The sequence below is a fragment of the Pseudomonas cremoricolorata genome, from assembly GCF_000759535.1.
In the GTDB taxonomy this organism is placed as follows: Bacteria; Pseudomonadota; Gammaproteobacteria; order Pseudomonadales; family Pseudomonadaceae; genus Aquipseudomonas; species Aquipseudomonas cremoricolorata_A.
In genome coordinates this window covers 1,317,081-1,373,732 of sequence record NZ_CP009455.1, presented here as the reverse complement: position 1 = coordinate 1,373,732, position 56,652 = coordinate 1,317,081, and the positions used below count along the sequence as shown (strand labels likewise).

The 56,652-nt window shown below is 62.8% G+C and carries 49 protein-coding genes and 4 pseudogenes (1 of these 53 cut by a window edge); 27 read left to right on the top strand and 26 right to left on the bottom strand.

Annotated elements, in window-relative coordinates; all coding sequences use genetic code 11:
• Positions 1-812 precede the first annotated feature (812 nt).
• The 8 genes and pseudogenes from LK03_RS22390 to LK03_RS05870 all read left to right on the top strand — a co-directional run bounded on the left by LK03_RS22390 (position 813) and on the right by LK03_RS05870 (position 7,517).
• Complete coding sequence (locus tag LK03_RS22390; protein ID WP_049870437.1) at positions 813-1,379, top strand: hypothetical protein; 567 nt, start codon at positions 813-815, stop codon at positions 1,377-1,379.
• Between the two features lie 128 nt (positions 1,380-1,507).
• Positions 1,508-1,828, top strand: coding sequence for a hypothetical protein (locus LK03_RS05900; protein WP_038411492.1), 321 nt, complete (start codon positions 1,508-1,510; stop codon positions 1,826-1,828).
• Positions 1,829-2,313: 485 nt separating this feature from the next.
• Entirely contained in the window at positions 2,314-2,799 is a 486-nt protein-coding gene (locus LK03_RS05895) for a hypothetical protein (protein ID WP_038411491.1), read from the top strand.
• Positions 2,800-2,873: 74 nt separating this feature from the next.
• Complete coding sequence (locus LK03_RS05890) at positions 2,874-3,290, top strand: hypothetical protein (protein ID WP_038411490.1); 417 nt, start codon at positions 2,874-2,876, stop codon at positions 3,288-3,290.
• Positions 3,291-3,481: 191 nt separating this feature from the next.
• Entirely contained in the window at positions 3,482-3,787 is a 306-nt protein-coding gene (locus LK03_RS05885) for a (2Fe-2S)-binding protein (RefSeq protein ID WP_038411489.1), read from the top strand.
• Positions 3,784-5,178, top strand: coding sequence for a cyanide-forming glycine dehydrogenase subunit HcnB (hcnB, locus tag LK03_RS05880; RefSeq protein WP_038411488.1), 1,395 nt, complete (start codon positions 3,784-3,786; stop codon positions 5,176-5,178). Before LK03_RS05885 ends, hcnB begins: the two co-directional genes overlap by 4 nt.
• Before the next feature lie 2 nt (positions 5,179-5,180).
• Positions 5,181-6,418, top strand: a pseudogene (hcnC, locus tag LK03_RS05875) (cyanide-forming glycine dehydrogenase subunit HcnC).
• Positions 6,419-6,491: 73 nt separating this feature from the next.
• Entirely contained in the window at positions 6,492-7,517 is a 1,026-nt protein-coding gene (locus LK03_RS05870; protein ID WP_081951561.1) for a DUF4434 domain-containing protein, read from the top strand.
• 12 nt (positions 7,518-7,529) lie between these two features.
• Here LK03_RS05870 and LK03_RS05865 read toward each other — a convergent pair whose 3' ends face one another.
• The 11 genes and pseudogenes from LK03_RS05865 to wecB all read right to left on the bottom strand — a co-directional run bounded on the left by LK03_RS05865 (position 7,530) and on the right by wecB (position 22,939).
• Positions 7,530-8,657: an acyl-CoA dehydrogenase family protein gene (locus tag LK03_RS05865; protein WP_038411487.1), complete on the bottom strand. Its 1,128-nt coding sequence runs from the start codon at positions 8,655-8,657 to the stop codon at positions 7,530-7,532.
• A 5-nt stretch (positions 8,658-8,662) separates the two neighbouring features.
• Positions 8,663-9,322, bottom strand: a complete 660-nt coding sequence (locus tag LK03_RS05860; RefSeq protein WP_038411486.1) for an alginate O-acetyltransferase AlgF — start codon at positions 9,320-9,322, stop codon at positions 8,663-8,665.
• Positions 9,319-10,791 carry an AMP-binding protein gene (locus LK03_RS05855; protein WP_038411485.1) on the bottom strand — a complete coding sequence of 491 codons (1,473 nt, stop codon included), beginning with the start codon at positions 10,789-10,791 and terminating at the stop codon, positions 9,319-9,321. Before LK03_RS05855 ends, LK03_RS05860 begins: the two co-directional genes overlap by 4 nt.
• Before the next feature lie 12 nt (positions 10,792-10,803).
• Positions 10,804-11,052, bottom strand: coding sequence for an acyl carrier protein (locus tag LK03_RS05850; RefSeq protein ID WP_038411484.1), 249 nt, complete (start codon positions 11,050-11,052; stop codon positions 10,804-10,806).
• Positions 11,053-11,069: 17 nt separating this feature from the next.
• Entirely contained in the window at positions 11,070-12,647 is a 1,578-nt protein-coding gene (locus tag LK03_RS05845) for an MBOAT family O-acyltransferase (RefSeq protein WP_038411483.1), read from the bottom strand.
• Positions 12,637-13,749 carry an alginate O-acetyltransferase AlgX-related protein gene (locus LK03_RS05840; protein ID WP_038411482.1) on the bottom strand — a complete coding sequence of 371 codons (1,113 nt, stop codon included), beginning with the start codon at positions 13,747-13,749 and terminating at the stop codon, positions 12,637-12,639. Before LK03_RS05840 ends, LK03_RS05845 begins: the two co-directional genes overlap by 11 nt.
• Before the next feature lie 3 nt (positions 13,750-13,752).
• Positions 13,753-14,748, bottom strand: a complete 996-nt coding sequence (locus LK03_RS05835) for an alginate O-acetyltransferase AlgX-related protein (protein WP_205621228.1) — start codon at positions 14,746-14,748, stop codon at positions 13,753-13,755.
• A gap of 23 nt (positions 14,749-14,771) precedes the next feature.
• Positions 14,772-17,600 (bottom strand): NfrA family protein, encoded by a 2,829-nt coding sequence (locus LK03_RS05830; protein WP_038411480.1) that lies wholly within the window; start codon positions 17,598-17,600, stop codon positions 14,772-14,774.
• An 80-nt stretch (positions 17,601-17,680) separates the two neighbouring features.
• Positions 17,681-19,330 (bottom strand): annotated as a pseudogene (locus LK03_RS05825) (glycosyl transferase family protein); the annotation flags it as partial.
• Between the two features lie 3 nt (positions 19,331-19,333).
• Complete coding sequence (locus LK03_RS05820) at positions 19,334-21,529, bottom strand: cellulose biosynthesis cyclic di-GMP-binding regulatory protein BcsB (RefSeq protein ID WP_038411479.1); 2,196 nt, start codon at positions 21,527-21,529, stop codon at positions 19,334-19,336.
• 240 nt (positions 21,530-21,769) lie between these two features.
• Positions 21,770-22,939, bottom strand: a complete 1,170-nt coding sequence (gene wecB / locus LK03_RS05815; RefSeq protein ID WP_038411478.1) for a non-hydrolyzing UDP-N-acetylglucosamine 2-epimerase — start codon at positions 22,937-22,939, stop codon at positions 21,770-21,772.
• A gap of 600 nt (positions 22,940-23,539) precedes the next feature.
• Here wecB and cfaB point away from each other — a divergent pair.
• Positions 23,540-24,724 carry a C17 cyclopropane fatty acid synthase CfaB gene (gene cfaB / locus LK03_RS05810; protein ID WP_038411477.1) on the top strand — a complete coding sequence of 395 codons (1,185 nt, stop codon included), beginning with the start codon at positions 23,540-23,542 and terminating at the stop codon, positions 24,722-24,724.
• 4 nt (positions 24,725-24,728) lie between these two features.
• On the opposite strand, the gene cls is transcribed toward cfaB, so the two are convergent.
• A complete protein-coding gene (gene cls, locus LK03_RS05805) occupies positions 24,729-26,168 on the bottom strand; it encodes a cardiolipin synthase (RefSeq protein ID WP_038411476.1) in 1,440 nt (479 codons plus the stop codon).
• A 129-nt stretch (positions 26,169-26,297) separates the two neighbouring features.
• On the opposite strand from cls, the gene LK03_RS05800 reads away from it, so the two are divergent.
• Positions 26,298-26,825 carry a DUF3617 domain-containing protein gene (locus LK03_RS05800; RefSeq protein WP_038411475.1) on the top strand — a complete coding sequence of 176 codons (528 nt, stop codon included), beginning with the start codon at positions 26,298-26,300 and terminating at the stop codon, positions 26,823-26,825.
• Here the strand turns inward: LK03_RS05800 and folE2 are convergent, their stop codons facing one another.
• Together folE2 and LK03_RS05790 are read right to left on the bottom strand one after the other, a co-directional pair.
• On the bottom strand, positions 26,826-27,716 hold the full coding sequence (gene folE2, locus LK03_RS05795) for a GTP cyclohydrolase FolE2 (protein WP_038411474.1): 891 nt from the start codon (positions 27,714-27,716) through the stop codon (positions 26,826-26,828).
• A 28-nt stretch (positions 27,717-27,744) separates the two neighbouring features.
• Positions 27,745-28,125, bottom strand: coding sequence for a hypothetical protein (locus tag LK03_RS05790; RefSeq protein WP_038411473.1), 381 nt, complete (start codon positions 28,123-28,125; stop codon positions 27,745-27,747).
• Between the two features lie 112 nt (positions 28,126-28,237).
• On the opposite strand from LK03_RS05790, the gene zigA reads away from it, so the two are divergent.
• From zigA to LK03_RS05775, 3 genes are read left to right on the top strand one after another with little or no spacing between them, the layout of a single operon-like run.
• Positions 28,238-29,446 (top strand): zinc metallochaperone GTPase ZigA, encoded by a 1,209-nt coding sequence (gene zigA / locus LK03_RS05785; RefSeq protein ID WP_038411472.1) that lies wholly within the window; start codon positions 28,238-28,240, stop codon positions 29,444-29,446.
• On the top strand, positions 29,443-30,075 hold the full coding sequence (locus LK03_RS05780) for a DUF1826 domain-containing protein (protein ID WP_038411471.1): 633 nt from the start codon (positions 29,443-29,445) through the stop codon (positions 30,073-30,075). The genes zigA and LK03_RS05780 overlap by 4 nt, the downstream gene beginning before the upstream one ends.
• A gap of 39 nt (positions 30,076-30,114) precedes the next feature.
• Positions 30,115-31,086: a CobW family GTP-binding protein gene (locus LK03_RS05775; RefSeq protein WP_038411470.1), complete on the top strand. Its 972-nt coding sequence runs from the start codon at positions 30,115-30,117 to the stop codon at positions 31,084-31,086.
• On the opposite strand, the gene LK03_RS05770 is transcribed toward LK03_RS05775, so the two are convergent.
• Positions 31,087-31,479: a DUF3301 domain-containing protein gene (locus tag LK03_RS05770; protein ID WP_038411469.1), complete on the bottom strand. Its 393-nt coding sequence runs from the start codon at positions 31,477-31,479 to the stop codon at positions 31,087-31,089. It abuts the gene before it with no gap.
• Between the two features lie 118 nt (positions 31,480-31,597).
• Here LK03_RS05770 and pdxY point away from each other — a divergent pair, with 118 nt between their 5' ends.
• Complete coding sequence (gene pdxY / locus LK03_RS05765) at positions 31,598-32,470, top strand: pyridoxal kinase PdxY (RefSeq protein ID WP_038411468.1); 873 nt, start codon at positions 31,598-31,600, stop codon at positions 32,468-32,470.
• On the opposite strand, the gene LK03_RS05760 is transcribed toward pdxY, so the two are convergent.
• Positions 32,467-32,952 carry an acyl-CoA thioesterase gene (locus LK03_RS05760; RefSeq protein WP_038411467.1) on the bottom strand — a complete coding sequence of 162 codons (486 nt, stop codon included), beginning with the start codon at positions 32,950-32,952 and terminating at the stop codon, positions 32,467-32,469. The two genes, pdxY and LK03_RS05760, sit on opposite strands and share 4 nt — an antisense overlap.
• 308 nt (positions 32,953-33,260) lie before the next feature.
• Here LK03_RS05760 and LK03_RS05755 point away from each other — a divergent pair, with 308 nt between their 5' ends.
• Complete coding sequence (locus LK03_RS05755; protein ID WP_038411466.1) at positions 33,261-35,021, top strand: cation:proton antiporter; 1,761 nt, start codon at positions 33,261-33,263, stop codon at positions 35,019-35,021.
• Positions 35,022-35,094: 73 nt separating this feature from the next.
• On the opposite strand, the gene LK03_RS05750 is transcribed toward LK03_RS05755, so the two are convergent.
• From LK03_RS05750 to zwf, 5 genes are all read right to left on the bottom strand, one after another.
• Positions 35,095-35,502 (bottom strand): SMI1/KNR4 family protein, encoded by a 408-nt coding sequence (locus tag LK03_RS05750; protein WP_038411465.1) that lies wholly within the window; start codon positions 35,500-35,502, stop codon positions 35,095-35,097.
• A gap of 116 nt (positions 35,503-35,618) precedes the next feature.
• Positions 35,619-36,476: a Tim44 domain-containing protein gene (locus tag LK03_RS05745; protein WP_038411464.1), complete on the bottom strand. Its 858-nt coding sequence runs from the start codon at positions 36,474-36,476 to the stop codon at positions 35,619-35,621.
• Positions 36,477-36,627: 151 nt separating this feature from the next.
• Positions 36,628-38,811, bottom strand: a complete 2,184-nt coding sequence (uvrD, locus tag LK03_RS05740) for a DNA helicase II (RefSeq protein WP_038411463.1) — start codon at positions 38,809-38,811, stop codon at positions 36,628-36,630.
• 176 nt (positions 38,812-38,987) lie between these two features.
• The gene (locus LK03_RS05735; RefSeq protein ID WP_038411462.1) at positions 38,988-39,296 is read right to left on the bottom strand and encodes a hypothetical protein; all 309 of its coding nucleotides are present in this window, start codon (positions 39,294-39,296) and stop codon (positions 38,988-38,990) included.
• Between the two features lie 87 nt (positions 39,297-39,383).
• Complete coding sequence (gene zwf / locus LK03_RS05730; RefSeq protein ID WP_038411461.1) at positions 39,384-40,826, bottom strand: glucose-6-phosphate dehydrogenase; 1,443 nt, start codon at positions 40,824-40,826, stop codon at positions 39,384-39,386.
• A 103-nt stretch (positions 40,827-40,929) separates the two neighbouring features.
• Here zwf and hexR point away from each other — a divergent pair, with 103 nt between their 5' ends.
• Both hexR and LK03_RS22455 read left to right on the top strand, forming a co-directional pair.
• Positions 40,930-41,796: a transcriptional regulator HexR gene (hexR, locus tag LK03_RS05725; RefSeq protein WP_028693127.1), complete on the top strand. Its 867-nt coding sequence runs from the start codon at positions 40,930-40,932 to the stop codon at positions 41,794-41,796.
• A gap of 127 nt (positions 41,797-41,923) precedes the next feature.
• On the top strand, positions 41,924-42,142 hold the full coding sequence (locus tag LK03_RS22455) for a PA3496 family putative envelope integrity protein (RefSeq protein ID WP_081951560.1): 219 nt from the start codon (positions 41,924-41,926) through the stop codon (positions 42,140-42,142).
• On the opposite strand, the gene LK03_RS05720 is transcribed toward LK03_RS22455, so the two are convergent.
• Positions 42,084-43,046: a LysR family transcriptional regulator gene (locus LK03_RS05720; protein WP_038411460.1), complete on the bottom strand. Its 963-nt coding sequence runs from the start codon at positions 43,044-43,046 to the stop codon at positions 42,084-42,086. The genes LK03_RS22455 and LK03_RS05720 overlap by 59 nt on opposite strands.
• Positions 43,047-43,245: 199 nt before the next feature.
• Here LK03_RS05720 and LK03_RS05715 point away from each other — a divergent pair, with 199 nt between their 5' ends.
• Both LK03_RS05715 and oadA read left to right on the top strand, forming a co-directional pair.
• Positions 43,246-44,661: an acetyl-CoA carboxylase biotin carboxylase subunit gene (locus tag LK03_RS05715; protein ID WP_038411459.1), complete on the top strand. Its 1,416-nt coding sequence runs from the start codon at positions 43,246-43,248 to the stop codon at positions 44,659-44,661.
• A gap of 98 nt (positions 44,662-44,759) precedes the next feature.
• Positions 44,760-46,568, top strand: a complete 1,809-nt coding sequence (oadA, locus tag LK03_RS05710) for a sodium-extruding oxaloacetate decarboxylase subunit alpha (protein ID WP_038411458.1) — start codon at positions 44,760-44,762, stop codon at positions 46,566-46,568.
• 76 nt (positions 46,569-46,644) lie between these two features.
• Here oadA and LK03_RS05705 read toward each other — a convergent pair whose 3' ends face one another.
• Complete coding sequence (locus tag LK03_RS05705; protein WP_038411457.1) at positions 46,645-47,091, bottom strand: GNAT family N-acetyltransferase; 447 nt, start codon at positions 47,089-47,091, stop codon at positions 46,645-46,647.
• A gap of 160 nt (positions 47,092-47,251) precedes the next feature.
• Here LK03_RS05705 and LK03_RS22785 point away from each other — a divergent pair.
• A pseudogene (locus LK03_RS22785) lies at positions 47,252-47,588 on the top strand (GntR family transcriptional regulator); the annotation flags it as partial.
• Positions 47,589-47,665: 77 nt separating this feature from the next.
• Positions 47,666-48,778: pseudogene (locus LK03_RS05700) on the top strand (PLP-dependent aminotransferase family protein); the annotation flags it as partial.
• Positions 48,779-48,874: 96 nt separating this feature from the next.
• Here LK03_RS05700 and aspA read toward each other — a convergent pair.
• Positions 48,875-50,299, bottom strand: coding sequence for an aspartate ammonia-lyase (gene aspA / locus LK03_RS05695; RefSeq protein WP_028693133.1), 1,425 nt, complete (start codon positions 50,297-50,299; stop codon positions 48,875-48,877).
• 181 nt (positions 50,300-50,480) lie between these two features.
• On the opposite strand from aspA, the gene LK03_RS05690 reads away from it, so the two are divergent.
• The 5 genes from LK03_RS05690 (at position 50,481) to LK03_RS05670 (ending at position 54,117) form a co-directional block, all read left to right on the top strand.
• A complete protein-coding gene (locus tag LK03_RS05690; protein ID WP_038411455.1) occupies positions 50,481-51,398 on the top strand; it encodes a LysR substrate-binding domain-containing protein in 918 nt (305 codons plus the stop codon).
• A gap of 207 nt (positions 51,399-51,605) precedes the next feature.
• Entirely contained in the window at positions 51,606-52,097 is a 492-nt protein-coding gene (purE, locus tag LK03_RS05685) for a 5-(carboxyamino)imidazole ribonucleotide mutase (RefSeq protein ID WP_038411454.1), read from the top strand.
• 10 nt (positions 52,098-52,107) lie between these two features.
• Positions 52,108-53,190, top strand: coding sequence for a 5-(carboxyamino)imidazole ribonucleotide synthase (locus LK03_RS05680; protein WP_038411453.1), 1,083 nt, complete (start codon positions 52,108-52,110; stop codon positions 53,188-53,190).
• Positions 53,191-53,286: 96 nt separating this feature from the next.
• The gene (locus LK03_RS05675; RefSeq protein ID WP_028693137.1) at positions 53,287-53,532 is read left to right on the top strand and encodes a GlsB/YeaQ/YmgE family stress response membrane protein; all 246 of its coding nucleotides are present in this window, start codon (positions 53,287-53,289) and stop codon (positions 53,530-53,532) included.
• Between the two features lie 51 nt (positions 53,533-53,583).
• Positions 53,584-54,117, top strand: a complete 534-nt coding sequence (locus LK03_RS05670) for a DUF3299 domain-containing protein (RefSeq protein WP_038411452.1) — start codon at positions 53,584-53,586, stop codon at positions 54,115-54,117.
• Between the two features lie 14 nt (positions 54,118-54,131).
• Here the strand turns inward: LK03_RS05670 and LK03_RS05665 are convergent, their stop codons facing one another.
• Together LK03_RS05665 and LK03_RS05660 are read right to left on the bottom strand one after the other, a co-directional pair.
• Entirely contained in the window at positions 54,132-55,028 is an 897-nt protein-coding gene (locus tag LK03_RS05665; RefSeq protein WP_038411451.1) for a D-hexose-6-phosphate mutarotase, read from the bottom strand.
• A 46-nt stretch (positions 55,029-55,074) separates the two neighbouring features.
• Positions 55,075-55,473 (bottom strand): acyl-CoA thioesterase, encoded by a 399-nt coding sequence (locus tag LK03_RS05660; protein ID WP_038411450.1) that lies wholly within the window; start codon positions 55,471-55,473, stop codon positions 55,075-55,077.
• A gap of 365 nt (positions 55,474-55,838) precedes the next feature.
• On the opposite strand from LK03_RS05660, the gene LK03_RS05655 reads away from it, so the two are divergent.
• Positions 55,839-56,652: the 5' portion of an MFS transporter gene (locus LK03_RS05655; RefSeq protein ID WP_038411449.1), read on the top strand. Its footprint extends 476 nt past the window's final position; the window shows 814 of its 1,290 coding nt (coding positions 1-814); it begins with the start codon at positions 55,839-55,841; its stop codon lies beyond the right edge, outside the window.

The window sequence follows — 56,652 nt, the reverse complement described above, 5'->3', positions numbered from 1 at the left end:
GCGAAAAAAGTGGTTTGATAGATATGGCTATAATGGCAACTGTTTGAAAAACCATCAGCTATTTTTATATGTTGGACATTTTTCCGGCTGCGCTAGGGATACGTGTGATCGCGTCTTTTCGAAGCTGGCAGAAGTGATAGCCTTTTCGTGGAAAGCTGCATTAAAGCAGGCTTTTCCCAACCTGAAGTTTGTCGTCGATGTGTCCGACACTGATCAGGACTACGGTCCTGTAGTCACTTTTTACCAAGAATGAATACTACCTACCTGAGTAGACTAACGCTCTTTAAAAACTTCTTTTTCAATCGGACAACCCTGCTGGACTGTCCGATCTTCGGATCAGGCGTTAGCCTTCAATCGCCATCCGATCACATCTAATAAGTCACATCCATCTCGCAATTGGCAGCCCAGCAACTTAGCCAGATCACACCGCACAATCGCATCTTTGGTGATTCGCTCAGATTCTGCAAAACGCTCCAGGCATTCAGTCACCATCCGAATCCGATAGATAGCTGCCTCGTGAAGCACGTCGAGGGGCGCTTGGGTATCGATGAGCAAGGTCGGAGCGTTTGAATCATGTCCGGTGAGGGGTAGATATCGGTTCATCGTGGGGTTCTCTACTTAACGGGTTAAAGCCGTCACTCGACGTCGCCAAACGATTGGGTGACAGCTGTACGCAGGTTGGCGAACCGGCAGTAGAGGAAACGTTGCGCTCCGTCGTTGAGCTGAACAAGTACGTTCAGGCTCATCCCGAGCAGGAAGAAACAATCGGGGTTCTGATCGCTGTGACTTAAGGCCCGAAAGGCCTGGCGTAGATGGCGGTACGCAAAGCGGTGGACCAAACGCCCTATGGCGAGAGATTCAATGAGTGGGTAGAAAAACTCAACGAAAAACTAGGCAAAAGGTTGGCCGACTACATCGAGAACAAGGACCTGGACAAGGACCTTGAATTCGATAACGAGCTGATCGGCGGCGGGAAGTTCATGACGTCGGTGTTGACTGGTGCGTTGCCGGGGCGTAAGGGTAGTGGGGAGCGTCGGGCGGTATCGGTGGAGTCGGGGCATAAGGGTGCGGGGCAGGGCGGATCTGAGAAAGGGACTGGGGCTGAAAGTGCAAAAGGGAGCGCGGCGGTAACAGCAGAAGCTAATAACGCTCTCAGTGCTGCGAAAGGTGTTGTTGCCTCGCGGGCCAATGTGCGCACTGGCGCTGCAAACGTCACTGGTAGTGGGCTTGAGTATGCTTGGAAAAAGCATGGTGGCGCTTGGGGTGATAACAAATCTGCTTTTACGATCTCCAAGGATGAATTGAAGGTTGTTCTGCAGAGTCCACAGGTTGTCAAGACGCCTGCGTACCAATCACCAACGTCTGGCAATTTTATTTGAACAATTGATATGGGGCGCCCTGTTGGAATTGATGCCAAAGCTGGGGGGCAATCTACTAATTTCATGACGGTGATTACCGATTCAAAAGGTAATTTGGTAAACACATTTCTTGGAAAGACTTTCTAATCATGTATTATTTGATGATATGGGATAAAGAGTTAGCGTCCATGGGGCGAGACGGTTGTCTTAATGAAATTGAGATCCCTTTGGGTTTGGCAAATTTTTTCTTTCGCCTTAATGTCAAGCAATATCCAATTCTCTCCAGTTTAAGCTTCGATGATTATGATATGTTTTCTGGGGAGCAGATTGATTCGCTTTTAGGTGAGCTATTTTCTGTTGCAAGCATCAATCCTCTAATCTCCGAAGGAGTTCAATTGATGGTAAGTCTAATGCTTAAGGCGAGGTCTTTAGGGAAAAACATATTATTTGATCCGTTTAAAGTAGGTTAGTTGGTACAAAAGCGACAAGCGAAGCTGCTACTCAGATCCCAGGCCGAGTGCAACCTCGAGTACGAAAGCTACTGGTGGCGCTGCTAGAAAGATAGATGATCTTGCGGTAACTAAGATTAAGTGGGTCAAGGATCTGGTGACCGGCGCTGCGGTAGCGGGAGCGGAGGCGACCGTTTTCGTGAAGGCTGGGAAGTTGTTTGATAAGGTTGCTGGACTGTGAGTTAGCGGTCGTGCCCGCAGCGATGCCGACGCTGGATGAAATTCAAGGAATGTTCGACTGACGACGACCCTGCTGCAGGTTGCAACTCGGTAAGGCCGGCATGGCAATCAGCCTGCTACGCCCCTGCGCATCGACGCATACCCTCGCCGTGAGCTACACCCTATTTTCCAGCTGAATCTGCCAGAAGGCTCAGGGAGCCGGCGTTCTGATGATCAAGCACCAACCATTCCATCACCGTACGCAACCCGGTCCAAGAGACCACTTCATGCCCCCACCTCACTACCCCCGCCGCAAAGTCTTCTTCGCCTTCCTCCTGTGCCCATTCTTCGCCGGTCTGGCGCTGGTTCCGTTCATCCTGATTTCGGTGATGGTCGCGGTGTTCAGCAAGCCCAAGTTGATCGGTGAGGTCAGGGCTGGCGAGCTGTTCTCGTTGTTTCTGGTGATGCCGCTGCTGGCGCAGCTGCTGTTTCTGATTCCGGCCTTTGTCATTGGCTTGTGGATAAGTATGAGGAAGGTCGAGGGCTGCCGGAGGAACTACCTGACCATCGCACTGGCGGGTGCCGGTGTGGCGTTGGGTTGGTCGCTGGCCATGCTGCTGATCATTTCCAGTGGCCGCGAGGAGGGAGGCGTTGTCGAGCAGATGTTGTCGCTGTTGCCAGGCTTCGTGATGAGCGCCGTTACGTTGGGGCTGACGGCGTTCTGGTTCTTGCCCAAGCGCCTTTCCGGGGAGGCCGTGAACCAAGGGCGTTGAGCTTCGTCCAAAGGCTGTCACGTGTCTGCCGAAGGGCCGTGGCTCAGTTTGGATAACCCTTGCATGGAGCACCAATGAATAGACTTTCCTACCTTGCCTCAACCTTCCTACTGATCAGCCTGCACTGTACTGCGGCATCGGCTGCGGACATCGACCCAGCGTTGGTCGGGCAGTGGACGGGTACGCGTGATGCCGAGGGGCCCTGCCAGCCGTTGTCGTGGAACGTCAGCTTTGACGCAGCTGGGCAGTTCAAGATCGCGTTTTACCAAGATCCCGAGAAGACTCAGTTCATCCAGTCCGAGTCGGGCACCTGGACCGCCAAAGAGGGCAATTGGGTAATGCACACTGCCGGGGTCGACAAACCGGATGTCTACACGTATCGGCTGCTCGACGCCGACACGCTCGAGGTGGTCAACACGCAGGCGTCGCCTGCAAGCGATTGTCAGTCTGACTATCGGTTCGTCGAGCGACGCGTCAAGACCGATCGCTAAGACTCGATCGCTGCCTGCCGCGCTGTCCGGGCTGAACACACGCCCGATCAGCGCTGCGGCTTGCCCTGTGCACCAGTCGTCAGCGCTGGCGGACTAACCGCTGCAAGCCCGGCACAGATCAACTTTCCTGCCCTACCCCTGACTTATGTTGGCCGGCCTTTTCACTCTCGGACGATAAGGCAGGCACCTTCATGGAACGAATCCTCGATATCCAGCCGCTGGCGGCGGATCAACTGTCATTGCAGGTCAACGGTACGGCGGTGACGGCGGCGGCCGGTGAAACCGTGCTCAGCGTGCTCAACGCGGTGGGGTTGCGCCAGGTGGCGCGCAACGATCATGGGCAGCTCAGTGGCGCGTTCTGCGGCATGGGCGTGTGCCATTGCTGCCTGGTGGCGATCGATGGGCGGGCCAAGCGGCGGGCGTGTCAGACCGTGGTGCGCGCGGGCATGCGCATCGAAACCCAGGTCAATGCCGTGGTTGCCGGGGAGGCGTCATGAGCCTGCGTCCGGTGATCGTCGGCGGGGGTTCGGCAGGCATGGCGGCGGCCATCGAGCTGGCCGGTGCGGGGGTGGCCAGTGTGCTGGTCGACGAGGCCTCGCGCCTGGGTGGGGTGGTGTATCGCGGGCCGCTGCGTGCGGGGGTCGACCTGGGGTATCTGGGGGCACGCTACAGCAAGGCGCTCAAGCAGTTGCACGCCGACTTTGCCGCTTGCGCCGAACACGTCGACGTGCGCCTGGGCAGCCGGGTGGTCGGCGGCGACGCGCAGCGCCTGATGGTGCTCGATGAGCACGAGCACCTGCAGCCGCTCGACTACAGTCACTTGCTGCTGGCCGCAGGTTGCCATGAGCGCGCCGTGCCGTTTCCGGGCTGGACGCTGCCGGGGGTGATGCTGCTGGGCGGGTTGCAGTTGCAGATCAAGAGCAACGTGGTCAAGCCGCTGGGCGGCACGCTGATCGCCGGCACCGGGCCGTTGCTGCCCTTGGTCGCCTGCCAGTTGCATGCGGCCGGGGCGAAGGTGGTGGGGGTGTACGAGGCCTGCGCCTTCAGCCGTATCGCCCGGCAAAGCCTGGCGTTGATGAACAAGCCGCAGCTGTTTCTCGATGGCCTGAGCATGCTCGGCTACATGAAGCTGCACGGCATCGACATGCATTACGGCTGGGGCGTGGTCAGTGCCCAGGGCGAGGCTGAACTGAGCGGCGTCAGCGTGGCGCCGTATGACGCGCACTGGCAGGCGGACATGAGCCGTGTCCAGCGCCAGCCGGCGCAGACCCTGGCGGTGGGCTATGGCTTCATTCCGCGCACCCAGCTCAGCCAGCAATTGGGCCTGGCCCATGGTTTCAGTGACGACGGCTACCTGCGCGCCGACTGCAACGTCTGGCAGCAGAGCAGCCTGGCGCACATTCACCTGGCCGGCGACATGGGCGGCATTCGTGGCGGTGAGGCGGCGATGCTTACCGGGCGTATCGCTGCGGTGTCGATGCTGCACCAGCGCGGGGTGCTGGATGCCGAGCAGGCCATCGAGCGCCGCGAGCGCTACCTGGGTCGGCTGGCGGCGATCACACGGTTCCGCTCCGGGGTCGAGCGCTACACCGCGCGGGGGCCGGCGCAGATCGAGCTGGCCCAGCCCGATACGGTGATTTGCCGCTGCGAGCAGGTCAGGCGCGAGGCCATCGACCTGGCCTTGGCGCAAGGCGTGGAGGACATGGCCAGCCTGAAGATGCGCACGCGGGTGAGCATGGGCGACTGCCAGGGGCGCATGTGCGTCGGCTATTGCAGCGACCGCCTGCGCGCCGCCACCGGGCGTGCCGATGTCGGCTGGCTGCGCCCGCGCTTCCCGCTCGAGCCGATTCCCTTCTCGGCATTTCAGCACCTGGGCACGGAGGCCTGAACATGAACAAGACCTACGACATCGTCATCGCCGGCGCCGGGGTGATCGGCGCGTCCTGCGCGTATCAACTGTCCAAACGCGGCAACCTGCGCATCGCCCTGATCGACGACAAACGCCCCGGCAATGCCACGCGCGCCTCGGCCGGCGGGCTGTGGGCCATCGGTGAGTCGGTGGGCTGGGCTGCGGAGTGATCTTCTTCCGCATGCTCTCGTCCCAGGCCAAGCGTCAGGCCCACGGGGCGGCTGTGGCGGTGGATTCGAGCACGCCGCACATCCTGCCCGAGTGCTTCTTCGACCTGGCCCTGCAATCCAACGCGCTGTACCCACAGCTGCACGAAGAGTTGATCGCCCGCCACGGCATGGACTTCAAGTTCGAGCGCACGGGCCTCAAATACGTGATTCAGGACGACGAAGACCAGCTCTACGCCGAACACATCGTGCGCCACATTCCGCACTTGCAGGCGCAGATCCGCTGGCTCGACCGTCAGGCGCTGCGCCAGGCCGAGCCGGCCATCACCGAGCAGGCCCATGGCGCCCTGGAGTTTCTCTGCGACCACCAGCTCAGCCCGTTCCGTTTGTGCGATGCCTACATGGAGGCGGCGCGCCAGAACGGCGTCGACCTGTACCCCAATACCCGCGTCAGCCAGGTGCTGCATCACGGCGGGCGGATCAAGGGCGTGCGCACCGAGCAGGCCGGGGATTTTCACTGCGACACGTTGATCAACGCTGCCGGCGCCTGGGCCGCCGAACTCAGTGAGTGGGCCACCGGCACGCGCCTGCCGGTCAACCCGGTTAAAGGCCAGATCGTGCTCACCGAGCGCATGCCCAGGCTGCTCGACGGCTGCATCACCACCAGCGATTGCTACCTGGCGCAGAAGGACAACGGCGAAATCCTCATCGGCAGCACCACGGAAGAAAAGGGCTTCGACGTGACCACCACAGTCCCGGAAATCACCAGCCTGGTGCAGGGCGCGATCCGCTGCATGCCGCAGCTGGCGGGGGTCAATCTCAAGCGGACCTGGGCCGGTTTGCGGCCGGGTTCGCCCGATGAACTGCCGATTCTCGGGCCTGTGGATGAAATGCCGGGCTACTTCAATGCCTGTGGACACTTCCGTACCGGGATGCTCACCTCGGCCATTACCGGGGTGTTGCTCGACAAGGTTATCCACAACGAGGCGACGCCGCTGGACCTCACGCCGTTCCTGGCGAGTCGCTTCGAGCGGGTGGCGGTGCCCGCGTAAGCCAGGTTCGGCCTGCGACCGGCAGGCCGAATCCACAGCGCGAGGGTGCCGTGCGGGATGACGGAGCGCTAGAATGGCCGGGCTCGAGCGATTGCCCCTGATTCCTACGATAAAAAAGGATTTCGCCATCTCTCACTTTCCCTTGCGCCGCCGCCAGCTGCTCTCCTTCCTGGCCTGCGCGCCGTTGTTCGCCGGGCTGCCGGGCTGTACGCCTCCGGTGGGCGTGCAAGGCAGTTTCCTGCAACTGTGGAAAAGCCACGCCGATCTGACCCCCGCGCAGTGGCGCGAGCGGCTGGCGGCCATGGCCGAGATGGGCTGTCGCACCCTGACCCTGCAATGGGTCGGGCTGATCGGCGGCGAGGCGGCGTGGATGATCCCTGAATCGCTGCTGCGCACGGTGCTGGACATCGCCCACGACGAAGGCATGCAGGTGCAGGTCGGGTTGCCCTTCGACAATGCCTGGTGGCAGGCGCTGTCGGCCGAGCCGGGCGAGCAGGCGGCGTTCTTCGACAGCAGCCTGGTGACCACCCGCCAGTACCTGGCCAGCGCGCCGTGGCCGCAGCACCGGGCCTTCGCCGGCTGGTACATCCCCTATGAGCTCGAGCAATACCACTGGGCCACCGATGATCGTCAGCAGCGCCTGGCGCAGTGGCTGCAGGCAATGTCGCGCAGCGTGCTGCAGTACAGCAACCGCAATGCGGCGATTTCCACCTATTTCAGTGTGCTGCCCACCCAAGGCTCGCTGGCGCAGCTGTGGAGCGTGTTGCTGGATGCTGCGCCATTGCTGCCGATGGTTCAGGACGGAGTCGGCGTGGCCGGGCTGGGCAACCTGCTGGCCATCGAGCCGCTGCTGCTGGAACTACGCCGACTTCGGGCGCCGTTCGAGGTGGTGGTGGAATTGTTCGAGCAACTGCCGGCCCAGAACCCCGACGGCAGTGAATTCAAGGCCCGCTCGGCGGATTACCCGCGGGTGCTGCGTCAGCTGGAGTGGGCACGCAGCACCGGCGCCGAGCAGGTGGTGGCCTTCGCCCTCGACCCCTGGGCCTTGAGCGACGAACCCCGCGCACGGCGGCTGCGCGAGGAGTGGCTCAAGCGCTGAAGCGCGCCTGGCTTACAGGTCGCGGCCGATGATTTCCCGCATGATCTCGCTGCTGCCGCCATAGATGCGCAGCGGCCGCGCATCGGCCCAGGCGCGGCCGATGCCGTATTCACTGCTGTAGCCGTAGCCGCCGTGCAATTGCAGCAACTGGTCGAGAATCTTGCCTTGCAGTTCGGTGGCATTGAGCTTGGCCATGGCGGCGACCACTGGGTCGAGGGTGTCTTCCAGCAGCTGCTGCACGCAATGATCGAGAAACACCCGCAGCATGGTCAGCTGTGCCGAGGCGTCGGCGAGCAGGAAGCGGTTGTGCTGGTGATCGATGACGCGTTTGCCGAACACCTTGCGCCCACGGGTGTAGGTCAGGGTGTCGGCGAGCATCCCTTCGGCATGGGCAGCGCCGCGCAGGGCGATGGCCAGGCGTTCGCGGGCCAGCTCCACAGCCATGTGCTTGAAGCCGGCGTTCTCTTCACCCAGCAGGCAGTCGGCAGGAATGCGCAAGTCGTCGAAGAACAGCTCGCACGTGTCTTGCGCATGCTGGCCGACTTTGGCCATGGCCGGGCCTTTGCTCAGGCCGGGCGTGCCGGCCTCGACACAGAACAACGAGATGCCCAGGGCGCCGAGGTCGGGGTCGGTGCTGGCCGCGACGATGATCAGGCCGGCGTTGACGCCATTGGTGATGAAGGTCTTCTGCCCGTTGAGCACGTAATGCTCGCCCTCACGGCGGGCGCGGCAGCGGATCGCCTTGAGGTCGCTGCCGGCGCCGGGTTCAGTCATGGCGATGGCGCCGATGAGCTCGCCAGCGGCCATGGCCGGCAGCCAGCGGTCTTTCTGCTCAGGCGTACCGAGGTGGAAAAGATACGGCGCGACCATGTCGGAATGGATGGAAAAGCCGATGCCCAGGCAGTTGGCTCGGGCCAGTTCTTCGATCACCACCACCGAGTGGGCGAAATCACCGCCCGCGCCATAGGGCTCGGGCAGCCCGGCGCAGAGCAGGCCTTGGGCGCCGGCGTCGGTCCACAGCGATTTCGGCGTGATGCCGTCGCGCTCCCACTCGGCGTAGTGGGGCAGGATGCGCTCGGTGATGAAGCGCTGTACCTGATCACGGAACTGCAGGTGGTCGTCGCGGAAGATCGAACGCATGGGGTTCACCGAGTGAAAGGTGCAGTGCGGCTGAGTTCACCGTGCAAGGTCGGCTGGCTGGCGCTGCCGGTGAGGAACAGGGCGTAGTGGTCGCCCGGTTGCAGCGGCGGCAGCTCCAGCGTCTGGCTGTTGGCCATGACGCAGCTGGCGCTCAGGCTGGCCTTGACCGGGTTGATGGCGCGGGCCTGGCTGGTATTGACGGCCACATCGGTGAACAGCGCCGGGCCATTCTCGACCGCCAGTGCGGCGGTTGGGCAGTCGCTGACCAGGTTGTAGAAACGTAGCTCGGCCTTGAGCGCATCGTCGCCGGCGCTTTGGTCGTTCAGCACCACCAGCTTGCCGTTGTCCAGCAACACGCTCTGGTAGCTGCCGGCTGGCGGGTTGAGGCTGCCGACCACGGCGTCGCCGATGCGCAGTTCCACCGACTTGCCGCTTTCCACCACGTTGTAGGCGCTGGCGCGGGTACCGGCTTCGAGCTTCTGCGGCGCGTTGCGCCCGACCTGCACGCTCAGCGACTTCTCGCCGGCTTGCAGCACGCGGATGAACGCCGAGCCTTCGGGGGCACGCGGCGCATACAGCTGGGCCAGGCGCCCCTCGGCGAAAACGGGGGCAGATACAGCAGCGACCAGCAGCGAGACGCCGGCCATCACAGCACGAATAGTCATTGGGCTTCCTTGGGCTTTTTCGAGCGGGCCTGTTGATACAGCGCTGCCAGGCGCTTGCGATCGACTTTATCTGACGCAGTCGTAGGAAAGCCGCCGCAGGCCAGCAGTTCCGAGGGAATCATATACGCCGGCACGTTGGCGGCGAGTCGTTGTTTCCAGTCATCCAGGCCGTCGGGCAGGGGGCCGAGGGTTTCCTTGGGCAGGTGGCCGTGGGTTTCGACGAAGCCGACCATACGCAGCGCCGTGCCGTCCGGACGCCGCAGAACGATCGCCGCCGCCTGGCCGACGCCGGGCAGGGCGCTCAGCTTGGCATCCACTTCGCCCAGTTCGATGCGGTAGCCGTGCAGTTTGATCTGGTCATCGCGCCGGCCATGGAAGAACACCCGGCCCTGTTCGTCGATCTCGGCCAGGTCGCCACTGCGGTAGGCGCGCTTGCCGTGATGGTCGAATAGCACGGCGGCGCTCAGGTCGGGGCGGTTGAGGTAGCCACGCATGACATGGTCGCCCGCGATGCACAGTTCGCCGTCATCGAGCAACAGCTCGGCATAAGGCTTGGCGCGACCAATCGACAGCGGCTGGGTCGAGCCTTCCAGCGGCGGGAGAATTTCGATCCAGGTGGTCGAGCAGGTCGCCTCGGTGGGGCCGTAGGAATTGATGATCCGCGCCGAGGGGAAGCGCTGCCACAGCTGGTTGGCCAACGCGCCCGTGAGCGATTCGGCGCCGAACACGAAGGTGTTCAGCGTCGGCAGGTGCTGGGCGTTGAAGTCGTCGTTGAGCAGTTGCTGGCGCACGAACGAGGGCGTCGAGGCCCAGACGTTGACCTGGCTGCTGGCAAGATAACCGACGAACTGTTCAGGGTCGGCGATCACCTCGCGCGGGCACAGCACGCACTGCCCGCCCAGCGCTAGCGCGCCACACAGGTCGAACAGCGAGAAATCGAAACTGAACAGCATCTGGTTCATGAAGCACGGCGCTTCGCCCAACGCCAGGCAGTCGCGAATCCAGCCGGCGAACAGCGCCACGCTGTCGCGGCCGATCTGCACGCCTTTTGGGTCACCGGTGCTGCCGGAGGTGAACATGATGTAGGCCAGGCCCGCCTCCTTGAGCGGCACGGCGGCGGCCTCGGTGGTGCGGAAGGCATCCTGCTCGGCGTCGTAGCAGTGCCCGGCGCCGACCAGTTCGATGATGCGTTGCAGGCGCGGCGGCGGGTTGATGCTGTCGACCGGTACGTAGGTCACGCCAAGGCGCAGGCAGCCGAGCATGGCGACGACGAACTCGATCTGCTTGTGCCCGCTGAGCACCAACGCCGTGCCCGGCGCGATGCCCTGCGCCATGGCTCGTGCACACCAGCCCTCGACCGCCTCGGCAAGGCCGGCCCAGTGCAGCGCGCGCTGGCTGTCACACAGGGCAGGGGCATCGGGGGCGCGATCGGTTTCGGCAAACTGGCAGCGGTCGAAATCGAAGTGCATCGTCCGTGCTCCTTAATACACCCGGTTGAGCATGTTGGCTTTCACGAACCGGGCCAACGCATTGACCGACTCCAGGTGTTCGTCGATTTCGGTCGGTGGCATCCTGCAGCCGAACTCGAGCCTTACCGCCATCACGATGTCTACTGCTGTCATCGAGTCAACCAGACCCGATTCGATGAGCTGGTCGTCGGCCTGGACCGGCGTGCCGATAACGTCTTCGATGATGCTGGCCAGGTGTTGCTTGAGGGTTGCGTCGCTCATCGGAATCACTCCAAACGTCAGAATTGGAAATACAGGAAGCGCGCTTCTTTGTGCAGGTTCATCAGGCACAGCGCGAGCAGCACCAGCATGATTACCAGCCACACCGCGTTGGGTTTCCAGCGCAGCAGGGCCGGGCCATCGAGGCGGGCCTTCGCCAGTGATGGCGAAAAGCCGCCCATTATCTGCTGAGAGTTGGGCAAGAACCAAGCCACCGCCAGCACCGCCAGAATATGCAGCCCTTCCAGGTGACGGCCGATCAGCAGGCGCCAGGCGTCCCCAAGGGTGATTCCGGCGGGGTACACGACGTCTGGCAACGCGTCGAAACCGCGCAGGCCGAACATGCCTTCGACCAGCAGCACGGCATCAGAGGTCGATTCAGCGCGGAAGAACGCTTGCGCGACGATCACCGCAGCGAAGGTCAGCAGCACGCAGCCGATCAGCTGCAGGCGCCCGGGCTGGATCTGCCCGACCTTGCGCCCGACCACGAAGATGCGCCAGGCATGGTTGATCGACAGGTAGCCTGCATGCAGCAGGCCGAAAATCAGAAACTGCAGGCCGGCGCCGTGCCAGATTCCGGCCAGGCCCATGGTGAAGGTGGTGGGCAGGATGATCGCTGCCGCAAAGCCGCCCAGCGTGGACGTGCCCTGGGTGCCGATGGGCAGGCCGCGCCTGGCGCGCCATTCCGACACCGCCATGGCCACCGGGTAATACAGGTAGGCGGTCAGGTAGCGGGTCAGGGTCATGTGCCAGCGACTCCAGAACTCGATGATGTTGCTGGCCTTGTACGGCGAATTGAAGTTGAGCGGGAAGCGCACGCCGAACATCTTCGCCAGGCCCAGGGCCATGTCCGAATAGCCGGAAAAGTCGAAGTACAGTTGCAGCGCATAGGCAGTGCCGGTGCCCCATGAGGCCCAGAAACCCAGGGTGCCGGGGGTGGCGAAACCGGCGTCGGCATACGGCGCGATGGGGTCGGCCAGCAGCACCTTCTTGGCCAGGCCGATGATGAACAGCATGGCGCCGACGCTGAGGTTTTCTGCGCGGAAGCGGTAGGTCTTGGGGTCGGCGAACTGCGGCATCATCTCTTTGTGATGCAGGATCGGCCCGGCAATGAGGTGCGGGAAGAAGGTCACGAACAGCACGTAGCTGAGCAGGCTGCGTTCCTTGACGATGCCAGCGCGGCAGTCGAGCAGAAAGCCGATCTGGGTGAAGGTGAAGAACGAGATACCCAGCGGCAGGATGATGTCGTCCAGGCGGGTGCCGGCCAGGCCCCAGTCGTGGGCGAAGTTCACCAGGGTGACGAAATACTTGTAGTGGAACAGCAGCGCCAGGTCGGCGATCACGCCCAGGCTGGTCACTAACAGTTGCAGGCGCGAGCGCCCGGCACAGGCGAGAATCGCCAGGCTCACCAGGTAGTTGAAGGCGATCGAGCCGAGCAGCAGCAGGACGAACTGCGGGTTCCACCAGCCGTAGAAGATGATCGACGTGGCGCACAGCCAGAACGCTGCCCCGCGTGGGCTGCGCGCGGCGACCAGGTAGTGCACCGCCAGGGTCAGCGGCAGGAACAGGCAGAGGAACAGGTAAGAGTTAAAGAGCATCGGGGGCCTGTCCTTCAGGTAACGCCGCCAGCGCGGCGCGTTCATCAGCGGTCAACGGGAGCGACAACGCGCTTTCGGAGAATTCCCAGATCACCAGTTTCAGGCTGCCGGGCCAGCGCGCACGCTCGCCCAGGGCGGCGAGAAAGGCGCCGCAGAACTGGCCGCCATCGCGGCTCTGGTTCCACACCTGCTGGCCGAGATCACGCCCCAGCCGTTCGGCGAAGCCGCTGCGCCGGCCATTGGAGCTGCCGGCGAGCAGCACCTGCACCGGCGGCGTGTCATCGAGCAGACCGCCCGAGGCTTCGGCGCGCAGTTGTTCTTCGCGTTCCTGGTCCAGCGCCGGGCGCCAGCTGGCGGGGGCATGTTCCAAGCCGGCGAGGACGATCATGTCGCCCATGCGCGGCTGCTCGGCATCGGCCAGCACGCTGCTGAAGCGTTGCTCGCCCTTGCCCGGCAGCAGCGCCAGGGCGCCACGGGCCACGGCATCGGCGGCACGCTGCGCGCCACGGGTATTCATGTGCACGTCGGTGCGGAAAAACGCCTGCTCGCCCAGGGCCGCGCTGAGGTCGACGTGGTTCACACCCTGTTGCGTCAGGATCGCTTGCCATTGCCCGAGCCGCGCCTGCATCTGGGCAGTTTGCTGCAGCCCGCACAGGGCCTGGGTTTCCACACGGGATTTGTCCGGCACGGTGACCACCAGCAACTGCACGCCCTGCTCGCGCAGTTGCGCTGACCAGTGCTTCATCAGCGCCACACGCGCCTCGAAGGCACCGTGCACGCCGGGTTGCGCGCGCAGGCCATCGCGGTAGAACAGCCAGCCAGGGCAACCCTGTACCACCTGCGCGCCAAGGTCACCGAGCAGCCGATAGCGCAGCGCGGCGCTGAGCGTGTCGGCGTCGTTCTGCACACTGGGCTGCAAGGCATCGCCCATGGCTTTGCCGGCTTCACCATCGAACCAGGCGGCTGGGCGCAACTGTGCGGTGTCGAGCTTGCTGGTGAACAGCATCCACAGCCCGCAGACCTGCGCGAACAGCAGTAACGCGATCACCGCGGTGGTATAGCCGCGGTGAGTGGACGACTCAGATGAGCCTTTTTCAGCCATGGTTCACTTTCCGACGGCAGCACGCAGGCGTTGGCGCCAGGTGTCAGGGCTCATGATCGAGGCGTTGTCCCACAGGCCGCTGGCTTGCGGGCCTTGTGCGTAAGTTGGCTCGAACATCTGCCAGACCAGCACTTGCGGCGGGTTGCGCTTGAAGTCGGCCGACTCCAGGTATTCGAGCAGCATGATCCACTGGCCGACGTTGCCCGGCTTCCAGTTCACCGACACCGGACGGTCGAGGCTGTTGGACAGCTTCTGCGGGAAGCCGAAGTACGGCTGCACCATGCTGTGGCCGGTCACGTGCAGCGGCGCCGGGGTGTCCCCGAGCAGGCTGTCAGCGGCGACCTGGCGGCGCACGGTGAAGGTCTCGCGACCGGTTTCCTTGCGCTGGTCGGGGGTCAGGAAGCGCTCGGCCAGGTCACCGAAACGGCGCTCCTTGAACTCGCTGCCCAGGGCCATGCCGCTGCCGGCGTTGCCTTTGAGGGTCGGCACGTCGCGGCGCACCTGTTCAGCGGTGGCGACGGCGGTGGCATCGGCTGCCGGCTGCGTCCAGTGCTGGTCGGTGCGGTAGAACACGTCGGTGCCCTTGTCCTTGAGCTGGCGCAGCACCTGTTCGTCGTCGATGGCGCTGATGCCGGCCTGGCGCAGGCTGCTGAGGATGGTCTTGTAGCGCTGCTGCACGGCCGGGCTCAGGCTTTTGCCGGCGGGCAGTTTGTCGGGGTAGAAGCGGGTCTTGTCGGGCAGCACCAGCACTTGCAGTTTGATGCCGCGGGCGGCCAGGGCTTGCTGGGCGTCCTTGATCAGTGCGGTGGAATCGTTGATGCCACGGCTGTCGACTTCGGTGAGGCTGCCCCAGCCTGGGAACAGCCAGCCATCGCTGCCGCGCAGGATGATCGAGGAATCGTCGGCCAGCGCAGCGCTGGCGCCCAGGCCCAGGGCAGCCGCCAGCAGGGCGGTGCTCAGGCGTTTGGCGACGGGGGCGAACAGAGGTGAGAACGTCATGGTGTACCTCGGCATGGCACTGGTCAGTAAGACAGCGTCAGGTTCATGAATAGGCCCTTGGCTCGTTCGGTTGCGCCACCGCCAATCGGCAGGCGGTACTGCATGGACCAATCGAGGTAGGAACGTGGCGTGTGGTAGTGGTCCTCGCGGAACCAGTAGCGCAGGTTGAGGCCGGGGCCAACGCCCATCGACCACGACCGGGCATCATTGGTCAGGGACAGGTTCTTGTCCGGCAGACCGGCCGCAAGCACTGGGAAGTTCTCTGCGCCGCTGCTGACCTTGAGGCCAGTGGCCTGGTCTTTCTGCCAGATCCAGTCGGCGGCGCCAACGATGTGCGGGAACGCCACCAGGTTCGGCGAGATGGCGTCGATTCGGTAACTGCGACCGACGCGAATCTCGTTGCTGAGGAACAACTGCTCGCGGCGCAGGCTGCCATTGGCCTGCATCAGCTCACGGCTGGCTTTGCCGTTGCTATCGACGTCGTACAGCGTGTACTTGGCCGAGTTGTCTTCCAGCGAGTAGCCCAGCTGCGAGTAGGCTTCGGTGGTGAACCAGCTCGGTACGTCCATGCGCCGTTCGGTGCCGTGGTAGAAGCCGTAGGTGGTGTAGGCCAGCCAGCCACCGGCACTGCCGCCGAGTTTGTAGCGGGTGAGCAGGCCGTTGATCTGATCGTCTTGTGCACGGCGTTGGTTTTCACGCTGAATCGCCTGCTGAATCGAGCACTGGTCGGTCCTCGACGCCGGAAACGCCGTGCCCTCCCGCGTCGCTGAACCTATGAAGAAGCGCCGCTCGAGGCCGAAGGTGAAGCCCGTGTCAGAGAGCATGTAGCGCACACCCAGCGAACCGATGGTGCTGGGAAAGCCGGTGACCGAACTGGACTCGGTGGTGCGCGCGTTGGCGGTGAAGGCTCGCGAGCACGGATCGATGAAGCCGTCCGACTCCAGCTTGCCGCCGCTGTCGTACAGCGTGTTGGTCAGCCGCCCATAGACTTCCAGCATGCCGTTCTGGTTGTTCAGCTGGGAGGGCCGCCAGTACGCCTCGGCGGTGCTGAACACGGCATCGCCCGCAGTACTCAGGCCAGCGCCGGACACCGAGGTGCTGGGCCGTGCGCCGCGGTAGCCGAGCGACAGCGTCGCGCCCCATTCGCGGTCCAGCCCGGTGATGGCGTTGCGCGTGTTGTAGCGCTGCTGCGGGTCGAGTTTCAGCTCGCCGGCGTCATCCTTGTCGATCACGCTCTTGAGCTGGCGCACGGCAGCGGGGTTTTCGCCCATGGCCGACAGCGCGTAGGCCTCGTCGAGGGCCACGGTTTTCGGCGCCTTGCCGGTGTCCTGGGCGGCGCGGAAGTCTTCCCGGGCGCGGGCCGGTTCACGCATGCGCATGCGCAAGTAGCCGCGCTGCATCAGCAGGTCGGCATCGCTTGGGGTGCGGGCGATGGCATCGCTCATGCGCTGCTCGGCCTCGGCCGCCTGGGCGTCGTTGCCGGAGGCCAGCGCGGTGGTCAGCAGGCGCTGGAAGTTGACGTTGTCTGGTTCCTGGTCGACGGCCAGGCGGGCCTTGTCGATGGCTTCCTGGAAGTCCTGTCGGCCATAGGCGGCGTAGGCTTCGCCGGCAGGGCCGGTGGCGCCGTTGGTGTCGGCGGGCAGCAGTTCGCACTGGGTGCCGTAGGGGGTGTCCTGGCACGACTGGCTTGGCGAAGGGTAGCTGGCCAGCGTCAGCGGGGCTGCCGGGGTGCGGCCATCGGCGAGGGTTTTCTGCCGGCGAATGACCGCGTCGTCGGTCTTGTCCATCGGCGCCAGCAGGGCCTCGGCACGGGCTTGGTCGCCGCTGGCCAGGGCGCCGTCGATGGCGATCAGGCGCACGTTGCGCAGTTGTTCTTCGTCGAGCCAGTCCTGGGCCAGGGCGGCGTCGAAGTCACTCTGCGCGGCCTGGGTCTTGCCCTGGAACTGGCGCAGGTAGCCGCGCATGACCAGCATCACGGTGCTTTCGTCGTCGTCCTGCAAGGCCTGGTCGGCGGCCTGTTCGGCGGCGGCAGGCTGGTTGTCCAGCAGCAGGGAAGTGACCAGCAACAGGCGGTGGCTGGCGATGTCCGGCGCCAGGCGCGCGGCTTCCCGGGCCAGCGGCACGGCATCGCCCGGTCGGTTGGCGATCAGCGCCTGGTAGGCCTGTTCTGCCGGGCGTATGGCCATGCGCCGGTTGAGGGTCTGACGCCGGGCTTGCAGGTCGTTGGCGTTGGGCGCGCCGAGCTTGATCGCGGTATCTACCGCCTGGGCAGCATCGGCCCAGCGCTGCTGGGCTTCCAGCGCGTCGAGCCAGAGCATCGCCCAGGCGCCTTGGCTGGGGTCGATGCGAAACGCCTGTTCGGCGCCGCGTTCGGCCTCCTGGAAGGCGTTGGCGTTGTAGCTGGCATAGGCCTTGGTGGCAATGGGGAAACCGCGGCGGTAGGCGGCCGAGGTGGTCGGTGCACTGGCGGCGCTGGCGGTCGCGCCGCTGGCGGTGCGGCGTACCGGTGCTACCGGTTGCAGGTTGACCACCGCCCTTTGCAGCGCCGGGTCGCGCAGGCCCTGCTTGATCGCCGCTTGTGCCGCCTGACGGGCCTGGGCGCGCTGGCCGAGCTTTTCGAGGGCGTAGATCTTGAGCAGGTGCAGACGTACCACGTCGGGACGAAACTTCAGCGCACCGTCGGCATGCTGCACCGCCTCACGGTAACGGCCCGCTTCATAGTTGCTGTAGGCACGGCTGGCCTCGCCCCAGGCCACACCTTCCAGCGGCACTTCTTCAGCGGCGAACGCAGACACCGCCGCACAGCTCAGCCAGGCCCCCAGCAACAGCGAGGTGGTACGGGTGAAGTTCATGGCTTGGCGGTGACCTGTTCCGGGTTGACGGTGACATCAGCGTGCTTGGCAGCCTCAGGCGAGCCGGGTGCTGGCTCGCTGACCTCCTGCTGGAACAGGATCGCCTCATTCAAGGTATCGGCATCCAGATAGCCGTTCTCCAGCAGAATTTGCCCAAGCGGCTTGTGTTCTTCGGCCTGGGCCTTGAGCGCCTGGGCCAGGGTGGTTTCGTCGATGGCGCGCCACGACACCAGCAGCTCGCCCAGACGCAGCCGTTGCTGGTGCAACTGATCGGCGGAAGGGAAGTCGTGCATGGTCTTGTCCCACACCAGCGGCTTGTTGAGGAACAGGTAGCCCAGGTACAGGCGCCAGGCGCGGGCGGCGGCCATGGCGTTGATGAAGTTGCCGATGATCATCCGCGGCCCGGACAGCAAGGCGTGTTCCCAGCCATACATGTTGCCGACGAAATAGGCGCGCTGAATGATGCGCAGGCTAAGGGCGAAGGTGTTCACCCACATCAGGTCGAGCAGCCAGCTGTTGGGGCGGAAGGTCGAAGGGAAGAAGGTCGACCAGTAACCGGAAATCCCGATGGCCAGGAAGAACAGATGCTGGGCCAGCAGCACATAGGCCAGGATGGCGATGAACGAGGTAATCAGGCCCTTGCGGTCGCGGAACAGCAGGTACTTGGTGGCCAGCGAGCCTTCCCAGCCCACCTGGCTCCAGCCCTGCAAGCCGATGCCCAGGGTCCAGCGGGCTTTCTGCCGGTAGGCGGTGCGGAAGGTGTCGGGGAAGTATTCGCGCACGCCCAGTGGCATGCGAATGGCGATCATTTTGTCGCGACCGTGGCCGAACCAGGTGCTTCGCTTGGCCACGTAGTCGACTGGGAACTTGCCGAAGATCTGCTTCATGCCGCGCCGCGCCAGGCGCGCACCGATGTCGTAGTCCTCGGTGAGGGTGTCGGTGTTGAACGGCTGGTTGTTGGTTTCGGCCGACAGCTCGAGCATGGCCCTGCGCGAGAAGCAGGTGCCGACACCGGCCGAAGGCACCATGCGCGACAGGCTTTCACGCACCACCAGGTCCTTGGTGTGCCATTCGGCGAACTCGTCCATGTAGGTGCCGGCAACCAATTCGTACCAGTCACGCTCCAGCGAGGTCACCGGCAGCTGGATGAAGTCGATGCGTGGCAGCAGGTAATTGAAGTAGTGCAGCTCCAGCCGGTGCAGCACGTCTTCGCTGTCATGCAGGATCATCCCGGCGAAGGGCTCGGGCATGCGCGCATCCTGGGCGAAGATCGCCTGGATGATCCAGTTCAGGCAGTCGGCCTTGCAGGTCGGCCCGCCGTGGGGCACTTCCACGCGAATCAGCTGCTTGTAGCGCCGGCGCATGCGTTCGACTTCATCGATGGTGCGCTGGTCGTTGCAGTAGGTGCCGACGAAGATGTAGTAGTTCTTGTAGTCCAGCGAGCCGACCATGTTTTCCAGCATCGGCGCGATCACGTCGTATTCCAGCCAGGCGGGAATCATGATCGCCAGCGGTTGCTCCGGCTTGGCCAGCAACTGCTCGACCGTCAGCGCCTGGTAGCGCTTACGGCGGATGAGCAGTTTACGGTAGGCCTGGCGGGTCCAGTACCAGAGGTCGATGAACAGGTCGTCGAGGCTGGATATCAGGATGAGAATCCCGACCACCGCCGTGAAGACCTCCAGGATCCGGTAATAGTCCGCCAGCAGGTACGGCCAATAGAGCGAGGACACGACTCAGTGGCCTTTGTTCTTGTTGCGCATGCGGCGCGCGAGGATGCCGAGCAGCAACAGCACCAGCACGATGCCGGCCAGTGTCGGCAGCGCCCACACCAGCTGCTTGCGCCACTGATGGAACGGTGTGCCGGTCAGGTCCAGCTCAGGATCGGTGGTGTCGACCCAGGTCAGCGGGCCTTGCTCGCCGATCACCACGGCATTGCCCTTGGTCAGCAGGAAGGGGTCGGCAGGCACCATCTGCGGGTTACCCAAGGTGCTCCAGAGAATGCCGTGCTGGGCACCGGAATCGACCACCGACAGCGTGCCCAGCGGTTGCGGGCCTTGCAGGTCGAGGGCCAGACGATCGTTACCCTGGGCTTGCAGACGCTCGACCTCGGCGACCCCGAGAATCGGCTTGGCGCCAGCCACCTTTACATCCATCGCCAGGAAGGCCTGGTTCGGCGAAACCTCGCCATCGCCTTCATGCAGCACCAGTTCGGCCTTGAGCGGCGACAGCGCGGCGGCATTGGCCAGGCGGATCAGCTTGCCCAGTGGCGCGACCGGGTTGTTCAGGGCATTGGCATCGACGATCACCTGCGGGCTACCGGCCAGCAGCGGCAGCAGGCCGAGGAAGGTGCCATCGGGTTCGGCCTTGGCCGAGGTCAGGTAGCTGCTGGGCAGCACGTTGACCGGATAGGCCTGCGGCACCTCGGCGCAGTTAGGCGACACCGGCTGGCGCTGGAAGCGCACCTGCACGGTGTTGGTCACGCCCAGGGCGTAGCCGGGAATGCGCGCACTGAGGCGCTCGCGGGTGCCATCGGCATCCAGCTGGGCGGCGTTGAGCAGTACGTTGTTCCAGATGATCGAAGCCACGGGCTTGGTGATCGACGCACCTGGGGCGGCAGCGACATCCAGGTTGAACTCACCGGGCATGCGGCCGTTGACCGACACCGCGCTGAGCGGGAAGGTGGCGGTCCATTCGCCGCGGCTGACCACGTCGAAGACACCGAAATCACCGCCCAGGGTGCTCAGGCGCAGGTGGTCGTGGGCGTTGCGCAGCGCGGTATCGGCCTCTTTGACTTCGGCGGTGGGCGACACCAGTACGTTGCGCCATTGCGGGTCGAACACGCCGGCTGCCTTGGCACCGGCATCGGCGGCGACGCCGATCAACGCCTGGCGACCGAGGCTGAGCAACTGCACCTGCTGGCTGCCCAGCGGGGCATTGGCCAGGCTGGCGCGCTGCTTGCGCCATTGCTGCAGCACGGCAGCGGCGGCAGGATCGTTGCTCAACTGTTGGCCGAGGGCGTCGAACGCGGTATTGAGCTGCTTGACCAGCTCACTGTCGGCAATCGCCAGGTCAGCGCGGGTGGCCGGGGTGTCGAGCATCAGCAGCGCACCGAGTTCGGCGGCGTTGGCCAGGGTGTGCTCGGAACCACTGCGCAGGGCGGCGAAAGCCGGCACGTTGCTCAGCGCTGCGGGGATGTCGAGGGTGGGCAGGCTGACCTTGTCACCCACTTGCGGCAAGGCCTGCACCTTGGAGCGACGGGCATTGCGCTCAAGCGCCACACCTACACGCCAGGCGCTGTCGAAGCTTTCCCGAGCCAGCGGGCCGGCGGCGACCAGGATCACCGGATCGGGCGGCAGGATGCTCCAGGCGTCTGACAAGGTTTTCAGCGAGGCCAGCGAGAAGCGATAGGTCAGACGCGTCTGCGGCGACAGCGTGAGGATGTTCGCGGTCGGCCGCGGCGGACTGCAGAACTCTTCGGAAACCGGCGAACTCCAGTCGACCGACAGGCGCACGAAACCGCTCATGTGCTGCCCGGTGTCGACTGGCAGTTTGCGATTCACATCCCCTTCGCCACGGGTTACGCGTTCGGCGATGCGCGGCTGACCGTCGAGACCGACGCGGAACGTGGCCGGCAGTTCTTCACCACGGATGAACTGACCGTTGAGCTCCAGTTGCGCATCGCTGATCGCCACCGTTCGCGGCACGGGCAGGAAGAACGACTGACGGTTGTCGGCCTGGTCGAGCACGATCGGGTTGGCAATGCCAAGGTCCTTGAGCGAAATGCTGCGCGACACCCAGTCTTCGCCCGCCAGTGTCAGCAGGGCGCTGCTGACCGGTGAGCTGGCAGGCGGGTTGGCCCATGCGATAGGCGAGGCGAGGAATACCGCACCAAGAATGGCTAACTGGAAACGACTGGGCGTGTGGCTCAACTTTCAGGTCCTTGGATGTCTGGTGGCAGAGGCAGCTGTCACAAGCATGAAACGCACGTGCTGACGGCGATTAGGGATTGTAACTTGTACTTAACTAACGGCATCAGCGTTGGCGAGCGCGTGTATTGAATACACGCCTCGCCTACACGCTTGGAACCCTATTGATTCGGCATTCTCCGGTATCAAAATGGAATCGTCAATTAATTGATGACCTTTTGACTAAGCGGTCGCTGTCAAAGTTTATGCGTCATTATTATGACTTTTCGGGGCAATTACTTCTTGTTGAAATGGATTGAACTCTCGCCCTAATAAGACGTCGGCAATTCGCTCACTGGCTTTGCCATCGCCATACGGATTGACACTTCGCGCCATGTGGTTATAGAGCGCGTCGTCGTCGAGCATCATCCGTACAGCCTCGACGATGGTCGCGCTGTCGGTACCGACCAGCTTCACCGTGCCGGAGGTGACCGCCTCGGGACGCTCGGTGGTGTTGCGCATCACCAGCACCGGCTTGCCCAGATGCGGGGCCTCTTCCTGGACGCCGCCCGAATCCGTCAGCACCAGGTAGGCGCGCTGCATGAACCAGACGAATTCCAGGTAGTCGAGGGGGTCGATCAGGTGCACGTTGTGCCGGTCGCTGAGCATGCTCATCACCACGTCGCGCACGCTCGGATTGAGGTGTACCGGGTAGACGATCTGCACGTCGTCGCGCTGGCCAAGCTCTGCCAGGGCCTGGCAGATCTGTCTGAAGCCGTCGCCGAAGTTCTCGCGGCGGTGGCCGGTGACCAGGATCAGACGTCGGCTGTCGTCCAGCCAGGGATAGCGCGCGGCGAACGACTGCCCCAGCGCCGGCTCGCGCTCCAGCTTCTGCACGATCAGGTCAAGGGCGTCGATTACCGTATTGCCGGTGACGTAGATTTCGCCCTGAAGGTTCTCGCGCAGCAGGTTGGTGCGCGAAGTGATGGTCGGGGCGAACAGCCATCGGCCCATGACATCGACCACACGGCGGCTCATTTCTTCAGGGAATGGCTGGGTCAGGTCACCAGTGCGCAGGCCCGCTTCCACGTGACCGATCGGGATGCGTCGGTGGAAGGCGGCCAGGGCACAGGCGGCGGCGGTGGTGGTGTCACCGTGTACCAGCACGCAGTCCGGGCGGACTTCTTCGAGCAGGGTGTCGAGACGCCCCATCAGACGACTGAACAGCCCATTGAGGGTCTGCCCGGCGACCATCACGTCCAGATCGTGATCGACCTGGATGTCGAACAGTTGCAGAACCTGATCGAGCATCTGTCGGTGCTGGCCGGTGCTGCAGACAATGCTTTCGACACCTTCGGTGTTCTCGAGCACCTTCACCAGCGGCGCCATCTTGATGGCTTCCGGGCGGGTGCCGAACAAAATCAGAATCTTCATTGCGCGCTATTCCACAATCTTCGAGTGCTCAGGGAGGTCGGATGATACCGGACTGCCATTATCCTGTAAGGGTTCCGTCACCGACTAAATAAACCTTTAAAATGAATGTCTTGGCCGTTCTTCGATGGCCCCTCCCTGGTGTATTAACAGACCGCAGCGTTCGTTATAAGTCGCGTGGCTGTAACGATTATTTACTCTCATGTTCAGGAGACTTCGATCATCAATTAGTGTATCGGCAAAGACCCGAATGACTTGAAATTGTCCTGTTGGACAAGTTTCAAATACGTGTTTGATTGAATACTCGCCTCACTATCAATTCATGTGAATAGTGGTTTGATAGTCCCCTGCAGTGAGTGGCTCGAAGGTGTGTTAGCCGCCGTGGGTTGAGGCCTTTCTCCAGACAATCAACTACCCTCAAGGCGGGGCGTACTTTTGTGCCGTCAGTCAAGGACCATGTAGGAGCGGACTCCCCGCCCGCGATGGCCAGCGAAACAGTCCGACTGCAGACACTGTGGAACCCTGCAGGGCTGGGTCGGCGTTGCTGGCCATCGCGGGTAAACCCGCTCCTACACGCCTTTTCAATCATCGGAGGGGTCTTCCATGCTCGGGCAACTTCCACCTGCGCTACAGCGTCTGCACCTGCCGCTTCGGGTCAAGCTTTGGGATGGCAATCAGTTCGATCTTGGGCCTGACCCACAGGTCACTATTCTGATCAAGGAACCTCAGGTGGTTACCCAGCTGGCTCATCCCAGCCTCGACCAGCTCGGCTCGGCCTTCGTCGATGGCAAGCTCGAACTTGAAGGCGATATCGGCGAGGCCGTGCGGGTGTGTGATCAGCTCAGCGAGGCCTTGCTGCAACCTGGGCACGACACCGCGCCGCAGCGGGTCGCCCACGATAAACAGACCGACGCGCAGTCCATCGCCTATCACTACGACGTGTCCAACGCCTTCTATCAGCTGTGGCTGGACCGTGACATGGCGTACTCCTGCGCCTACTTCCGCGAGCCGGACGACACGCTCGACGAGGCGCAGTCGAACAAGTTCGATCACCTGTGCCGCAAGCTGCGTTTGCAGGCCGGTGACTACCTGCTCGATGTCGGCTGCGGCTGGGGCGGCCTGGCACGCTTCGCCGCACGTGAATACGGTGCCAAAGTGTTCGGTATCACCCTGAGCAAAGAGCAGCTTGCATTAGCGCGTCAGCGGGTTGACGAGCAGGGGCTGGGCGACCAGGTGGAGTTGCAGATTCTCGACTACCGCGACCTGCCGCAGGATGGCCGCTTCGACAAGGTGGTCAGCGTCGGCATGTTCGAGCATGTCGGACATGCCAACCTGCCACTGTATTGTCAGACGCTGTTCGCTGCCGTGCGTGAGGGCGGGCTGGTGATGAACCATGGCATCACGGCCAAGGCCGTCGATGGGCGACCGGTCGGCAAAGGCGCAGGAGCGTTCATCGACCGCTATGTCTTCCCTAATGGCGAGTTGCCACATCTGTCGATGATCACCGCTGCGGTGTGTGAAAGCGGGTTGGAGGTGGTCGACGTCGAGAGCCTGCGCCTGCACTACGCGCGAACCCTGAGCCTGTGGAGCCAGAACCTGGAGAACCAGCTACACCGTGCTGCCGCGCTGGTGCCGGAACAGACGTTGCGCATCTGGCGTCTGTACCTGGCCGGATGCGCCTATGCATTCACCCGCGGCTGGATCAACCTGCATCAGGTACTGGCTGTGAAACCCTACGCCGATGGCCGACACGATCTGCCGTGGACTCGCGACGACCTGTACCGTTAGCCCTCTACAGAATTGGCGAGATCAACCGCGCGATGCGCATCCCCAGCTTCTGCAGGTGGTGCGTGTCGTGGCTTTCCTCGGGGCTGATTTCCCGCGCATGAATGAAGTCATCCAGCAGCATGTGCTCGACTTCGTCGGCGAAGGCGCGGTCGATGGTCAACAGCATCACCTCGAAATTGAGGCGGAACGAGCGATTATCCAGGTTGGCACTGCCGATAGCGCTGACCTCGTCGTCCACCAGTACCACTTTCTGATGCACGAACCCTGGCTGATAGCGGAACATCCGCACCCCAGCGCGCACGGCTTCGAAGGCGAACAGTGTGGTTGCTGCGTAGACCACGCGGTGGTCGGGGCGGGCTGGAATCAGTACCCGCACGTCGACGCCGCGCAGTACTGCCAGACGCAAGGCGGCGAACACAGCTTCGTCTGGAATGAAGTACGGGCTGGTGATCCAGATGCGTTGGGTCGCCGAATGAATCGCTTCAAGGAAGAACAGCGCGCAGGTTTCCTGGGAGTCTGCCGGGCCGCTGGCAAGTACCTGGCACAGCACGCCATCGTCCGGATAGCTGTCTTGCAGGATCAACGGCGGCAGGGTCCGGGTAGCCCAGTACCAGTCCTCGGCGAACGATTCCTGCAGGCAGGCCAAGACCGGTCCGCTGACTTGAAGGTGGGTATCGCGCCACGGCGACAGGCGCGGATTGCCGCCCAGGTATTCGTCGCCGACGTTGAGCCCGCCGAGAAAACCGACCAGGCCGTCGCTCACGACGATCTTGCGGTGATTGCGGAAATTGACCTGGAAACGGTTGAACCAGCCGCGGCGGGTGGTGAAAGCATGAATCGCCACGCCACCCTCACGCAGCACCTGGCTGTAGCGAGCGGGCAGGGCATGGCTGCCGACCTGATCGTACAAAACGAAAATGCGCACGCCCTCGGCGGCTTTGCGCAGCAGCAGCTGCTGCATTTCCTGGCCGATGATGTCGTCGTGGATGATGAAGAACTGGATCAGCACCGTGTCCTGGGCGGCCTCGATGGCCTGGAAGATCGCCTCGAAGGTCGCTTTGCCATTGATCAGCAACTGGACTTGGTTGTTCGCCAGGCACGGCGTTCTGCCCAGCTTGGGCATGGCGCGCAGGGCCTTGTAGCTATTGGATTCCCGGGCGGCCAACGCTTCTTCCACCCACGGCCGCCAGTTGAGATCGGCCATTGCCACGTGCATTTCTCGATTCGCCTGGCGACGTGCCTTGATGTAGGCCGAGAACGAGCGCGCACCAAAGATCAGGTACGGGATCAAGGTCAGGTAGGGAATGAACAGCAGCGACATGGCCCAGGCGATTGCGCCTTGGGCAGTGCGCACGGTAAACAGCGCATGCAGCGCAGCGACGATGCCCAGCGTATGAATCACGCCAAGCAGATAACCGAAGAAATACGGGCTGTGGTAGTCCATGTGCATCCTGCATTCCGGGGGCAGATGGCTAACAGACCACGTTCACCGCACGCCGTGCAACCCGAACCGGGAAATGGCGTCTAAGCGAAGGTCCGGCTTGGGGCCGGTACCTTCAAGGAGCATTCATACATGAACATCCGTCTGCCACTGCTTGCCCTGGCCCTGGGCATTGCCTCCCCTGTGTTGCACGCGCAGATGCTGCAACCGGGTCTGTGGGAACTGACCACCAGCAACATGCAGGTCGACGGCAAGCCGCTGCCCGACATGGACTTCATGCTTGGCCAGTTGAAGAATCTGCCGCCCGAACAACGGGCGATGATGGAAGGCGCGCTGGCCAAGCAGGGCATCACTGTCGCGGGCAAAGGCGTGCGCTCGTGCCTGACCCAGCAGCAGGTCAACACCAATGACATTCCTCTGCAAGACCCGCAGTCCGGCTGCACGCAGAAGATCACCGCGCGCAATGGCAATGTCTGGGATTTCCAGTTCACCTGTCCTCGCGCGCAAGGCACTGGCCAGGCGACCTTCCTCAGCGACCGGGAGTTCGTCACTACGGTCAACGGCACTTTCAACGCGTCCGGTGTGCAGCAGAAGGGCAGCATGAATACGCGCGCGACGTGGTTAGGTGCCGACTGCGGCAACGTTCGCCCACGCAACTGATTACCAGCGCCACTGGCTGGCGGCCACCGCATCGTGGGCGTGCAGGCTTTCTGCATGTTCCACGCGTATGTGAAAGCCGCTCAGCTGTTCCTCTTGGCGCAGTGCCTGGTGCAGGCGCCGCGCTGCATCCTCGCAGAACATCAGGTTCTGACCGTTGGCTAAAGCGAATGCCTGTTCGTCCGCGCGCTTCACCGCGGTTTGCACGGCAGTGCCTAACGCCTGCTCAGCCGCATCGATCAGTGCAGTGAACGGCAGTGCGTCAGCACCTTCCCCCAGCCTTACCTGGAGGCGCGCGCGGCTACGTTGGCTGTGCGGCGTAGCGACTACGCCCTCCGTCGTACCCAGCCAGCTCAGCACCGCTTTCGGATCAACCGCTGATTCATCCATGAAACGCTTGGCGAAGCTCTCCTGAATCAATTGACGCGCGAGTGCTGCCGAGCAGGGGCAGGTCGAGGAATAGGCGATATCCATAAATAGTTCCACGTGGAACATCTCGCCGCTCAGGTGTGCCTTTATCTCAACCGGATAGTGCTTCCAGCCTGCGAGTGGGCTGACCAGCGCGGAGCGTTTAAGCAGATGGTTGAAGGCGATGCGTACCGACGCTCTATTGGAAAGCCCTGTGTGGCTGGCGAGGAAGCTGTCGAGCAGCCGGCGCAGTGCGCTGCAATCCAAGGGCGCGGACTCGAGTTGCTTCAATGCCAGATACAGCCTGGACATATGAATACCGCGCGCTTGAGCATCGTCAAGGCTGACACCGGCATCGGCGACGGCGCTCACGCGCTGCTGCTCGAATACCACAGGCAGGGCGATACCGCACATGCCGACCCACTCCAGCGCGGTGGCGTGTGGAACAGTCTGCGCGGCGATATCGGGAAGAGAAAGGCTGGTCATCGAAGCACCTGATGGAGTGAAGAGGTCATTACCGGCAGCCGCCAATCAGCGCGCAGTGGAGGTTGAAGCGTTCGCCGCTGGAACTGGAAAAGCGGCTGATGGAGGTCCAGCCGACGCGACGGGTATAGCCGACCCATACTTCTCCGTCGCTTGCCAGACCACTGAAGAAAGTGAGCGAGCCGTAGCGGTCGTTGGTCTGAGCCCACCGGCGTGCGCCGGCAGCGTCGTAACCGCGTAGGAACAGCGTGCTGCCTTGTGTGCGCACACTGTAATGATTGCCGCGCTGGTCCTTGCATGCGACCAGTGTCGCTGAGCGCGTACACAGCGGCAGGTCGGCGCGAGGCATTGCGTGGATGGACGCGCCAAGCGTCAACGCGATCAGCGCGGCAAACGCACGAAGTAGGTTCATTACGGCTCCCGGGCGATACCGTTGGGCGAATACGGCTTGGCAGCATTGTATTGTTATAATATAACGTTAAGCAACGCATCGTTTCGAATGCGCCCGTCGATGAGGCCCGATCATGTCCACCCGTCTTCCCGTCACCGTGCTGTCCGGCTTTCTCGGCGCCGGCAAGAGCACCTTGCTCAACCATGTGCTGCGCAACCGCGAAAACCTGCGTGTCGCCGTGATCGTCAACGACATGAGTGAAATCAACATCGATGCCAGCGATGTGCAGCGCAATGTCAGCCTCAATCGTGCCGAGGAAAAACTGGTCGAAATGAGCAACGGCTGCATCTGCTGCACCCTGCGTGAAGACCTGCTGGAAGAGGTGGCACGGCTGGCCGAGGAAGGCCGTTTCGATTACCTGCTGATCGAGTCCACGGGTATCTCCGAGCCTCTGCCGGTGGCTGAGACCTTCACCTTCCGCGACGAACAAGGCCGCAGCCTGTCTGACCTGGCGCGCCTGGATACGATGGTCACGGTGGTCGATGCGCTGAATTTCATGCACGACTACCAGGCAGCCGACTCGCTCGCCAGCCGCGGCGAGACCTTGGGTGAAGACGATCAGCGATCGATCAGCGACTTGTTGATCGAGCAGGTGGAGTTCGCCGATGTGATTCTGCTGAGCAAGATCGACCTGGTCAGCCAGCATGAGCGCGAGGAACTGATGGCGATCGTGCAGCGACTCAACCCCCGCGCCGAAGTGCTGCCGATGGTGATGGGCCAGGTGCCCTTGACGCGTATTCTCGACACCGGCTTGTTCGACTTCGAGCAGGCGGCGCAGTCGCCCGGTTGGCTGCAGGAGCTGCGCGGCGAGCATCTGCCGGAAACCGAAGCCTACGGCATCGCTGCCACCACCTGGCAGGCGCGTCGGCCATTGCACCCGCAGCGCTTCCATGATTTTCTCCAGGCGCCGTGGAGCAATGGCCGCCTGCTGCGCTCCAAGGGGTTCTTCTGGCTGGCGAGCAAGTACCAGGACGCCGGCAGCTGGTCGCAGGCTGGGGGCATGGTGCGTCACGGCCTTGCTGGCCGCTGGTGGCGCTTCGTGCCGCAGGCGCAGTGGCCACAGGATCAGGACAGCGTGGCAGAAATCTTCAGGCATTGGACTGCCGACACCGGCGACTGTCGCCAAGAGCTGGTATTCATCGGCCAGAACATCGACTTCGCTCAATTGACCGCAGATCTCGACGCCTGCCTGCTCACCGATGCCGAAATGGCGTTGGGCTCGACGGCCTGGCTGCGCCTGGATGATCCCTTCGGACCATGGATCGAGGAGGACGCGGCATGATGTTGAAATTGCGCAACCGCGCCGTGCAGCAAGTGCTGGGCCATTCCCCGAAGTGCCTGGCCGATATCCTGCGCGACGACGTCAATTTGGCTGTCTGGCAGCGCCAGCTGCCGGCACACGTCGAAGATTTCGCCACGCTGGTGCTTGGGCTACAGCAGCCGCTTGGCGATGAGCGTGTGGTCGAAGTGGCCGAACATGAGGCGCCGAGCCTGCCAGGGCTGTTGAAGGGCGCAATCGACGTGCAGGGTTACGACAGTTTTGTCGCCGATGTGGAGTGGCTGGTGGCAGCCTACGCCTGCTTGTTGGGTGCACGTCGTGTAGGGCTGCGCGTGCGGGTGCTGGAAAGCGCCATGTGCCCCCGCTTTCATGTCGACCATGTGCCGCTGCGTCTGCTGAGCACCTACGCAGGGGCGGGCAGCGAGTGGCTGGCTGAAGGTGCTGTCGATCGCAGCGATCTACCACGGGCGATGACCTCTGTGGATAACATCAAGCGCCTGTGTACAGGCGATGTGGCGATCCTCAAAGGCGAACAATTCGAAGGCAATGAAGGGCACGGAATTATCCACAGGTCACCCCAAACGCCTGCGGGTGAGCGACGTCTGTTGCTCAGTCTTGACTGGTTGGCGTGAGCGCGCATAGTGGGGATAACGTTATCCACGGCCTGAATGATGCTGAAGAATATTCCCACCCATGTGATCGCCGGGCCCCTCGGAGCAGGCAAGACCAGTTTGTTACGCCGTCTGCTAGACCAGCGTCCCCACAGTGAACGCTGGGCTGTACTGATCAACGAGTTCGGGCAGATCGGTCTGGATGCCGCGTTGCTCAGCGGCGACCGCTCAGGGGTACAAATCGCCGAGGTCGCAGGTGGCTGCCTGTGCTGCGTCAACGGCGTACCGTTCCAGGTGGGCCTGGGCAAGTTGCTGCGTAGCGTCAGGCCCCATCGACTGTTCATCGAACCCTCGGGGCTCGGCCACCCAGTACAACTGCTGCAGCATTTGCAGCAAGCGCCCTGGGCGGGCGTATTGGCAGTGCAGCCGTTGCTGATGGTACTCGACGCTCAGTCACTTGCCCGCGGCGAACCGTTGGCCGAGGTGCAGCGACAGGCATTGGCGAACGCAGGTTCGGTGGTTATCAACAAGGCAGCCTCTGTGGATCAATCAGAGCGGCTGTTGATAACCTCGAAAATGCCTGAGATAGACAGCCTGTGGACAGATTTTGGGCGCGTGGATCTTGCTCGGTTGAAGCTTGCTCCCGTGACCTTGTTCGATGAACTGGACGAGCAAACTGAGGCTGTGGATATCTCGACTCCCCAAGGCACGCTCTGGACCGATCCAACGCGACCGCTGTGCCAGACAGCGGTCGGCGAAGGTGGCTGGAGCATCGGCTGGCGCTGGCATCCCGGCCAGTCGTTCGACGCTGAAAAGATCGCCGATGCCTTGGCGATGCTCCCTTGGCGCCGTGCCAAAGGAGTTATCCACAGCGCGCTGGGCTGGCGTTCGTTCAACGGGCTGGCGCCAGGGGGGGTCGAGTGGCGCGACAGCGAGTGGCGCAACGACTCACGGATCGAACTGATCTTCGACCAGCCACAGGACACAGAGCGTCTGGCCGGCGTATTCGCAACGTGTCAGGTAACAGGCTGATCAGCCGTTCCAGCGATTGTGTTCCTGACGCCACTGCTGCATTTCGATGACGTTATCGGCCTTGGGCGGCGTCTTCATTTCGAATGGGTAAGGCGCCAGCTCGATCTGCATCGTGTGCGGACCAAACTGAGTGACGACGCCTGGGTGGCGCTGCTCACCCGTGACAGTGAATTCGAAGGCATAGATGCGCGCCAGGCGCCGGGTGCCACTGGCGTCGCGCACGAAGCCGATGCGCTTGAGTGCCACCGCATCGTCGAGCAGTTCCAGGTCGAGCTTGGCGCAATGTTGCTTGACCCGCTCCAGGGCTTTCTCGCGCAGCCCATGGTTATGCCAGACCCACGCGCCGGCACTCACCAGCAGCATCAGAACGAAAAGGTTTTCCAGGGTCAACATGGGCTCGGGCTCCAGACAGGTGGCGGCAGCTTAACTGCGTCGTTGGCCTGTCGTACAGGTGGCAATCGGGTTCATACTGCGCGGCGCAAATTCTTCGACCGCTTTGGAAATCACCTGCATGAAACGTACGCCGCATTTGCTCGCCATCCAGTCCCACGTCGTGTTTGGCCATGCTGGCAACAGTGCCGCCGTGTTTCCCATGCAACGGCTGGGGGTGAATGTGTGGCCGCTCAATACCGTGCAGTTCTCCAACCACACCCAGTATGGTCAGTGGAGCGGGCAAGTGCTGCCCCCCGAGCAAATTCCTGCGTTGGTGGAAGGCATTTGCAACATCGGTGAACTGGGCGAGTGCGATGCCGTGCTCTCGGGGTATCTGGGCAGTGCCGAGCAGGGCCAGGCGATCCTGGCGGGTGTCGAGCGCATCAAGGCGGTCAACCCCAAGGCGCTGTACCTCTGTGACCCCGTGATGGGGCATCCCGAGAAAGGCTGCAATGTGCCGCCAGCGGTAAGCGACTTCCTCGTCGGCCAGGCGCTGGCCAAGGCCGATATCCTCTGCCCCAATCAGCTCGAGCTCGATACCTTCTGCGGTCGTCGCGCCGAGTCCCTGGCCGACTGTGCGGCGATGGCCCGCAGCCTGCTGGCGCGCGGTCCGCAGGTGGTGCTGGTCAAGCACCTGGCTTATCCCGAGCGGCCAGCGGACGCCTTCGAAATGCTGCTGGTGACGGCTGAGCAGACCTGGCACCTGCGCCGTCCACTGCTGGCCTTTCCGCGCCAGCCGGTGGGGGTAGGCGACTTGACCTCCGGGCTGTTCCTGGCCCGCGCCCTGCTGGGTGACAGCTGGCGCGAGGCGTTCGAATTCGCCGCCGCCGCTGTGCACGAGGTGCTGCTGGAAACCCAGGCCTGCGCCAGTTACGAGCTGCAGCTGGTGCGCGCGCAAGATCGCATCGCCCACCCGCGGGTACGCTTCCAGGCGCAGTTGCTGGCGGTTTAGACGCCGTCGCTTTTCAGTTCCTGATAGCGCTTTTCCAGCTCCTGGCGGATTTCCCGGCGTTGCTGGCCTTGCAGGAAGCGGCGCTTTTCTTCGCTGGTCTGCGGCTGGCGTGGTGGGACCGGCACCGGGCGGCGCTGGTCATCCACCGCGACCATGGTGAAGAAGCAGCTGTTCGAATGGCGCACCGAGCGTTGACGAATGTTCTCGGTGACCACCTTGATGCCGACCTCCATGGACGTGTTGCCGGTGTAGTTGACCGAGGCCAGGAAGGTCACCAGTTCGCCCACATGCACCGGTTCGCGGAAGATCACCTGATCCACCGACAGGGTCACCACATAGGTGCCGGCGTAACGGCTGGCGCAGGCGTAGGCCACTTCGTCGAGGTACTTGAGCAAGGCGCCGCCGTGAACGTTGCCAGAAAAGTTGGCCATGTCCGGGGTCATCAGGACGGTCATCGTCAACTGGGCGTTTCCAGGTTCCATAGAGAGCTCACGGTGTGATTGCGTTGAAACGGGGTGGGTATCTTTGGACACATTCTTTCCCCTGTTGATGTGCTTCGTGTGACCGGACGCTTCGCAACATAGAAGCGCACAGGCGCGAATAGTTGGGTGTTTGGGCGTCGATCTGTTTCGGCATATTGCATCGGCGCTGCGCGGCAGACCGCAATGTTACCCTGACTGCGCCCATGCAACATGGGCTTACCATTCTTAGAACAATCTGTACTCGCGGTGCGGGGCCTTGGCCTGGCGCTGCGGGTTGTGCCTGTGGCTCGAACAAGGAGTATCACGCCATGCATGCCATAAGCTTCATCCAGGACCTGGCCGTGATCATGCTGGTCGCCGGTGTGGTGACCATTCTGTTCCATCGGCTCAAGCAGCCGGTCGTCCTGGGTTACATCGTCGCCGGGTTCATCATCGGCCCACACACTCCACCGTTCGGCCTGATTCACGACGAAGACACCATCAAGACCCTTGCCGAACTGGGGGTGATCTTCCTGATGTTCTGTCTGGGGCTGGAGTTCAGCCTGCGCAAACTGTTCAAGGTCGGTGCCACCGCGTTCATCGCGGCGTTTCTGGAAATCGTCCTGATGATCTGGATCGGTTTCGAGATCGGCCGCTGGTTCGGCTGGAGCACCATGGACTCGCTGTTCCTCGGCGCCATCCTGGCGATCTCCTCGACCACCATCATCGTCAAGGCGCTCAATGACCTGAAGATGAAGAACGAGCGCTTCGCCCAGCTGATTTTCGGTGTGCTGATCGTCGAAGACATTCTGGGCATCGGCATCATCGCCTTGCTCTCCGGCATCGCAGTAAGCGGCACGGTAAGCTCCGGGGAGGTGTTCTCCACGGTTGGCAAGCTGTCGCTGTTCATGATCGTCGCGCTGGTCATCGGCATTCTGCTGGTGCCGCGCCTGCTGGCCTACGTGGCGAAGTTCGAAAGCAACGAAATGCTGCTGATCACCGTGCTGGGCCTGTGCTTCGGCTTCTGCCTGCTGGTGGTCAAGCTTGAGTACAGCATGGTGCTGGGGGCGTTCCTGATCGGCGCGATCATGGCCGAGTCGCGTCAGTTGCTGAAGATCGAGCGCCTCGTCGAGCCGGTACGCGACATGTTCAGCGCCATCTTCTTCGTCGCCATCGGCCTGATGATCGACCCCCAGGTGCTGATCGACTACGCCTGGCCGATCGTGGTCATCACCTTTGCGGTGGTGCTGGGCAAGATGCTCTCGTGCGGCATGGGTGCGTTCATTGCCGGGAACGACGGGCGCACGTCGCTGCGGGTGGGCATGGGGCTGTCGCAGATTGGCGAATTTTCCTTCATCATCGCCGCGCTTGGCATGACGTTGCAGGTCACCAGCGACTTCCTCTACCCGGTGGCCGTAGCGGTATCGGCCATCACCACCTTACTGACCCCTTACCTGATCAAAGCTGCCGACCCGCTGTCGCTGAAGCTGGGCAAGGTCATGCCTGATCGGCTCGGCCGGGTGCTGTCGTTGTACGGTGAATGGCTGCGCAGTATCCAGCCGCAGGGCCAGGGGGCGATGGTGGCGGCGATGATCCGGCGTATTCTGTTGCAAGTTGGCGTCAACCTGGCGCTGGTCATCGCCATCTTCTTCAGCGGCGGCTACTTCGCCAGCCGTCTGGGTGCCTGGATGAGTGAGTGGGTGACGGATGTCAGCCAGCAGAAGGCGTTGATCTGGGGCGCGGCATTGTTGCTTTCGCTGCCGTTCCTGATCGCCGCCTACCGCAAGCTCAAGGCGCTGTCGATGCTGCTGGCAGAGATGGGTGTGAAGCCCGAGATGGCGGGTCGGCATACCCAGCGTGTACGCCGCGTGGTGGCTGAGGTCATTCCGTTGCTCTCGCTGCTGGTGATCTTCCTGCTGCTCTCGGCGCTGTCGGCGAGCATTCTGCCGACCAGCGAGCTGTTGCTGATCATCGCGGTGGTGGCGGCGGTGGTGGTGGCGGTGTTGTGGCGCTGGTTCATCCGTGTGCATACGCGGATGCAGATCGCCTTGCTGGAGACGCTGGAAAACAGCCGCGATCATTCCCACTAGGCTGAAACGAAGAACCCCGCCAGGCAGCCTGACTTGGCGGGGTTCTTTATCGATCGGGGTTAGAAGACCAGGCTCAGCTTTCCAGCCAGACATCCCGCGCCCAGTGCCATACCGACTCCCAGCTGTCTTCACCGACCAGCTCATCATCGCCACTCCACAGCACCACGGTGCCGTCTTCCTCGACACAGTAGTAATCGTCGCCGTCCTGGCAGAGTGGAATCAGCTCACGCGGCACGCCGGCGTCCCAGGCGTTGGCCGCGACTTCGGGCAGGTAGGTGTGTGACTGCGGATCGGTGACGGTGACCGGTTCAAGGCTGCCGTAGACCACGTCGCTGACGGTCAGCAGGAATTCCTTGAACACGAACGGGATGTTGATGAACAGCTGTTCTTCGACCTCCACCAACATGTCTTCGTCAGGCAGCTCCAACGGCACGGGCACCGGCTCGTTGGCTTCACGGAGCTGTTCGATCACTTCTTCCACGGTTCGCTTCCTCTGACCTTATCGGCAATTTTGCGGTTTATACCCTAGTAGCCCACTCCACTAAAAGCAAAAACCCCCGGGGCCAGCCCGAGGGTTTTCGTTAGAGCCGCTTCGGATCAGCCGTTCTGGCGAATACCGGCAAGCAGCCAAGGCTGGTTTTCACCTTGTGCGCGCTGCATGTGCCAGCTTTCGCTGAACGCCTCGCCCTGATCGAAGCGCGAGGTCTTGGCCACGCCACGGAAGGTGAGGGTGGCGATGGTGACATCGGCGCGATCGTCGACGCCTTCAAGTTGCACGTCGAGGTCATCGATGTAGGTGGACTGGTAGCCTTCGGCTTCGGCCGCACGTTCGCGCTTGAGCGACTCGAGCAACTGCGGGGTCACGAATTCGGCGATCTTGTCCATTTCGTTCGCGTCCCAGTGCTGCTGCAGGGTCTGGAAGTGCGAACGGGCAGCGGCCAGGAAGCTGGCTTCGTTGAACCAGGCTGGGGCGTTGATCACCGGTGCGGCGGTGGCGGCGGCCGCGCCGCGGCCGAACATCGGCTGCTGGGCTGGCTGGGCGTGCTGTTCACGCTGGAACGGAGCGTGACCGGCTGGCGCCATGTGCGCTTCCTGCTTGCGACGCCGTGCGGCGATGAAGCGGAAGACCAGGAAGGCGATGAGGCCGATCAGCAGGAAGTCGAAGATCTGCATCCCTTCGAAGCCATCACCCATGAACATGGATGCGAGCAGGCCACCGGCGGCGAGGCCAGCCAGTGGGCCGAGCCAGCGCGAAGCACCGCTTGCGGCAGCGGGCGCACGGCCCGGGGCAGTGGCAGCAGCGCCTGGGGCTGGAGTGGCAGGCGTGGCTTGGCGGGTCTGGTGGATGGGCGCGGAGCCCGAGCTCTTGCCGCCGCCGAAACGCTTGGCGTTGGCATCGAGGCTCAGCGTCAGGCCGACGCAAAGCGCCAGAGCGATGCTAAGAAAACGTTGCATAGAAGGGATTTCCCATTTTGTGGATTGCACGCGCGCATGGTGCACAGGTTAGACGAGCCGTGACCAGCGCCAGAGTGTTTCGAGCTTTTGCCTTGCTGGCCACAAGACCCTTCCGATTCGAGTGTGGGAAGGGTCTGAATGTTCGGTCAGATCAAATCGCTTCGAGCTTGGCATAGCCGAGCATCAACCACTTGCTGCCCTCGGCGAAGTTGACCTGCACCCGTGCCTGCGCGCCGGAGCCCTCGAAGTTGAGAATGGTGCCTTCGCCGAATACCGAGTGCTGCACGCGTTGACCCAGGGTGAAGGCAGTCTGGGGAATGCTTTCATTGGCGAACAGCTTGCTGTTCTGCGGCTGCGAGGCACCGAATGGCCGGCTCACCGAGTTGGACAGGCGGACCTCCTGGATCAGCCCACCTGGGATCTCGCGAACGAAACGCGACACCTTGTTGTAGGTTTCGCTGCCGTACAGGCGCCGAGTTTCAGCGTAGGTCATCACCAGTTGGCGCATGGCACGGGTAATGCCGACATAAGCCAGGCGACGTTCTTCTTCCAGGCGGCCCGGCTCTTCCAGGCTCATCTTGTGCGGAAACAGGCCTTCCTCCATGCCCACCAGGAAGACGTGGGGGAATTCCAGGCCTTTGGCGCTATGCAGGGTCATCAATTGCACGCTGTCTTCGTGCTCTTCGGCCTGGGTATCCCCGGCTTCGAGGGAGGCGTGGCCGAGGAAAGCCGCCAGTTCGGTCAACTCGGCATCCTCGGCGCCGGGCTCGAAGTTGCGCGCTGCGCTGACCAGTTCCTCAAGGTTTTCCACCCGTGCCTGACCTTTCTCACCTTTTTCTTCCTGGTGATAGGGAATCAGCCCGGATTGCTCGATGACGGTCTGGGTCATCAGGTGCAATGGCATCTCGGCGACCTTCGTCGCGAGGTTGTCGATCAGCTCGACGAAAGCGCCCAGCGCGCTCGCCGCACGGCCCTTGAGGCCCTTGCCGGCGAGCAACTGGCACAGGGCTTCCCACATCGACAATTGGCTATGACGGGCATGGGCGCGAATGGCCTCGACGGTCTTTTCGCCGATGCCCCGCGGCGGCACGTTGATCACCCGCTCCAGCGCCGCATCGTTGCCACGCCCTTCGATCAGCCGCAGGTAGGCCATGGCGTTCTTGATTTCGGCGCGCTCGAAGAAGCGTTGCCCACCGTAGATTCGATAGGGAATGCGCTCGCGCAGCAACGCCTCTTCGAGCACCCGGGACTGGGCGTTGGAGCGGTACAGAATGGCGATATCGTTGCGCGCGCTGCCTTGCTTGATCACGCTTTCGATGGTCTCGACCACATAGCGTGCTTCGTCGTGTTCGTTGTAGGCGGCGTAGAGCGTCAGCGGCTCGCCTTCACCCATGTCGGTCCACAGCTCTTTGCCCAGGCGCCCGCTGTTGTTGACGATCAGCGCGTTGGCCGCCTTGAGGATGCCGCCAGTGGAGCGGTAGTTCTGCTCGAGGCGGATCAGCTCGGCATCGGGGAAGTCGGCCGTGTACTGGTGGATGTTTTCGATCTTCGCGCCGCGCCAGCCGTAGATCGACTGGTCGTCATCGCCCACCGCCATGAGGCTGTCACCGCCGGCCGCCAGCATGCGCAGCCAGGCGTACTGCACGGCGTTGGTGTCCTGGAATTCGTCGACCAGCAAGTGACGGAAGCGGCGCTGGTAGTGCTCGAGCAGGCTGGGGTTGTCGCGCCACAGGTCGAGCGCGCGCAGCAGCAGCTCGGAAAAATCGATGACGCCAGCGCGTTCGCAGGCCAGCTCGTAGGCGCTGTAGACCTCGCGCATGGTAGTCAGGAACAGGTCGCCACCGGCCTGGATGTGCTGTGGACGCAGGCCCTCATCCTTTTGCCCGTTGATGAACCACTGAGCCTGGCGCGCCGGCCACTTCTGCTCATCCAGACCCAGCTCGCGCATGACCCGCTTGATCAATCGCTGCTGATCGTCGCTGTCGAGAATCTGGAAGTTCTGCACCAGGCGTGCTTCCTGCCAGTGCGCTCGCAACAGGCGATGGGCCAGGCCGTGGAAGGTACCGACCCACATGCCCGCCGGGTTGATGCCCAGCAGCTGCTCGATACGCTGACGCATCTCGGCCGCGGCCTTGTTGGTGAAGGTCACCGACAGGATCGAGTGCGGCGAGGCATGCTCGACCTGGATCAGCCAGGCGATACGATGCACCAGCACGCGGGTCTTGCCCGAGCCGGCACCGGCAAGCACCAGTTGACGCCCCACCTGGGCGGCTACGGCCTGGCGTTGAGCATCGTTGAGGGAGTTCAGCAGGAGGGAGAGGTCGTCATTGTGCATCCGGCCATTCTAGGGCCGGGCCGTGGCAGGGGGCAAACGTCGGTATGACAATTCTTTGGACAGATGCCAACCGTTTATCGGCGCTTCCCAGGCGCGAGTACTTCTGGCGTGGGTGACCGTGCAGCGAATGATAGCGGCGGGACCCGGTGCGTTGCGGCACCAGGCCCGCCATACCGTCAGTGGACCGGCGTGACCGGGATGACTGCGACCACCGCGTCACCCATGAGGATGGCCACGCTGTGGTAGTTAGGGGCGCCTGGGATGCTGAACTTGACTTCTTTGTCGGTCAACACTGCCAGGCCGATGGAGCCTTCGCTGGTCACGTTCAGTTGCAGGCGAAGAATCAGGTCCTGGAAGGCCGGGCCTTCATACGGGGTGAGCGTTGCGCTGTAGTTGGAGCCTGGTACGGTCACCGTGCCGCTGACACGCAGCGCCACGGCGCCGGGCATGTTGTCTTGTACGGCGAACCATTTGTCATTGCTCATGGGTAGTTCCTCAAGTGAGTTGACCCTGTGAATCAGGGCTTGAGGCACTTTGCGCAAGTCCGCTTCCAAGGTGCATCGTGAAGCGTTTCATGGCTGCCATTGCCGACCTTCCCGGGCCAGCAACTGGTTGCTGTGTTCCGGACCATCAGTGCCGGCCGGGTAGGGCCGCGGCGCCTGAAAATGCGTCTGCCAGCCTTGCAGGATCGGATCAATCCAGGCCCAGGCGGCCTCGACTTCATCGCGGCGCATGAACAACGTCGAGTCACCTTCCAGCACATCGAGCAAAAGCCGTTCGTAGGCGTCCCAGCGGCGAGTCTGGCCGAATACCTGGGCCAGGTTCAGGTCGAGCTCCACGGGTTCGAGACGCATGCCCTTACCCGGTGCCTTGGTCATCATGCGCAGGCTGACGCGTTCTTCAGGCTGCAACTGAATCGACAGCTGGTTGACCTGGCCGCCGCTGAACAGAGCATGGGGCACCGGTTTGAACTGGATGACGATCTGCGACGAGCGCCGCGCCATGCGCTTGCCGGTGCGCAGGTAGAACGGTACCCCGGCCCAGCGCCAGGTATCGACGTGCGCCTGGACGGCGACGAAGGTCTCGCTGTCACTGTCGTGGTCCACGCCTTTTTCGAAGTAATAGGCCGGCACTTCCTGGCCGCCGATGCTCCCCGCGGCGTACTGCCCGCGCACGGTCTTGTCCTGCACATCCAGATCGGTGATGGGCTTGAGTGCGCGCAGGACCTTGACCTTCTCGTCGCGTATCGCCTCTGCCTCGAACTGCGCAGGAGGCTCCATGGCAATCAGGCACAGCAGCTGCAACAGGTGATTCTGCAGCATGTCGCGGGCGGCCCCGGCACGGTCGTAGTAGGGGCCGCGATTCTCTACACCGAGGGTTTCGCACACGCTGATCTGCACGTGGTCGATCTGGTTGTTACGCCAGACCGGCTCCAGAAGTGCGTTGGCGAAACGCAGGGCCATGAGGTTCTGCACGGTTTCCTTGCCCAGGTAGTGATCGATGCGAAACACCTGAGTTTCGCGGAATACCGCGCCGATGGCCGCGTTGATTTCGGTGGCCGAAGCCAGTGAGTGGCCAATCGGCTTTTCCAGCACGATGCGTGCTTCGCTGTCGGCCAGCCCGGCCAGGCGCAAGTGACGGACGATGGGTACGAACAGGTCAGGCGCAGTGGCGAGGTAGTGGACGCGGGTCAAACCGAACGGCTCACCCAGATAACGCGCCAGACGCATGAAATCAGCGCTCTGCGAAGCGTCCATCGAGAAGTAGTCAAGGCGTGCGGCGAAGCGTTGCCACACCTCTTGTTCGAAATCCTGGCGAGTCACCTGTGCCCGACAATGACGCTCGGCGAGCTTGAGGTAGTCGTTGCGTGGCAAGGTCCGTCGGGCCAGGGCAATGATGCGCACGGCATTGTGCAGACGGCCATCCCGATACAGGTGATAGAGCGCCGGAAGCAGCTTGTGCAAGGCCAGGTCGCCGGTGCCGCCAAAGACCAGAATGTCGCAAGGGATCGTCAAGGAAACGGCTCTCCACATGGTTTAACTGGGCGGTTTGTCGGTCATGTAGTATAACTACAAGAATGCTACATTTTGGCCCGCCGATCATAACCGAGTCTCGCCCGTGAATCTGTTGCAACACATCACCCAATCGCGTCACTTGCTGCGCAAATCGGAGCTCAAGGTAGCCGACCATGTGCTGCTGGACCCGGCTGCCGTCATGCACAGTTCCATGGCCGATCTGGCCCATAGCGTCGGCATCAGCGAGCCGACCATCGTGCGCTTCTGTCGGGCGATTGGCTGTTCCGGATTCCAGGATCTCAAGCTCAAGCTGGCCCAGAGCCTGGCCGCTGGTGCCAGTTTCGGCCAGTTCGCGATTCACGAAGATGACTCGGTCGCCGACTACAGCCTGAAGATCTTCGACACTACCTTGCACACGCTGATGGAGGTGCGCGAACACCTCGATGCCCAGGCCCTGCAACAAGCGGTGACCGCCATGGCCCAGGCGCAACGGGTGGAGTTCTACGGCTTCGGTGCTTCAGGCGCGGTTGCCGCCGACGCCCAGCACAAGTTCTTTCGTCTGCTGCTGAGCGCAGCGGCCTATTCCGACCCGCACATGCAGGCGATGTCAGCGGTCACCCTCAAGCCCGGCGACGTCGCGGTGTGCATCTCGCAGTCGGGGCGCTCCAAGGATTTGCTGATCACCGCCAACCTGGTGCGTGAAAGCGGCGCTAGCCTGATCACCCTGTGCCCAAGCCAGACCCCACTGGCCGAACTGTCGACCGTCAACCTGGCCATCGACGTGCATGAAGACACGGAAATCTACACCCCGTTGACCTCGCGTATCGCTCACCTGGTGGTGATTGACGTGTTGGCGATGGGCGTGGCCATGGCCCGCGGGCCGAACCTGGTCAATCACCTCAAGAGCGTCAAGCGCAGCCTGCGCAGCCTGCGGCTGTCGCCCAAGTCGATCAAGGCGACCGACGACTGATCTGACAAACTTCGTCGAATATTCGCCGCAATGCGGCGAATTTCACCATCCTGTCATTTGCCGTGCATCAAACCGTAAACCCGCCCCCCCAGACTGGAGTGACCGCATCCAGTCTGGGAGACAGGCAATGGTTCGTGATCACGAAGGTTCCTACCAACCCAACGCCAAGGCGCGCAAGCAGCAGGAAAGGGATCAGCGCCGCATGGAATACCGCCGCGCGATCGAAAGCTACTGCGATCAACGCCAACTGCTGCGCGAGATTGCCTACTACCCAGACTCGCCCGACATCAGCCCATGGCAGATAGCGGCGGCATCTTCCCCGAGAAGCGCTCAACAATCTCGCTGATCAACGCCCGCTCGTTGCGAATGAAGCCAAGAAAGGCGACCGACACCGGCGACTGGCGCTTGGCCTTCGATTGCACCACGCACCAGCTGCGGTAGAGCGGCAGCTCTTCGACCGGCAGCTCCCTGAGCATGCCGGTCGCCAGTTCCATGCTCACCGCATGGCGAGTCAGCAGAGCGATGCCGAGCCCTGCCACCACGCATTCGCGCTGCGCCTCCCCGGAGGCGACCTCCAGGGTCTCGGTGAAGTGCACGCGTTTTTCCTTGAAGTACTCCTCACAGGCCTTGCGCGTGCCCGAACCCTGTTCGCGAACCAGCAGGGTGTGCGCTTCGAGGTCCTGCAGGCGCAACTGCGCGTGGCTGCACAGCGGATGGTCGGGCGGCGCGACGGCCACAATGGGATTGTTGAGGAACGGAAGGAACTCCAGGCCCATGTCCTGCGGCACCATCGACATGATGATCAGGTCGTCGCGGTTGTCGGACAGGCGCCGAATGGCCTGGGCGCGATTGACCACGGTGAGGGTCAGGTTCACTTCCGGGTGGCGCGCCTTGAACGCTGCGAACACATGCGGCACAAAATATTTGGCGCTGGATTCGATGGCCAGTTTGAGTTGCCCTTGCAGCGATCCCTGCATGTCCGACAACTGCATGTCGAAACTTTCCAGACGACCAAAGATGTCCCGGCTGGCCTTCTGTAGCGCTTCTGCCGCTTCCGTGAGGTACAACTTCTTGCCCACGTATTCGAACAAGGGCTGGCCCACCAGCTCTTCCAGCTGGCGAATTTGCAGACTGACTGCAGGTTGAGTCAGTGACATTTCTTCTGCAGCGCGGCTGTACGAACGTAAGTCGCACACCTCATTGAAGACTTGCAACTGACGTAATGTCATTCGCATCAACGACTTACGCATTTTATTAGGCTCTTGTCAGGCGCTTTGGCAATACATTGTCATCGAAGTATAAGGAGTGCCTAATACTTGACCTAATAAATATTGATTTTTGTTTATCGTCCTACAGCGCTAGGGTGGATTCACGACTGACCGCAGGTCTGTTCGCGGGTCGCGCACCATGCGTGGCCCGTCGTGTTCCACGGCTTTGGGAAGACTCCAAGTGATAAAAAAAATCCTGATCGCCAACCGGGGTGAAATTGCGGTTCGCATCGTTCGCGCCTGCGCCGAGATGGGCATCCGCTCTGTGGCGATCTATTCCGACGCCGACCGTCACGCTTTGCACGTCAAGCGCGCTGACGAGGCCTACAGCATCGGTGCCGAGCCGCTGGCCGGTTACCTGAACCCGCGCAAGCTGGTCAACCTGGCGGTGGAAACCGGCTGCGATGCCCTGCATCCGGGCTATGGTTTCCTCTCGGAAAACGCCGAACTGGCAGAAATTTGTGCCGAACGTGGAGTCAAGTTCATCGGTCCGGCCGCTGAAGTGATTCGCCGCATGGGCGACAAGACCGAAGCGCGCCGGGCAATGATCGCCGCAGGCGTGCCGGTGACGCCCGGCACGGAAGGCAACGTTGCCGACATCCATGAAGCGCTCAGCGAAGGTGAGCGTATCGGCTACCCGGTCATGCTCAAGGCCACCTCCGGTGGCGGTGGACGCGGTATCCGTCGTTGCAACAGTCGCGAAGAGCTGGAGCAGAACTTCCCGCGGGTGATTTCCGAGGCGACCAAGGCGTTTGGTTCGGCGGAAGTGTTCCTGGAAAAGTGCATCGTCAATCCCAAGCACATCGAAGCGCAGATTCTCGGTGATAGTTTCGGCAGCGTCGTGCACCTGTTCGAACGCGATTGCTCGATCCAGCGACGCAATCAGAAACTCATCGAAATCGCCCCCAGCCCACAGCTGACGCCCGAACAGCGCGCTTATATCGGCGATTTGGCAGTGCGCGCGGCCAAGGCGGTGAACTACGAGAACGCCGGTACCGTGGAGTTCCTGCTCGCCGATGGCGAGGTGTACTTCATGGAGATGAACACCCGGGTGCAGGTGGAACACACCATCACCGAAGAAATTACCGGTATCGACATCGTTCGTGAGCAGATCCGGATTGCCTCGGGCCTGCCGCTTTCAGTCAAACAGGAAGACATCATTCACCGTGGCTATGCGTTGCAGTTTCGTATCAACGCCGAAGACCCGAAGAACAACTTCCTGCCCAGTTTCGGCAAGATCACCCGCTACTACGCCCCTGGCGGTCCGGGTGTGCGCACCGATACCGCGATCTATACCGGCTACACCATTCCGCCGTTCTACGACTCGATGTGCCTGAAACTGGTGGTCTGGGCGCTGACCTGGGAAGAGGCGATGGATCGTGGTCTACGCGCCCTTGATGACATGCGCGTGCAAGGGGTGAAGACCACCGCCGCGTATTACCAGGAGATCCTGCGCAATGCCGAATTCCGTAGCGGTGAGTTCAACACCAGCTTCGTCGAATCGCATCCCGAGCTGACCAACTACTCGATCAAGCGCAAACCTGAAGAACTGGCCCTGGCCATCGCTGCCGCCATCGCTGCCCACGCAGGCATCTGAATGCAGCGGCAAGCTGCAAGCGGCAAATTGCAAGTAGAGGCGTGTCTGCTCTTGCTTGTCGCTTGCCGCTCGAAGCTTGCCGCTTAGAGGAGATAAGAATGTCCAAGAAAATCCATGTAACCGATACCATCCTGCGTGACGCCCACCAGTCGCTGCTGGCCACCCGCATGCGCACCGAAGACATGCTGCCGATCTGCGACAAGCTCGACAAAGTCGGCTACTGGTCGCTGGAAGTGTGGGGCGGCGCAACGTTCGACGCCTGTGTGCGCTTCCTCAAGGAGGACCCGTGGGAGCGCCTGCGCAAGCTGCGCGCAGCACTGCCCAACACCCGTCTGCAAATGCTCCTGCGCGGCCAGAACCTGCTGGGCTACCGCCACTACAGCGATGACGTGGTCAAGGCCTTCGTCGCTAAGGCGGCGGTCAATGGCATCGACGTGTTCCGTATCTTCGACGCCATGAACGATGTGCGTAACCTGCGAGTGGCCATCGAAGCGGTCAAGGCCGCGGGCAAGCATGCCCAGGGCACCATCGCCTACACCGTCAGTCCCGTGCACACCATCGACGCCTTCGTCAAACAGGCCAAGCAGATGGAAGCCATGGGTTGCGACTCGGTGGCGATCAAGGACATGGCCGGCCTGCTGACCCCGTACGCCACCGGCGAGTTGGTCAAGGCGTTGAAGGCCGAGCAGTCGCTGCCGGTGTTCATCCACTCCCACGACACCGCAGGTCTGGCCGCCATGTGCCAGCTCAAGGCGGTGGAAAACGGCGCTGACCATATCGATACGGCGATCTCCAGCTTCGCCTGGGGCACCAGCCACCCCGGCACCGAGTCGATGGTCGCAGCCCTCAAGGGCAGCGAGTTCGATACTGGCCTGGACCTGGAACTGTTGCAGGAAATCGGCATGTACTTCTACGCGGTGCGTAAGAAGTACCACCAGTATGAAAGCGAATTCACCGCGGTGGACACTCGCGTTCAGGTCAACCAGGTGCCCGGTGGGATGATTTCCAACCTGGCCAACCAGCTCAAGGAGCAGGGCGCGCTCAACCGCATGAGCGAAGTGCTGGCGGAAATCCCGCGTGTGCGTGAAGACCTCGGCTTCCCGCCGCTGGTGACGCCAACCTCGCAGATCGTCGGCACCCAGGCGTTCTTCAACGTTCTCGCCGGTGAGCGCTACAAGACCATCACCAATGAGGTGAAGCTGTACCTGCAAGGCGGCTACGGCAAGGCCCCGGGCGTGGTCAACGAGAGCTTGCGGCGTCAGGCCATCGGCAGCGAAGAGGTGATCGATGTGCGCCCGGCCGACCTGCTCAAGCCGGAGATGAGCAAGCTGCGCAGCGACATCGGCGCGCTGGCGCACAGTGAAGAAGACGTGCTGACCTTCGCCATGTTCCCGGACATCGGGCGCAAGTTCCTCGAAGAGCGCGAAGCCGGCACCTTGAGCCCTGAAGTGCTGTTGCCGATTCCAGAAGCCGGCGCAGTGGCGGCGCCTGGCGGCGAAGGCGTGCCGACCGAGTTCGTCATCGACGTACACGGCGAAACCTACCGCGTGGACATCACTGGCGTGGGCGTTAAGGCCGAAGGCAAGCGTCACTTCTACCTGTCCATCGACGGCATGCCCGAAGAAGTGGTGTTCGAACCGCTCAACGAGTTCGTCGGCGGCGGCAGCAGCAAGCGCAAGCAGGCCAGCGAGCCAGGCCATGTCAGCACCAGCATGCCGGGTAATATCGTCGACGTGCTGGTCAAGGAAGGCGATACGGTCAAGGCCGGCCAGGCCGTGCTGATCACCGAAGCGATGAAGATGGAGACCGAAGTGCAGGCCGCCATTGCCGGCAAGGTCACGGCCATTCACGTGGCCAAGGGCGATCGCGTGACACCGGGCGAGATTCTGATCGAGATCGAGGGCTGATCAGGCTTGCGTGCGTAGACCGGAACGTGAAGGGGGAGCGCCAGGCTCCCCCTTTTTTTGCCCTGCGAAACCTGCCTTACAGCATCCTGCGGAACTGAATGAAGCCCGAGCGCTGGGCGACTTGTTCATAGAGACGAATGGCGGTGGCGTTGGTGTGCTGGGTCAGCCAGTGCACCTTGCTGCAGCCGGCGTTCTTGGAGACGCTGCACACGTGTTCGATCAGGGCGCGGCCAATGCCCAGGCCGCGCTGGTTGGGGTCGACGAACAGGTCTTGCAGGTAGCAGCCGTCGCCAATGCTCCAGCAGGTACGGTGGAATACCCAGTTGACCATGCCCACCGCCTGGCCATCGACCCAGGCCAGGGCAGCGTGCATGGGCTCCTGAGGATCGAGCAGGCGCTGCCAGGTGCTGGCGGTCACTTCTTCGGGCAGAACGGTTTCATAGAACGTCAGGTAGGGCTGCCACAGCGACAGCCAGGCGGCGTGGTCGTCGGCGGTGACGGGGCGCAGGGTTACGGTGCTCATGGGTGCAATCCTTATGCGAGGTGAACGTGAACCTGCCGGCGTGGTGTGTTGCCGGCGCATTCGGCTGATCGGGTTTGGCCCTTGTGGGTGCGCTCAATCGTAGGCAGCCTATTGGTTCTGGTTAAGAGCCATTAGCCGCTTATTCACAGGGTCCAATTTCATGGCCGAGCAGCGTTCAAAACTACCCTTCGATCCCGCCGGGATCGTCTTGGATGGCCAGCGCGGGCTGAGCCGGCAGCTATACCAGGCACTGCGTCTGCGCGTGCTGGACGGGCGCTTGAGCAGCGGTACTCGCTTGCCTGCTTCACGTGACCTGGCGGCTGTCTTGGGTATTTCCCGCAACAGCGTCATGCGCGCGTACGACCAGCTGTACGCTGAAGGCTATATCGAGAGCCGTGTCGGGGATGGCACGTACGTCAGCCAGCTGCCAAAACTATCCACACAACTGTCCACAGGGTTATCCCTGGGTTTATCAACAGACTTATCCACATTTCCGACCAAAAGCGCTGGTGATTCATACAGCTCCTATTGCTTTGGTGAGCCTTCCCAGCAACCCACAAATACGTCTTCTGCGCCTTCCCGAAGCGCCATGCCAAGCGCGTTTCAGGTGGGCATTCCGGCCTTCGATCTGTTCCCCTTCGACGTCTGGGCCAAGCTGCAGGCGGCTTTCTGGCGCAACCCCGACCCTGCCTTGCTCGGTTATGACAATCCCACAGGCGAGCCACTGCTGCGGGAGCTGGTAGCCGCTTACCTGCGCCGCTCGCGAGGGCTGTCGTGCACGGCTGAACAAATTGTGATCACCAGTGGTGCACAGCAGGCCATCAGCCTTTGTGCACAGTTGCTCATGCAGCCTGGCGATGCCGTGGCTGTGGAAAACCCAGGGTACCGCTCTGCGCGCGACGCCTTCAGCCTGGCCGGTGGCCGCCTGCAAGGTGTAGCGGTGGATGAGGAGGGCATCGCAGTGGAGCAACTGCAGCGTCTGGATGATTGCCGCATGGTCTACGTGACGCCCGCCCATCAGTACCCCACGGGAGTCACCATGAGCCTGGCTCGGCGGCTACAACTGCTGCAATGGGCCGAGCGCAACGAGGGCTGGATCGTGGAGGACGACTACGATGGCGAATACCGCTACAGCGGCGCGCCCCTGGCGCCGCTGGCGGCCCTCGATCGGCAGGGTCGCGTGCTGTATGTCGGCACCTTCAGCAAGGTCGCCTTCCCAGCGCTGCGCATGGGCTACCTGGTATTGCCGCAGCGGTTGGTCGAGCATTTCCGCCAGTCCAAGGCGCTTGGCGTGCGGCTGACGGACATTGGCAGCCAGTGTGTGATGGCGCAGTTCATCGCCCAGGGGCATTTTCAGCGGCATATCCGCCGCATGCGCCGTGCCGCGCTGAGCCGGCGCACCGTGCTCAGGGCTGGCTGGCCGGCAGGGGTGGCGGGGCTTGGGGCGATGCCGGAGGTGGCGGCGGGGCTGCATGTGAAAGTGGCGGTGGATAGCCTGGCGCGCGAAACACAGCTGATTGAGCAGGCCGCAGCGGTGGGCGTTGAAATCAACCCGCTAAGCCGCTATTGGCTGGATGAGGACGTACCTGTGGATAACCACGCTGGGCTGGTTCTGGGTTTCGCTGCGGTCAAGGAAGCGGACATCGCCCAGGCCTTGATGCGCTTGCGCAAGGCATGGCGGTCATGAGCGCATAAAAAAAGGGCCCGCTGCCGAAGCAGCGAGCCCTCAAGAGGTTGAGAGGTGTCTAGTCCCTCGACCTGGTGAGACGGGTGTTGCGCGTGGTCAGGCTTTGAGCGGAACCAGGCGCGGGGCGATCATGTTTTCCGGGCGCAGGATGTCGTCGAGCATGGCGTCGTCCAGCAGCTTCTCTTCGCGCACCAGTTCCAGCACGCCACGGCCGCTTTCCAGGGCAACGCGGGCGATACGGGTGGCGTTCTCGTAGCCGATGTACGGGTTCAGCGCGGTGACCAGGCCAATGGAGTGCTCGACCAGTTCGCGGCAGCGCTGTTCGTTGGCGGTGATGCCGACGATGCAGTGCTCGCGGAGCATGTCCATAGCGCGTTGCAGCAAGCGGATCGAGTCGAAGATCTTGTAGGCGATCAGCGGCTCCATGACGTTGAGCTGCAGCTGGCCACCTTCGGCGGCGACGGTCAGTGCCAGGTCGTTGCCCATGATGGCGAAGGCCACCTGGTTGACCGCTTCCGGGATCACCGGGTTGACCTTGCCGGGCATGATCGAGCTGCCGGGCTGACGCGCTGGCAGGTTGATTTCGTTGATGCCGGTGCGTGGGCCGCTGGACAGCAGGCGCAGGTCGTTGCAGATCTTCGACAGCTTGACTGCGGTGCGCTTGAGCATGCCGGAGAACAGCACGAAAGCGCCCATGTCGGAGGTGGCTTCGATCAAGTCGGCAGCCGGTACCAGCGGCTGGCCGCTGATCAGGGCCAGGCGTTGTACGGCCAGGGCCTGGTAGCCCGGGTCGGCGTTGATGCCGGTGCCGATGGCGGTGCCGCCGAGGTTGATTTCGGTGAGCAGCTCAGGGGCCAGCGAACGCAGGCGGTGCAGGTCTTCGGTCATGGTGGTGGCGAAGGCGCGGAATTCCTGGCCGAGGGTCATCGGCACGGCGTCCTGCAACTGGGTGCGGCCCATCTTCAGCACGTGGCTGAATTCCTCGCCCTTGGCGGCGAAGGCTTGAATCAGGCTTTCCAGGCTGGCCAGCAACGCATCGTGACCCAGCAGCAGACCCAGGCGGATCGCGGTGGGGTAGGCGTCGTTGGTGGACTGCGCCATGTTCACGTCGTTGTTGGGGTGCAGGTACTGGTACTCACCCTTCTGGTGGCCCATGGCCTCCAGCGCGATGTTGGCGATGACTTCGTTGGCATTCATGTTGGTCGAAGTGCCAGCGCCGCCCTGGATCATGTCGACCACGAACTGTTCGTGGTAGTCGCCCTTGATCAGTCGCGCACAGGCTGCGCTGATGGCAGCGTGCTTGGCATCGCTCAGGTGCCCCAGCTCACGGTTGGCGTCGGCAGCGGCCTGCTTGACCATCGCCAGGCCCACGACCAGTTTCGGGTAGTGCGACAGCGGAACGCCAGAGAGGTGGAAGTTGTTGGCAGCGCGCAGGGTCTGGATGCCGTAGTAGGCATCGGCAGGAACTTCCAGAGTGCCAAGCAGATCTTTTTCGACGCGGAACGATGCAGCAGAGGACATGATAGGTATCATCTCGGTTTTGACCCGGCACCTGCCGGAATGGCGCCAATGCTAGGGCGCAGCGCATTATGCGGCCAATGCTGATGCACACTGACCTATGCACAAACGGCATACCGATTCATGTGACGCCAACTGACTATCAGGCGTGTTCCATTTTGGTGCGCGCCGGGAGACACGCTTCGTGAACCTGGAAAGCAAATGGCTGGAAGACTTCAGTGCCTTGGCGGCGACCCGCAGTTTCTCCCAGGCGGCCGAGCGCCGCTTCGTTACCCAGCCGGCCTTCAGCCGGCGCATTCGCAGCCTTGAGGCAGCGCTGGGATTGACCCTGGTGAATCGCTCGCGCACGCCTATCGAACTGACCGAGGCCGGCCAGCTGTTTCTGGTAACCGCGCGCACCGTTGTCGACCAGTTGGGCGAAGTTCTTCGCCATTTGCATCATCTGGAAGGCGGGCAGGGCGAGGTGGTGCAGGTGGCCGCAGCGCACTCGCTGGCGTCAGGGTTCTTTCCGCACTGGGTGGCGCAACTGCGCAACGATGGCCTGAACATCGCCACGCGCATGGTGGCCACCAACGTGGGTGAGGCGGTGCATGCGCTGCGTGAAGGTGGTTGCGACCTGATGCTGGCCTTCTATGACCCGGATGCCGCATTGCAGATGGATGCCGAAATCTTCCCTTCGCTGCACATGGGCACCACCGAGATGTTGCCGATCTGCGCAGTCGGCAAGGACGGCAAGCCGCTGTTCGATCTGGAGGGCGAAGCCAGCGTGCCGCTGCTGGCCTACAGCGCTGGGGCCTTCCTTGGCCGCTCGGTGAGCCTGCTGCTGCGCCAGCGTAGCCTGCGCTACACCACGGTGTGTGAAACGGCCATGGCCGACAGCCTGAAAAGCATGGCCCTCGAAGGCATGGGCGTGGCCTGGGTACCGCGGCTGTCGATGCGCGGCGAGCTGGAGCGCGGCGAGCTGGCGATTTGCGGGGCAGCGCAGTGGCACGTGCCGCTGGAGATCCGTCTGTACCGCTGCGCGCTGGTGCGCAAGGCCAATGTGCGTCTGCTCTGGCGCAAGCTGGAGTCGGCCAGCGCCCAGGCTGGCAGCGGGGGTTGAAGGGTGGGAAAAGTTGTCCCGCAAGACAGCTTGCCCTTTGATCCGCCGTGTGCTTGCAGGGGTGGGCGGCTCGCTCGCCAGTAGGCTATAATCCCGCGCCTTCGACCGGCTCGGTCGATCAGAATCCATATGACAAGCCACGCCGGTCCACCTGCGTGGCTTGTTGCTTTTAGCGCGCCAGCAGGCGCTTGCAGAAGAGGCTCGACGATGAGTGCACTGGTTGGCGTGATCATGGGCTCCAAGTCCGATTGGTCCACCCTTAGCCACACCGCCGATATGCTGGAAAAGCTCGGCATTCCCTACGAAGTGAAGGTGGTGTCGGCGCACCGTACCCCGGATCTGCTGTTCCAGTACGCAGAAGAAGCCGAGGGCCGCGGGATCGAAGTGATCATCGCCGGTGCCGGCGGCGCTGCCCACCTGCCGGGCATGTGCGCGGCCAAGACCCACCTGCCAGTGCTGGGCGTGCCGGTGCAGTCGTCGATGCTCTCGGGCGTCGACTCGCTGCTGTCGATCGTGCAGATGCCTGCTGGCGTGCCGGTCGCGACCCTGGCCATCGGCCGTGCCGGTGCGGTCAACGCGGCGCTGCTGTCGGCGAGCATCCTGGGCGCCAAGCACCCGCAGTTCCATGCTGCGCTCAAGCAGTTCCGCACGGAGCAGACCGACACCGTGCTGGATAATCCAGACCCGCGCCAGGCTTGAGGTTGAATCCATGAAGATCGGTGTAATCGGTGGCGGCCAGCTGGGCCGCATGCTGGCCCTGGCGGGCACCCCGCTGGGCATGAATTTCGCCTTCCTCGACCCGGCCCCAGACGCCTGTGCGGCGCCGCTGGGCGAGCACCTGCGGGCTGACTACGGCGATCAGGACCACCTGCGCCAATTGGCCGACGAGGTCGACCTGGTCACCTTCGAGTTCGAAAGCGTTCCGGCCGAAACGGTCGCCTTCCTCTCGCAATTCGTGCCGGTCTACCCGAGCGCCGACGCCTTGCGCATCGCCCGCGACCGGCTGTTCGAGAAGAGCCTGTTCCGCGACCTGGGCATTCCCACCCCGGCGTTCGCCGACATTCTTTCGCAAGCCGATCTCGACGCCGCAGTCGCCAGCATCGGCCTGCCCGCCGTGCTCAAGACCCGCACCTTGGGTTACGACGGCAAAGGCCAGAAAGTGCTGCGCACTGCAGCTGATGTGGTCGACACCTTCGCCGAGCTGGGCAGCGTGCCGTGCCTGCTGGAAGGCTTCGTGCCGTTCACTGGTGAAGTGTCGCTGATCGCCGTGCGTGGCCGTGATGGCGAGACGCGCTTCTACCCGCTGGTGCACAACACCCACGACAGCGGCATCCTGCGCCTGTCGGTGGCGAGCGATGCGCACCCGCTGCAGGCACTGGCCGAAGACTACGTCGGGCGTGTGTTGGACAAGCTCGATTACGTCGGTGTCATGGCCTTCGAGTTCTTCGAAGTCGACGGCGGCCTGAAGGCCAACGAGATCGCCCCGCGGGTGCACAACTCCGGGCACTGGACCATCGAAGGCGCCGAGTGCAGCCAGTTCGAAAACCACCTGCGCGCCGTGGCCGGCCTGCCGCTGGGCTCGACCGCCAAGGTCGGTGAAAGCGCCATGCTCAACTTCATCGGTGAAGTACCGGACGTGGCGCGCACCGTGGCCATCGACGACTGCCACCTGCACCACTACGGCAAGGCCTTCAAGGTCGGACGCAAGGTCGGCCATGCCACCCTGCGCTGCCACGATATGCCTTCCCTGCGCGCCAAGATCGCCGAGGTAGAGGCACTGATCGCCGGCTGATGGAACCTCGGCGGGCTTGCGCCCCTCTGAAGTGGCAACACGCCAAGGGCTGCACTGTCCTTGGCGCGTTCCACTTCACGACAAGAGGGATCGCCAATGGGCATCATCGGAACCATCTTCATCGGCTTCATCGTCGGCCTGCTGGCTCGCTTCCTGAAACCGGGTGACGACAGCATGGGCTGGATCATGACCATCCTGCTCGGTATCGCCGGCTCGCTGCTCGCCACCTACGGCGGCCAGGCACTGGGCATTTACCAGGCCGGTCAGGCCGCAGGCTTCTTCGGTGCACTGGTGGGCGCGATCATCATTCTGGTGATCTACGGCTTCATCAAGAAACGCTGAAATACCGCTAGAATGCCCGGCAATTCATCCCACTGAGTTGCCGAGCTCTCCATGCGTGCGTCGTTCCTCTTTTCCCTGCTGCTTGCCAGCACCCTGGCCCATGCCGAGCTGCCCGAGACCGACTGGCTCGAGCTGATGCCGGCCTCCGATCAAAAGGCCCTCGAGGCCATGCCCGAGATCGACCACAACTCCCCCGAGGCCATGGGCACCTTCACCGACAAGGGGGGCCTGAAGCAGAGCAAAGGCCTGCCGGCGGTGATGTACTCGACCAAGACCGTCGCCGCCATGAACGGCAAGACCATCCGCCTGGGCGGCTATCCGGTGCCATTGGAAAGCGACGCCAAGGGCAACAGCACGCTGTTCTTCCTGGTGCCATACCCCGGCGCCTGCATCCATGTACCGCCACCGCCGCCCAACCAGCTGGTGCTGGTGCGCTATCCGAAAGGGTTGAAGATCGATGATATCTACACGCCGCTGTGGGTCACCGGACCACTGAAGGTGGAGAAGGTCAGCAACGACCTGGCCGACGCTGCCTATGCGCTGGATGCCCAGGGCGTGCGGGTGGTCGAAGACGCTGACCTGTAAGGCCTCGGCAGGCCCTACAACGGCTCGCTGGCGAGAGTCACCGCCAGCGAATGGCTGGCGCCCGGGGCCAGGGTGACGATGTCGTCCCAGGCATTGGCGGTCTCGATGCAGAGCATGCCCTGCCAGCCTTCGGCGGCCATGTCCGGCAGTTCGGCGGCGCGTTCTGTCCAGGGGTTCCAGATCACCGCCGAGCGTGAGCCTTGGGTGTCGAGGGTGATGCGCCGACGGTGACCTAGGTCGACGATGCTCAGCCGGGTGGGTGGTTGCAGGTAGATACGGTCGGTTTCGCCGTTGAAGGTCAGGGCGCCTGCCTGGTGGCGCTGTGTCCAGCCCTCCAGGGTTTCCACATACTCGAGGCCTGCCACCTCTGGCACCTGTACCTGGTGCACATCGCTGACGGCGAAGTAGCTGTGCAGTGCCTGGCTGAGGGTCAGGGGATGGTCGTCCAGATTGCGGCTGGTCAAGGTCATGCGCAGGGATTCGCCCAACTCGATCAGCAAGGTCAGTTCGACCCTGTGCGGCCAGCCCGGCAGACCTTGCTGCGCCTCGGGCAGGCTCAACTTCACACTCACAGCGTCGCCTTTTTCCTCGATGCCGAGCAGCGTCCAGTCGCGCCCGCGTACCAGGCCATGGGCCGGCGCCTCGCTGCCGTGGTACTCGGCCTGTACCGCCGCTGGATTGCGTTGCAGATTGCCGAACCACGGCCAGCACACCGGCACTCCACCGCGCACCGACTTGCCTGCCTTGAACAGCGCCTGGTCGCTGAGCCACAGCAGCGGCGGCTCGCCGTTGCGCTGGTAGCCGAGCACCTGGGCACCCTGGCGGGCGATCAGCAGTTCGGCGTGCTCGGTGACGATGCGCCAGCCGCTGAGCGCGCCACGTTCGAAAGTGTCGATGAGGGGCTTGGTCATGCAGGTTTCCTATAAGCGCGGGGCAAGGGCAGGGTGGGCGTGTCAGTCAGCGGCGCGGCACCGAGCGGGTACGGCCACTGCCGTCGATGGCAACGAAGACGAACACCGCTTCGGTGACCTTGCGCCATTCGCTGGACAGTGGATCATCGCTCCACACCTCGACCATCATCTGAATCGAACTGCGGCCGATTTCAACGGTTTGGGTGTAAAACGACAACTGCGCGCCGACGGCTACAGGCACCAGGAATGCCATGCGGTCGATGGCCACGGTGGCGACGCGGCCACCGGCGATGCGGCTGGCCATGGCGGTGCCAGCCAGGTCCATCTGGGCCACCAGCCAACCGCCAAAGATGTCGCCGAAGCCATTGGTTTCGCGGGGCAGTGCGGTGATTTGCAAGGCCAGGTCGCCTTGCGGAATGGGATCTTCTTGTTCGAGCTCAATCATGCCGTGGGGCCTCTGACCCGTGACGCTTCGTGAGAGGGCGCACTCGAGAGGCGCCGAGAAAACGATGAAGGCGGGCCACATACTACGCCCATTTCACCGTGGCAGGCGGGCACCAGGACACACCCGGAAATACCCTTGAGCATACGGACCGACGATTTCACACAACATCCCACGTCGGAAGCAGCCTTTTCCTACAATCGGCCGAGTATATAGAGCGCAGAGGGCCGGCACGACCGCACCTTCATGACAATTGCCTGCAAACAGCGCGGCTATGAGCCGGCGCTGGCAATTTGTTATCTTCCCCCCTCGCTTATTCCAGAAGCCGCGCACCACGCGGCCTGCGTGCCCCACAAGAGTGCAAAACAATGACCACCGTGCCCAGCAGTATCGAGCAGCCCGCGCGCCCGCTTACCCGCAACGACTACAAGACGCTTTCCCTGTCCGCCCTGGGCGGCGCCCTGGAGTTCTACGACTTCATCATCTTCGTGTTCTTCGCCACGGTGGTCGGCAAGCTGTTTTTCCCTCCGGACATGCCCGAATGGCTGCGCCTGATGCAAACCTTCGGCATCTTCGCTGCCGGCTACCTGGCACGGCCCTTGGGCGGTATCGTCATGGCCCACTTCGGCGACCTGCTGGGACGCAAGAAGATGTTCACCCTGAGCATCTTCATGATGGCGGTGCCGACGCTGATCATGGGCCTGCTGCCGACCTACGCGCAGATCGGCCTGTGGGCACCGATGCTGTTGCTGCTGATGCGGGTGATCCAGGGCGCGGCGATTGGCGGTGAAGTGCCGGGGGCGTGGGTATTCGTCTCCGAGCACGTGCCGGCGCGCAACACCGGTTATGCCTGCGGCACCCTCACCGCCGGCCTGACCGCAGGGATTCTGCTCGGCTCGCTGGTGGCCACGCTGATCAACAGCGTCTATAGCAGCGAAGAAGTCGCCGACTATGCCTGGCGTATTCCCTTCCTGCTGGGCGGGGTGTTCGGCCTGTTCTCGGTGTACCTGCGCCGCTGGTTGCACGAAACCCCGGTATTCGCCGAAATGCAGCAACGCAAGGCCCTCGCCGAAGAGCTGCCGCTGCGCGCGGTGCTGCGTGACCATCGCGGTGCAGTGATCCTGTCGATGCTGCTGACCTGGCTGCTGTCGGCCGGCATCGTGGTGGTGATCCTGATGACCC

What these genes read in the sequence shown, in the direction of transcription:
- cls (WP_038411476.1), bottom strand. Translation starts at nt 26,168, where the DNA reads ATGGACTACCACAGCCCGTATTTCTTCGGTTATCTGCTTGGCGTGATT.
- LK03_RS05760 (WP_038411467.1), bottom strand. Translation starts at nt 32,952, where the DNA reads ATGGAACCTGGAAACGCCCAGTTGACGATGACCGTCCTGATGACCCCG.
- LK03_RS05850 (WP_038411484.1), bottom strand. Translation starts at nt 11,052, where the DNA reads ATGAGCGACGCAACCCTCAAGCAACACCTGGCCAGCATCATCGAAGAC.
- LK03_RS05830 (WP_038411480.1), bottom strand. Translation starts at nt 17,600, where the DNA reads ATGAACTTCACCCGTACCACCTCGCTGTTGCTGGGGGCCTGGCTGAGC.
- LK03_RS22390 (WP_049870437.1), top strand. Translation starts at nt 813, where the DNA reads ATGGCGGTACGCAAAGCGGTGGACCAAACGCCCTATGGCGAGAGATTC.
- LK03_RS05665 (WP_038411451.1), bottom strand. Translation starts at nt 55,028, where the DNA reads ATGACCAAGCCCCTCATCGACACTTTCGAACGTGGCGCGCTCAGCGGC.
- folE2 (WP_038411474.1), bottom strand. Translation starts at nt 27,716, where the DNA reads ATGACCAGCCTTTCTCTTCCCGATATCGCCGCGCAGACTGTTCCACAC.
- LK03_RS05675 (WP_028693137.1), top strand. Translation starts at nt 53,287, where the DNA reads ATGGGCATCATCGGAACCATCTTCATCGGCTTCATCGTCGGCCTGCTG.
- LK03_RS05775 (WP_038411470.1), top strand. Translation starts at nt 30,115, where the DNA reads ATGCTGAAGAATATTCCCACCCATGTGATCGCCGGGCCCCTCGGAGCA.
- LK03_RS05745 (WP_038411464.1), bottom strand. Translation starts at nt 36,476, where the DNA reads ATGCAACGTTTTCTTAGCATCGCTCTGGCGCTTTGCGTCGGCCTGACG.
- pdxY (WP_038411468.1), top strand. Translation starts at nt 31,598, where the DNA reads ATGAAACGTACGCCGCATTTGCTCGCCATCCAGTCCCACGTCGTGTTT.
- LK03_RS05735 (WP_038411462.1), bottom strand. Translation starts at nt 39,296, where the DNA reads ATGAGCAATGACAAATGGTTCGCCGTACAAGACAACATGCCCGGCGCC.
- zigA (WP_038411472.1), top strand. Translation starts at nt 28,238, where the DNA reads ATGTCCACCCGTCTTCCCGTCACCGTGCTGTCCGGCTTTCTCGGCGCC.
- LK03_RS05800 (WP_038411475.1), top strand. Translation starts at nt 26,298, where the DNA reads ATGAACATCCGTCTGCCACTGCTTGCCCTGGCCCTGGGCATTGCCTCC.
- LK03_RS05840 (WP_038411482.1), bottom strand. Translation starts at nt 13,749, where the DNA reads ATGGCTGAAAAAGGCTCATCTGAGTCGTCCACTCACCGCGGCTATACC.
- LK03_RS05860 (WP_038411486.1), bottom strand. Translation starts at nt 9,322, where the DNA reads ATGACTATTCGTGCTGTGATGGCCGGCGTCTCGCTGCTGGTCGCTGCT.
- LK03_RS05895 (WP_038411491.1), top strand. Translation starts at nt 2,314, where the DNA reads ATGCCCCCACCTCACTACCCCCGCCGCAAAGTCTTCTTCGCCTTCCTC.
- LK03_RS05680 (WP_038411453.1), top strand. Translation starts at nt 52,108, where the DNA reads ATGAAGATCGGTGTAATCGGTGGCGGCCAGCTGGGCCGCATGCTGGCC.
- LK03_RS05900 (WP_038411492.1), top strand. Translation starts at nt 1,508, where the DNA reads ATGTATTATTTGATGATATGGGATAAAGAGTTAGCGTCCATGGGGCGA.
- LK03_RS05755 (WP_038411466.1), top strand. Translation starts at nt 33,261, where the DNA reads ATGCATGCCATAAGCTTCATCCAGGACCTGGCCGTGATCATGCTGGTC.
- wecB (WP_038411478.1), bottom strand. Translation starts at nt 22,939, where the DNA reads ATGAAGATTCTGATTTTGTTCGGCACCCGCCCGGAAGCCATCAAGATG.
- LK03_RS22455 (WP_081951560.1), top strand. Translation starts at nt 41,924, where the DNA reads ATGGTTCGTGATCACGAAGGTTCCTACCAACCCAACGCCAAGGCGCGC.
- LK03_RS05865 (WP_038411487.1), bottom strand. Translation starts at nt 8,657, where the DNA reads ATGCGTTCGATCTTCCGCGACGACCACCTGCAGTTCCGTGATCAGGTA.
- LK03_RS05855 (WP_038411485.1), bottom strand. Translation starts at nt 10,791, where the DNA reads ATGCACTTCGATTTCGACCGCTGCCAGTTTGCCGAAACCGATCGCGCC.
- LK03_RS05890 (WP_038411490.1), top strand. Translation starts at nt 2,874, where the DNA reads ATGAATAGACTTTCCTACCTTGCCTCAACCTTCCTACTGATCAGCCTG.
- aspA (WP_028693133.1), bottom strand. Translation starts at nt 50,299, where the DNA reads ATGTCCTCTGCTGCATCGTTCCGCGTCGAAAAAGATCTGCTTGGCACT.
- LK03_RS05870 (WP_081951561.1), top strand. Translation starts at nt 6,492, where the DNA reads ATGGCCGGGCTCGAGCGATTGCCCCTGATTCCTACGATAAAAAAGGAT.
- LK03_RS05770 (WP_038411469.1), bottom strand. Translation starts at nt 31,479, where the DNA reads ATGTTGACCCTGGAAAACCTTTTCGTTCTGATGCTGCTGGTGAGTGCC.
- LK03_RS05885 (WP_038411489.1), top strand. Translation starts at nt 3,482, where the DNA reads ATGGAACGAATCCTCGATATCCAGCCGCTGGCGGCGGATCAACTGTCA.
- oadA (WP_038411458.1), top strand. Translation starts at nt 44,760, where the DNA reads ATGTCCAAGAAAATCCATGTAACCGATACCATCCTGCGTGACGCCCAC.
- LK03_RS05845 (WP_038411483.1), bottom strand. Translation starts at nt 12,647, where the DNA reads ATGCTCTTTAACTCTTACCTGTTCCTCTGCCTGTTCCTGCCGCTGACC.
- hcnB (WP_038411488.1), top strand. Translation starts at nt 3,784, where the DNA reads ATGAGCCTGCGTCCGGTGATCGTCGGCGGGGGTTCGGCAGGCATGGCG.
- LK03_RS05705 (WP_038411457.1), bottom strand. Translation starts at nt 47,091, where the DNA reads ATGAGCACCGTAACCCTGCGCCCCGTCACCGCCGACGACCACGCCGCC.
- uvrD (WP_038411463.1), bottom strand. Translation starts at nt 38,811, where the DNA reads ATGCACAATGACGACCTCTCCCTCCTGCTGAACTCCCTCAACGATGCT.
- LK03_RS05790 (WP_038411473.1), bottom strand. Translation starts at nt 28,125, where the DNA reads ATGAACCTACTTCGTGCGTTTGCCGCGCTGATCGCGTTGACGCTTGGC.
- LK03_RS05835 (WP_205621228.1), bottom strand. Translation starts at nt 14,748, where the DNA reads ATGACGTTCTCACCTCTGTTCGCCCCCGTCGCCAAACGCCTGAGCACC.
- purE (WP_038411454.1), top strand. Translation starts at nt 51,606, where the DNA reads ATGAGTGCACTGGTTGGCGTGATCATGGGCTCCAAGTCCGATTGGTCC.
- LK03_RS05670 (WP_038411452.1), top strand. Translation starts at nt 53,584, where the DNA reads ATGCGTGCGTCGTTCCTCTTTTCCCTGCTGCTTGCCAGCACCCTGGCC.
- cfaB (WP_038411477.1), top strand. Translation starts at nt 23,540, where the DNA reads ATGCTCGGGCAACTTCCACCTGCGCTACAGCGTCTGCACCTGCCGCTT.
- LK03_RS05780 (WP_038411471.1), top strand. Translation starts at nt 29,443, where the DNA reads ATGATGTTGAAATTGCGCAACCGCGCCGTGCAGCAAGTGCTGGGCCAT.
- LK03_RS05720 (WP_038411460.1), bottom strand. Translation starts at nt 43,046, where the DNA reads ATGCGTAAGTCGTTGATGCGAATGACATTACGTCAGTTGCAAGTCTTC.
- LK03_RS05660 (WP_038411450.1), bottom strand. Translation starts at nt 55,473, where the DNA reads ATGATTGAGCTCGAACAAGAAGATCCCATTCCGCAAGGCGACCTGGCC.